We start from the raw sequence: 57,509 nt of genomic DNA, 5'->3' as shown, positions 1-57,509 counted from the left end.
TGCTCCCGTTTGCGCGGATCGGGGTGAACGATGTTCGTATAGCCGGAGATGCACACGATCGGCAGGTTGGCGTCGCGGAACGCGTCGCGGACGAGGTTCGCTTTGGCCTTCGTCAGATTGGCCGCCGTGACGTCCAGGTCCTTGAACGACAAGTCCAGCTGCACGCAGTTGAAGCCGTCCCGTCGGATGCGGGAGATCGACTCCGCCAGCGAATGAGGATAATACCCGTTAAAAATGCCGACTGAAATCATGGCTGATTCCTCCTTTTTTTTACGACCGGTCCGGTCCGATCATTTCGGCAAAATCGACGGTGCGGCGTTCGGCGATCGACTTGTAGCAGGCGTCCACCGCGGCCATCGTGCGCAGGTTGTCCCGGCCGCCGATCTCCGGCTCGCTGTCCGTCTCGACCGCGCGCAGCAGCTGGGCCATCGTCCCTTGGAAAGCGTCGGGGAACCACACCTTGTCCCAAGTCGGCCTCAGCCAGCAGTCCGGGGACTGCCGCGTCGTGAATTCGAGCGTGCTCGGAACCCGCTCCGGATACGACGGCCAGCCGATCGTGCCCTGCGCCAGCCCCTCCGTCCCCGCGACTCTCCATTTGATGTAAATGTCTTTCTCGGTTCCCTCCCCGGGCCACGCCCATACGTCGTCCAGGCTCGTCGCCATCAGCTCGTTCTCGTATTGAAACGTATACTGCGAGATGCCGTCGATATGCTTGAACGCCGTTCGGGGGTCCGGACGGGCGACCGCCGTGACGCTCTTCGGATCCCCGAACAAGTAGCGGAAAGCATCGATATGATGGATGCCCATGTTCAGCATCTCGAGCGTCTCGTACCGATGGAGGAAATCCTGCCAATGGGGAATCGCCCTCATCTCGATCGTCGCCAGCACCGGCTCTCCCAGGTACCCTTTGTCCAGGATGGTCTTAAGCGCCCGGATCGACTGATCGTAGCGCATGTTGGAATTGACGCCCAGCTTGATGCCCGCGCGCTCGCACAGCTCGACGATCCCGCGCGCTTCCGCGCTGTTCATGGCGAGCGGCTTCTGGCACAGAATGCCTCGGATGTGCGGCTGGCGCACGGCTGCCCGCACGATGTCCAACTGCCGGTCCGGCGGAACCGCAATGTCCAATATTTCGATGTCCGGATCTTGAACCAGCTCTTCCCAGGTACGATGCACTTTCGGGATGCCCCATTGATCTGCAACCGCTTTCGCATTCTCGTAAGTCCGCGACGCGATCGCCGCGGGGTTGAACCCGGCGTCCCGGTAAGCCGCAAGATGGCAATCCCGCATGATGAACCCCGAGCCGATGCAGCCGATCCGGAAATCCCGTCGCCGCGGCATTTCCGGATCGACGTTCAAATTGAGGTCGATCGTCTCCAATTGGCGTTCCTCCTCGGATAATGGCCGGCGAATACCGAACTCTCCTCTTTGTCGGAACCCGCCGGTTTATTGGAATGCTGGGTGATTCCTCCTGCCGCTCACGATCGGAGCAGCTCCTTAAGCTTCCTTCCGGGATCGGACAGCGCTTCCACGGAAGGCCGGGCGCGGCTCTCGATCAACCGTTCGGCAAGCCGGATCTCCTTGGCGACGGCTCCCTCCGGCCCCATGCCGCTGGCCGACATCAGACGGCCGTCCGCCGCCAGGTGGAAATACAGCTGGCCCTGCTCGCCCAAGTCGCGCCGGACGATCTTCTGGTCCGCGTCCGCCAATCCGGATACCTGAAGCGTCTGGTCGTACTGATCGGACCAGAACCAGGGAACGGCCGCATAAGACGCTTCGTCCCCCAACAGATTCCCCGCCGCGTGCGTTCCCTGGTCCTGCGCGTTGCGCCACGCTTCCAGCCGGATTCGCCTGCCGTCGTACAGCGGATGCGGGAACGAACAGCAGTCTCCGGCGGCATAGATGTCGGGATCGGACGTCTGCAGCCGCTCGTTCGCCTTCACGCCGTTCTCGATCTCGAGCCCGCTGTCCGCGGCGAGCGACGTTTCCGGAACCGCGCCGATACCGGTCACGATCGCGTCGCAGCGTACGGCCGTACCATCCGCAAGCGCAACCGTCAGCTCATCGCCGGCGCGGTCCACGCTTGCGATGCCGCCGCCGATCCGGAAGGCGACGCCCGCCTCCCGGTGCCGTCGCTCGACCCTCTCGGCGATCGGCTCCGGCACGCCGCGCATCAGAATCCGAGGGGCCGCCTCGATGAGCGTCACCTCGCAGCCGTTCGTCACGGCGCCGGCCGCTACCTCGAGCCCGATGAAGCCGCCGCCGATGACGGCCACGCGCTTGCCCGGCCGCAGCCGGTCGCGTAGCGCCAGCGCATCGCCGAATTTGCGCAAATAAAGCATCTCGCCGGCTGCGTTTCCTTGAACGGCCAGCTTCCGAGGGCTCGCGCCCGTGGCCAGCAGCAGCCGCTCGTACGGCACCTCGCGCCCGCTCGCCAGCCGGACGACGTGGCTTTGCCGATCGATGCGGACGGCGCCGTCGCCGGACAGGAACGCGATGCCGAGCTCGCCCAGCTTCGGCGGGTCCGCGATCGTCGGCGGCGCCGGTTCTTCCGGCTCGCACAGCACCCGCTTTGACAGCGGCGGGCGCTCATAAGGGGCGTGCGCCTCGTCGCCGATCAAGGTGACGGATCCGTTCCATCCCCGGCTGCGAAGCTCCAAGGCCGCGCGAACTCCGGCCTCTCCCGCCCCGACGATGACCATTCCGTAATCGTTCATGCGACAGCTCCTTCCGGTCAGATCCGTATGAATACTTTGCCGTTCTCGACCTTGACGGGATAGGTGGCCAGATCGACGCAGACGGGAGCGCGCTTGGCCGCGCCGGTCGGAATGTCGAACCGGCCGTTATGCTTCGGGCACTCGATAACGCTGCCCATGACCAGCCCGTTCGACAGATGGAACTTCTCGTGGGTGCAGTATCCGTCGGATGCGTAGAAGTCCCCTTTGTCCGTACGGTAAATCGCGAACGTCCGGTCGCCGTGGTCGAACCGGATAACGTCCTCCTCTTCGATGTCGTCCGTTCCGCAAGCTTCGATCCAAGTTTCTGCCGACAAATCGAGTCAACTCCTTCTGCAAAATTCAGCAAAGATGCAGTATTCTACGACGATTGCCACTGAAGATTCGGCGCGTTCGGAACGCCGTGCATGTACGGATTGGCCGTATCCGGGAGCGGCTTGACGATCACATACGCCGGATCCCGTCGCTGCTTGCGGAGCGCCCCCACCACTTCTCTCAGGGCAGGTAGCAGCCCGCTTGCCGGCTTGGGGCAATCGTGCTTCATCTCCTCGTGAAGCTTGGGCAGCTGATGATACGGAACCATCGGAAACATGTGGTGCTCGATGTGGTAATTCATGTTCCAGTACAAAAACCGCAGCACCGGGTTCAAATACATCGTCCTCGTGTTCAGCCGGTGGTCGAGCACGTCCTCGTACAGTCCCAAATGCTGCGTCACGGCGTACAGAATGACGATGACCGAGCCGTAAAATGACGGAAGGAACACGTACATCGCGGGCAGCACGCTTTTCGTCAGAATGCAGGCGGCGACAAGACCAAGCAGGATCAGGACGTAAATGCGCGCTTCGAGAAACGTCTTGCGGCGCTCGGACGCGGGAATGTACTCCTTCTCCTCGCGGTCCAGCCTGCCGAACGCGTGAAGCACGAACCGCTTCAGCTCTTTCGGCCCTCCGTACAGATGCAGAACTTCCAAAAACAACACTTTCCACACCGGCGGCCGCTCCGTCAAAATCTCCGGATCGCGTCCGACGATGAACGTGTCGGTATGATGGCGCGCATGGCTCCAGCGCCAGGGCGTCCCCGACCGGAGCATCATGAAGGAAGCGATCTGATAGACGACCTCGTTCATCCAGGGCGTCTTGAACGCCGTCCCGTGCCCGCACTCGTGCCACCTCGAATCGGCAGGCGTGGCGTACAGAATCCCGTAGGCGAGAAAGACGGGAACCGCCCACCACGTTCCCCACGCCAGGAAGCCGAGGTAGCCGAGCACCGCCAATCCCCCGAGCCAGATGATCGTGTCCCGAATCGCGGGACCGTCCCTCCGCTTCATCAGCTCCTTCATCCGCGGTCGCGGGATCGGGGTCTGATACCATTCGGCCGCCACCAATCCCCTCGCTTCCGCGCGCTTGCCCTCCGGTCCGGTCAGGCTGTAGTTCCTTTTGCCCGCATTCGCGGCCATGGCCGGTTCTCCTCCTTCTTTCAGTTTTCGATCCACAGGCTGGTCGTCAAGCGGATTTGCTCCTTCGGCCCGATCCCCCTCGCCCCCGTCATCTCCCAAGCATACGGCAAGTTGAAAGCGTCCGTAACGCTCGTGTACGGTTCCAGCGAGAAGGCGCCGGCCCAAGGCGGGCGAAACAGCAGCAGGAACGGAAACTGCCGGTCCGTCCGATACGCGATCGCGTAGCCCCGCTTCTTCAGCTCGATGCGGCACGCGGCTTCCTCTTCCGCCAGCTCGATCATCGTACAGCCCGATACCGGATACTCCCTCAGATCGATGCCGCGGCGCAAGCTCCGGCTGAATTCCGTCTCCCCGGGAGTTCCCGTTACGAACGCTTCGTCCGTCACCGGCCACTCCTTCGCGGCGGCCGGCACCTGGAGCCGGATCTCCTCCCCGTCCTCCGGGAAGATCGGGAAGTAAGGATGAAGCCCGAAGGCGAACGGCGCCTCCGTCTCGCTCTCGTTCCGAATGGCCGTCTCCATATGGAGCGCCCCGTCGAGCAGTCGGTACGTTACGGCGAAGTCGAGCTCATGGGGAAAATAGGCCGTCATGTCGGGATGGTCTTCATAGCGGAAGCGGCTGGTCACGTATGCGCCTTCGTCTTCCGATGCGCCGTACGCCGTCACCTCCCATCGTCTGGAGCTGATCTCGCCATGAAGATGGTTGCGCGGCTCGTTCAGAGGAAGCCGGTACGTCCTGCCGCGGAACGGAAGCTCGCCGTTCTTCACCCGGTTCGGCGGATACAGAATCGGCGTTCCGTACCGGAAGGAGGCTTGCGGATCATCCCGAAAAGAGCGTAAGTCCGGAGGCGCCAGAATGGCGGGACGCCCTCCGGCCTCGAACCGGATCAGGTTGTTTCCGTTCGCAGGAACGATCTCGGCCCGCGCATCGCGCCGGGCATCGCGAAGAACGACGACCTCGTAGCCTTCTTCCGTCTTCGAACTCGTTTCGTATCTCGGAATCGGCATGGAAGGCGACCATTCCCTTCTGCATTAAATTATTTCATGAAACGTTTCACGATGACTGCAAATTTACTTTATCACACGGAAAGCGCTTGCGCAACGAAAAATAATGGTTTACAGGACATTGGAACTATGGCTATCAGAAGACAAAAAAGATCCTCCTCCCCAAAACCTTAATGGCATGGCGAATGAAGATCCTTTTGATAAGTTTGGAATCTATTCTTTTATTTTCTCATAGCCCCTCGCTTTCTGTTCCATTTGCGCCGCCGATAAAAACGGCTTACGGGAGGGTTCCATTTTTTACGTCCAAAAAAATGCTCTTCAGGACCGGCTCTCCCGCAAAAGGTCGCCATGCTTGCCTGAATTTCTCAATATATTCCGACTCATTGCATATTTCGTTCAATTTCAAATCCTTCTCGCTTCGCAAAGCGAGCTCGCATTCGCGAATAAATTGTTCGCCGCGTGCCCTCGGTTCTCGCTCGTCCATGACGTGGAACTGAACGTTGCCGTATTTGGCGCCCGTTCTGGAATAGCCCCCGTCCATTAAGACGAATGAATCGCGTTCGATTACACCCTCTGGCCCCCATTGCCGCTCGTAATCGATCGCTTTTATTCTTAATCGGCGTATCGCGTCTAGCGGTTCCCCTCCACTGCCGATCAGATTATGAAGCTCTTGCGGGTCACGCTCCATATCGAATAGCTGCTCGGTTCCCCGGTTATAGAAATAAACGTACTTGTAGCGCCTGTCGCGGGCCATCACCCAACGGTCCTTCCCCTCGCCGAAGCTGCAGATTTGATGCTCCCGATCGCGCTCGGCCCCTTCGGCAAACAACGACGCCCCGGGAAGCGCGAACGGAGCTTCGGGGTAAGACAGACCGCAAGCATCAAGACAAGTCGGCAGCACATCCAGCAAATCGACAAATGAGTCCGAGACCGTACCCGCCCTTACCTTTTCCGGATATCGCACGATAAACGGAATGCGCGCCGATCCCTCATAAGGAAGCGACTTCTGGAAGAATCCTTTATCGTACAGCATGTCGCCGTGATCCGAAGCGAAAATGACCAGCGTGTCGTCGAGCAGCCGCTTTTCTCGCATATGGTCGAGAAGCCGTCCGATATGATAATCCACATGTGTTACGCAAGCATAGTACGCTTCCCGGATCCGCCGGATATTGCGCTCGTCCTCATGATCGCCGTACCAGACGCTGCCCGGCGGCTCGAACGGGTAGGAGCGCGACACCGGGACCGGCTGCGGAAGCTCGCGATCCCGGTACAGCTCGCGGTAAGCTTCCGGAGCCGCCCAGGGCGGGTGAGGGTGGATCCACGAGCAGAACAAGAAGAACGGTTCCCGGCCGTTGCGCTCCAACCAATCGATCGCCCGGTCGGCTACCCACCGGTTCGGATGATGCGCTTCCTCCATCTGGGGCTGCTGAGGAATATGATACAGATTCGCGCGGACGCCATGAATGTTCTGGATCGAGCCCAGACCTTGATCTGCCAAATACGTTGCATATTGATCGTCCTGTCGACGGTTCGGAATTTCCTCCATCAGGATCAGTTCTCCATATCCGTGATGCATTCGGCTCGGACGGAAGTGCATCTTCCCGATTGCCGCCGTCCGGTACCGATTCTCGGAGAAGATGCGCGCGACGGTCGGCAATCCGTAGTCTTTGATAGGACGAGTCTTGTTGTTCGTAAAATAACCGTGCGCTCTTCCCGGCAGGCCGGTCAACAGATCGTGGCGAGCCGGCATGCATACCGGATTGGAGCTGTGGGCGTTCGTATACAGGCACCCTTCCGCCGCCGACCGATCCAGGTTCGGCGTAATCATATGCGGGTTCCCCGCTGCCTGAATCGTATCGTGCCGCTGTTGGTCGGTGAAAAGAATCAGCACGTTCGGCTTTCCGTCATTCGACTTCGCAGCGCCTATGCTCATACGATCGCCTCCGATCGGATCGACTGAACGAAATCTTTCAAATACACGGTCTGGCCTGTCACCCGCGAATGCTCGGCGGCGAAGGCGATCATATGGCTGCGCGCCGAGACCGACGCGTCCGAACGGCCCTTCACGTCTCCCGTGAGCACTTGCGTCAGGAAATCCCGCATGATCAGGAAATCCCCGCCCCCGTGAGCGCCGTCCGCGACGGGCGGGTAGATCTTCTCCTGCTTGCCGTTGAAATAGTTCACTTCGATCTCGTTTTTCTTGCTGTGGCCGCGAATCTCGCCCTGCGTTCCCATGAATTTGAACGTTCTCGTTCCCTCGCTCGCGAATCCTGTCATGGTGAACGACACGGTCACGTCATTCTCAAAAAGCAGGTTCACCGTTTGATGATCCACAACGTCATTGTCGCAGCGGAAGACGCATCGTCCGTACGGCCCTTCTTGAATCGCCTTCATCCGCGCCTCAAGCGTCGGTTTCAGGCTGACGGCGTTATACCAACCGCCCTGCTTCGTGTGGTAATAGTTGCGAATGGCCGAGAACGGACAGGTTCTTTCGACCGCACAGCCGTCCGTGCATCTCAGCGTCGAGCCTTCGGGCGCATTCTCCTCTCGGAAGTAAGTCAGTTTGCCGAAGGAGGACACCGCGGCGCAATCCGCGCCGATCAGCCACTGCAGCATATCCATATCGTGACAGCTCTTCTGAAGGATCATCGGGCTCGATTTGCCGGCATTGCGCCAATTGCCCCGGACAAAAGCGGAAACATAATGCTCATAGAATACATGCTCCGCCCATTGCGCCGAGACCAGATCGCCGATGATCTTGGCGTCGAGCAATCTCTTTAGTTCGTTCGAAAAAGGGTTGTAGCGCATCGTATGGCATACTGTCAGGATACGGCCGGACTGTTGGGCCTTCTCCGCCAGATGAAGCGTCTCCAGCGCGTCGTGGGACATCGGCTTTTCGAGCAGAATGTGGTACCCCTTGTCCATGGCCCGCATCGCCGGCCCGTAGTGTTCCCGGTCCATCGTACAGATCAGCAGCGCCTCGCAAAGCTGCGGCTCCGCGAGAAGTTCCTCCCACGAGGCGTACTGCCGCTCCGGAGGAATGCCGTGCTGGTTCGCGAACAGCTCTCGCTTCTCCGCGTCGGGCTCCGCCACCGCTACGAACCGGAGCTCATGGGGGCGCTGCAGTGCATAGGTGCCGTAGGCGTTTCTCCCCCGTTTGCCCGCACCGATCAAAGCCGCTTGTATGGTCCTCGTTTTGCTCATGTTCGACCGCCTCCATCAACCGCCTACGAGAATGCCCTGGCCATTCAACGATACATAGATTTTTCCGTTGCCGCCTGCCGACAGATCGATCGGGAAACCGGCATTGCCATGATAATAATCGTCGGCAATATCCGTGAAGCTAGCGCCTCCGTCCGTGCTCAGGTAGAGCCGGGCCGTCGTTCCGGAGCCATATAGCGTTGCCACATATAGATTGCCATCTGCGGAAAAAGCAAGCGGTCCCGGATCGGATACGGCCGTCAACTGGATTTTCGATATTCCTCCGCCTTCCACAGTGCCGGTCCGGGCACCGGTCAGTTTGAACAAGCCATCGTGTGCTGACACGTAAAGCGTATCTGTGTCCGCCGGATCTGCGGCGACATAGCTGACGCTGCTTTTGGCCGGACCCGTCGCGGCGCTGGGATGATTCCAGATTTTCGTCCAGGAACCGGCGGCGCCGTTGTTATCCGAACGCCATACCCCGGATTCACGGTCATACAAATAGACGTAGGATGAGCCCGCTGGCCACGAGATAGCCGCCTTGTTCGTCGTTTGGGCGCCCAATGCGCTCGAAGACGAAAGCATGTTGCTCCAGTTCGATCCGCTTTTCCGCCAGATACCCTTGCCCGCAACCGCCGCAAGAATCGTCCGGGTCCCGCTGACCTGTTGAACCGCCAATCCGATGACCTCGCCTCCGCCGGTTGCCGCGCTCAAGTCTTCCGAGTTCCAGCCGGCTACATCGGGATGGACCGGGTTCACGTTGGACAGCACGTCCCCGCTTCCGGTTCCCACATATACGGTCGTAGGGGAAGTCGACGTATCCGCCGCCAGCGCGTAACCGTCCGAAACGCCAGAAGGCCGGTTGGCATGAACATCCGTCAAGCTGTTGGTCGAATAGAGGAAGCCCCAATCCGTCGAGCCGACATATACTCTCCAAGGACTGGCCGGGCTCGGATCGGCCAGCACCGACTGGTTAAAGGTAACGTTTAGGTTCCGTACGATCGGATGCCAGTCGACGTCGCCGGTCGATTCGTCGATATCCCCTTTCCACACGCCGGACCGCCCGGATACGTACAAGCGGTTATGATTGTTCGGATCGACTTGGATATAGGCGGCCACGAATCTCGTCTTGCCGATCATCGCATCGGGATTGAGCTGCGACAACCACCACACGTTCGAGGAAGTACCCATCTCGTAATGAATCCCCGAAGCATCCACCGTCAAGGGAGTCCAAGTGGCACCGCCGTCGTCGGAGCGAAGGACGCTCTCATAAAGAGAGCCGTTTGCCTTCGGATTGGTCGCTCCGATGAAGATCGTGTTCGCGCCACCTGTACTGTAGCCGTCGATCGAAGTGTAGACAGTGTCGCCGGAAGTGCTGAGCAGCTCAGCCAACGAACTGCCGGCAAGCTCGTAAACCTTGCCGGCGCTGCCGTCCGAGCCGACGGCATATAACGTGTTGCCGATATACCTCAGTTCTTCGAGATCAAGCGGCGAATTCGCGATTTGCGTCCAGGCGAGGGAGGAGCCGTCCGCATTGTCGGTCCGGTACAGCTTCTCTCCGTATGCCGCCACGAACAGCTCGCCGGCATCGTCCGGATTCAAAGCGATGCCGCGAATATATTGGCCCGATAAACCAAGATAGGTCCACGTATAGCCGTCGTCGCCCGAACGGTACACGCCGTCCTTATAAGTGCCGGCGTAGATGTATCCGTTCGACTCGTCCAACGCGATCAGATTGCCGGTAGACCGCGGGTGCGGGCTCGGCAGCGGGCCGTCCGTGTTGCCCCCGGCGAATTTTACCGCGGTGCTCCTGATTTCCCAAGACAGGCCTCCGTTCGTGGAAACGCCGAATCCGCCGGACCCGCCCGCCTTGCCGAGCGCCGCATAGACTTTACCGGGGGTACCCGGGGAGTAAGCCAGACTTGCCACCTGCAGCAGCTGCTTGTTGGTGATGCCGCCGTTGGACGCGAACCATTCGTCTCCGCCGTCCGTGGAGCGGCTGATCCCGGCCACGTCCGCCCCTGACAGGATGGTGCCGCTATCGAAGGGATTTACCGCGACGACCGATTGGAATCCGCCGGCATCCAGTCCGGAGCCTTCGAATGCAAGCGGAGCATCGGCGGAAGCCCTCCCGTAGCCGAAGCCCAAACCAATACTGCTCAAGAAAAGGAAAGAAATCACGGCGATAACCCTGTTTCTCATCTCATTTGCCTCCTTGTATTCGTTGTGGACATCGCATTCCTGCGTCTCACGGGACAGGATCCGAATCTCGCCCCGATCACCCGTCGCGGCGGGTCAGCCTTTGATCGAACCCAGCAGCACCCCCTTGTTGAAATACTTTTGCAGGAAAGGAAAAACCGCAAGCAAAGGCAGCGCCGTCAAAACAATTGCGGCCATTTTGGCAGCCGGGGTGTAATGAACGGTCTCGGCCAGCGATCTCCCGACGTTCGTGTCGTCCTCGATCAGCATCTGCCGCAGAAAAACTTGCAATGGCCAGCGGCTGCTGTCGTTGATATACAAGATCGCCGCAAAATACGTGTTCCAATGCTGCACGGCATAGAACAGCGTGAACGTGGCGATCGCCGGGAGCGACAAGGGGACGATCACGCTCCATAACAGTCGCCATTCGCCGCTCCCGTCCATCCGGGCCGCTTCTTCGAGCTCGGCAGGGACGGCTTGGAAAAATCCGCGCATGACGATGAGATGAAACGGAGCGATCGCCGACGTCAGCCACAGCGCCCAATAGCTGTTCACCAGCCCGAGGCCCTTGACCACCAGATAGGTCGGTATCGTGCCGCCGGAGAACAGCAGCGTGAACAGAACCATTCCGTTCACCACGGACCGGCCCTTGAGCTGCTTTTTCGACAAGCCGTACGCCATCAGCGTGGTCAGCAGCATGTTGATGGCCGTACCGATCACGGTGATCTCCGCTGCGTGACTGACCGCGGACAGAAAGCCGGGGTTGCCCAGCAAGTATCGGTAGCCCTCGAGCGACCACTGCTTCGGCAGCAGGAAGAATCCGCGAGTCAGGTATTCCTTCTCCGGCGCGAAGGACGTGCCCAGGATATAGAACAGCGGAAGCAGAACCGCGGCCAGCCCAAAGATCAACAGGACATAAACGGCTATGTCCGGCAGCCGGTCCCTTCGATCTTGACCGATACGGCTATTCATCTTAGATCACTCCTTCCTGTCCGGAGCGAGCAGCGAGTTTGTTGGACATCACGACCAGCAGAAGGCCGACAAGCGATTTGAACAAGCCGACGGCTGTCGTATAGCTGAAGTCCCCTCGCACGATGCCCTTGCGGTAGACGAATGTATCGAACACGTCGGAGGTGCTCATATTCAACGGATTCTGCAGCAAGAGAATATGCTCGAACCCGAGATCCATAAAGTGTCCCAGCCGCAAAATAAACAAGATGACGATGAGCTGCTTCAGTCCGGGCAGGGAAATATGCCAAATTTGCCGCAGCCGCCCCGCCCCGTCGATTCGCGACGCCTCATAGAGCGTCGGATTGATGGAAGCCAGCGCCGCCAGGAAGAGGATGGCGCTCCATCCCGAGCCCTGCCAAATGTTTTGCAGCAGCCATACCCACCGGAACGCCGCCGGATCGGTCAGCACCTCCAGCCTGGGCAGACCCGCCGCTTGCAGCAGTTGGTTCACGCCGCCCGATTGGGCGGAGAACAAGACGAACGTCACTCCGACGATGACGACCCAGGACAGGAAATGCGGCGCGTACATCACCGTCTGGATCAGCGCGGACATCCGTCTTGAACGCAGTTCGCCGAGCATGACGGCCAGAACGATCGGAATCGGGAAGAACAGAAGAAGATCGAGCAGGTTCAGCCACAACGTATTGCGAAGCAGCACAAGGAAGTCTCGTTCTTGGAACAACTCCCGGAAGTGCTGAAGACCGACCCACTCGCTTCCTTGAAAGCCTTGGAACGGATTGTAGTTTTGGAACGCGATGACAACGCCGAGCATGGGAACATATTTGAATAAGAGGAAGAACAGCAAACCCGGAAGAATCATGAGGTAAAACGGCGTCATCCGTTTCAAACTCGCCAGCGGCGGCCGCCTTCGCTCCGGCAAATCACTTGCGCTTGGCGTAAGCGTCGTTGACCTCTTGGATAATGTCGTCGCCACCGCCCGCCCTCCATTCCGAGATCGCCCGGTCGATATCCTCGACAGGCTCGCGCCCTACGATGATGTTCATCGCCGTTGCCATAAACTTCGTGTTCAGATCCGCCGCATCCTTAATATAGGTCGGAGAATAAACGACATAAGGCGCTCCGGGATTCGTCCAAGGATATTTCGCCAATTCGTTCTGGAAAGCGATAAATTCGTCCGTCAGCTTCGGATCGTCCCATTGATGGATGTCGTGCTTCAGCGAAGAGCTGCGGAAAAACCAGTTGTTCAAAATCGCGAGACTGTCCGCTTCTTTTTTCCCGCGTTCTGTCAGCGTGACCGTCCCGTCCGACGTTGTCTCGTACATGATCCCTTCGACGCTGTCCTTCATCACGTTGCTGCCTTCCTCCGTGATCCACCAATCGAGCAGCTTCAGCACGCGCTGGCGCTTCTGTTCGCTTATGTCGGCGTTCAGGACGATCTTTGTATCTCCAACCGTCTGACCCGCGTTGCCCCTCAGACCCGAGGGACCGATCGGCGGCGCGACGGGAACGAAATGAGCCTTCGGATCAATGGCTTGTGCCTGTTTGTTCGTACGGTTGATCAGCGTAAAATTCTGGGCGGTAATGCCCAGCTTGCCGCCGCCCGCTTTCTCCTTGACGATATCTCCGGTATTCGTCGCGAAGTCCCGGTCGAGCACGCCTTCCTTGTACGCGTTGGCCAAAAAGCCGAGGTAAGCCTTCCATTCCTCGCTCTGCGTCTGCCTGGGAACGAGCTTGCCGTCGGCTTCCTTCCAGCCGTTGGCAAGCCCGAACGCCGCCTCCAGCGTCTCCCCGCCATCAAAGCCGGCATCTTGGACCGCCGCTCCCAGCGTGAACCCGACCGTATCCGCTTTGCCGTCGCCGTCGGGATCGTCCTTCGCGAACGCTTTGGCGATCCGATAGAATTCGTCGACGGTAAACTTGCTCGCATCCGGCTTCGGAAGGCCCAGATTGTTAAGCCAATCCTCCCTGACGATGAGAGAGGCCTGGTAGGGCTCGCTGTATTTAGGAAATCCGTAGATTTTGCCCGGCGGGTTCAGAATGCTCATCATGTCCTCCGGGAACTCGGAAGCCAGCTTCGGGTAGTCTTTCAGATAAGGCGCCAGATCGACGAATACGCCTTGGGATTGCCACTTGAGGAAGGTATCCTCATAGCCGATGAACAAGTCCGGCAGCTCGCCGGAAGCCGCCATGACGTTCAGCTTCTCCTCGTATCCCGATCCTGGCGTCCACTGCACCTTCAGGTCGATGTTGAATTTCTTGTCCAAATACTGAATCGTCGGGTGGTTGTTATCCGGCCAGCCGCCGCCCTTGAACGTTGGCGCCAGCAAACTGATCTCCAGCTTCTCCTTCCCGTCGTCCGCGGCCGGATTCGGCGCCCCCTCTTCCGGTACCGCGTTTCCGGCGCCCCTGCCGGAGCAGGCCGAAAGCGCGGCGGCGATCAGCAGCGTTAACGGCAGCAATGATCTGCTCTTTTTCTCTATCATGACGATGCCCTCCTCGTTGCCCGACCGAAATCAAAAAGCCCCTCGAACAAAAGCCAAACGTTCAAGGGGCTTCCAGTAGGCCGGTCAGCTTTTCTTACTATTCCAACCTTATTTGTTGGTTTTGTGATTTGATTTTACACTGACCTTTTTCATAGGAGAATATCATTTTGTCGAATGTCGTTTATCAATTTGTCTAGTAATTAGCGATTGGAGAGTCGATAATTGTTTATCATTTTGTCTGCTGCGCCTGGTATTGGGTCGGCGACATTCCGTAATACTTGCTGAAAGCCCGGGAGAAGGAGAATAGATCCGGATAGCCGACGGACAATGCGATATCCGTCACGCTGAGCCCGTTGTTCCTCAACAGTTCCTCGCCTCTCTCCATGCGAAGCTTGATGATATATTGCAACGGGCTGATTCCAAGCAGTCTGATGCACTCCTGATAGAGGTGTGATCGGTGCACGCCCGCTACCTCCGCGACGTCCGCAACCGCGATATTTTCCGTATAATGCGTGTTCATATACTGAATGCCTCGTTCCAGCCAATCTGCCGTCCTCAAAGTTTTGGGCTGGCTTCCGGCCTGGCGGGACATGGTCACGAACAGCTGATACAGTCTCAACTGCAGCAGAGCTTCGTCATATTCGGCTTGATCCCGCATCAGCCCGTGAATGGACATCATCGTCCGTTCGTGCTCCTGCGTCCATCGACCGATCACATACGGCTCCTCCCGGCTGAATCCGATGCGTTCCACCAGTCTCTCCGCCTGGTCGCCTTGGAATGCCAGCCAATACATGCGCAGCGGGTCTTCATTCTCGGCCAATTGATAGCTGTAGCGCAACCCGGGGAATAAGCAGAAAAGATCGCCGCCTTTCAGCCGAACGGCTCCGTCGCCGTAAGCAAGCGTCACGCTTCCGCCGAGCACGGCATGCACGGAATAGCACTCGATCACTTTAGGCCCCACCTGGTAATTGGGTTTCGCTTTGTTGCGACCGGCCCGAATGGCCCACAATCCTCCGCTTTTTTCAAATTCGGAGGGCGTGTGGTACAAGTATTCGGCGTTTTCATGGCCATATTCGATCATGGGCCTTCCCCTCTTGACCGCTCCTTGCTTATAAGCGGACTTCGGCTTCCGACACGCGCCGCTGCCCGCTCCGCTTGCTCTCCGCCGGCTCGATCCGCGCCGGCCGTTCGCCGGCCTCGGCCATGCGCCTGAGCAGCCGTTCCCGCAATGCGGCCGTTACCTCTTGATGGGATTCGAAGCCGATCAGGTTCGTCAGCTCGTACGGGTCCGCCTGAAGATCGTAGAGATACTCCTCATGGTAAACGTCGGAGGAGGGAGAATCCCGGATCGGATCGGGCGAGGATACGGAATATTTCCAACGAGAAGTACGAATTGCCCGGCCGACCTGCGCTTCGCTGATCTGAATGTAGACGTCGTCCGGCCACTCCTTGGTTTCCCGGCGCAGCAATGGCAGAATCGACCGGCCCTGCATAACGTCCGGAACGGGAATGCCTGCCGCGTCCAGCAGCGTCGGCGCCAGGTCGATCAAGCTGACGAGCTCGCGGATTTGTCCCCGGCTGTTGAATCCCGGTCCGATCGCCGCCGTCGGCACTCGGATTGAGCTCTCGTGACACGAACGTTTGTATTCGCTGTTGCGCGTCTTGAAGTGGCAGCCGTGGTCGGACGTGAACAAAATAATCGTATCGTCGGCAAGCCCCAGACTCTTGACGGCGTCAAAGAGTCTCCCGAGCGCTTCGTCGAGCCGCTTCACCATCCCGTAGTAGCCGCCCAGGTGCTGCGCGCTTGTGCCCCCGAGGGCTGCCAGATCCGGCGGGGTCCATCGCCCGGTGTACGAATCGCGATAGACGTCGGGCGAAGGATAATCGTCCCGATGATTCTGATGATGGGGCTCCAGGAACGACAGGAAGAGGAAAAACGGCTGCTCCTGCTCCGCGTCGATAAACCGGATCGCCGCATCCGTCAAGGCGTCCACGCGATATCCAGGCAGCTTCACGAGCTCGTTGTCGTTATCGAAGACGACGGCGTCGTACGAATCGGAGGTCATCTCCAGCGCGTTGGCCGCGAGCCAATATTCATAACCGCCGCGCCCCCGCTCCGTCACCGGGTTCTCGTCCGCCAGATGCCATTTGCCGATATACCCGGTCTTATAGCCCGCTTCGCGGAAATAGTGCGCCAGCGTCTTGGTCCCATCCGGAAGCGGAATTTTGTTGCGGTAGCACCCCGTCGTCGTCGGGTACAGGCCCGATTGGAACACCGAACGCGCGGGACCGCACACCGGCTGGCAGGTGAAGGAATGGTACAGATGCGTTCCGCCTGCCGCCATCCGGTCGAAGTTGGGCGTCAATCCCAGCGGGTTGCCATGCGCGCCGGTCGTATCCCAGCGCTGCTGATCCGTGAAGAACACGATTACGTTCGGCTGCGAAGCTCTTTTGGCCATGCGAATCCACTCCTATTCTTGATAGTGCAGGAACAGCACGCCGTCCCCTTCGATCTCAGCGGACAAGACGCCGTTAAGCAGCTTGTGCGAAGGCGTCGGCCAGATCGAACGAATCGAAGTCGCCCCCGAATTGTTCAAGGCCAGCTGCCCCAGCTTCAAACGTACCTTCTGCGTCTCCGTCGTTCGGTTGAAGATGCCGATCCAGCCTGCACCCGTGTCCGAACGGCCGGGTGTTTTCCAAACCTCGATTCCTTTGTCTTCATGCGCCCGGAAACCCATGACGCCGTTCTGATTGCAAGCCAGAATGTCCGGATTCGTAATCAGCGAGATCGAAAATTCGTCGGAGGTCGGCAGGTCTCCGCCCATGAAGAGCGGGGAAGCCGCCAAGGCGCGAATCGTAATAAAGGTCCGCTTTTGGTTCGCCGACAGTCCGCTCATCCGCTCGTGGCCTTTCCCGCTTAGCTGCTCCTCCGCCGCGCTCTCTTCGTACGACGCGCCGTCGGTTCGGGGCTTCCACAGCTGCAGATGGCCGAACGGAATCATGTCCAGATCCAGCCAGAAGCCCTCCTGCCGGAACTCGTTATAGGCATGCCAGGCATGGAACGCTTTATCCAGATCGGCCCGATTATCCCATATATCGCGCGTCGTCCGCAGCAGGTTCGCCTGCCGGTAGACGTCCATGTTCTTCGGCGTCGTCTGGCCTCCCGGTGACAGACTAAGCACGATGTCCCTTCCCGAGGTGCGGATCGCCTTCGAGATCGCTTCGATCTCGCGCGGATGTCCGGTGATATCGTCCGCTTTGATGAAGTCGACGCCCCATTCGGCCAGCATATGGATCCAGGAATCGTAGAAGGGTTGCGCCCCCGGATGATCCATATTGACGCCGTAATTGTAGGGGCACCAAGTGCAAATGTCCGCCGGATCGGCAATATCCGAAGCCCGATAAGTCGTTCCGTACACGGGCAGGTTCAGCGCGACCGCTTTGCGGGGGATGCCTCTCATCACATGGATGCCGAATTTCAACCCCAGCTCGTGCACGCGGTCGATCAGCCGCCTGATTCCGCTGGGAAAATAGCATTGCGACGGCTGCAGCCTCCCGTATTCGTCCAAATTCACGTCGTCCGCATGACGAACGGCAGGATAGCGGCTCCCCTCTGCGAGCTCGTACTCTGCGAACCAGCCGTTGTCTACAACGAAATATTCGTAGCCCGACGGCTTCAGAAGCTTGGCCATCGCTTCGGCATTGATGAGCAGCGCTTCCTCCGACGCTGCGCAGCCGTAGCAATCGAAGCTGTTCCAGCCGAGCGGCGGACGCGGAGTCAACCGCGGCAGCGTCCCCTCAGGGCCGACTTCTCTTCCGTTCACGCTCACCGAATTTCCTCCTTCCCGCGGCTTGGCAAAGGCTCAGGCGCCGGATATTCTGGGCATCGGCAGCGGCTCCTTGCCCAGCTCCGCCCAGGCGTATCGAAGCAGCAGCTCCGACTTCAAGGCCGCATGCGCCGGATCGTCCCACAGGTTTCGCACCTCGTCCGGATCCTCTTGCAAGTCGAACAGTTCTCCGTACGTCCGATTGTAATAGACGGTCAGCTTGAATCTTTCGTCGACGTAGGTCTTCAAATGAATGGTCGTCGGTTCGTGATGATTCTCGCACAGGATATGGTCCCGAACCGATTCTCGCTTGCCGTTCCACACCTCGGTCTGGTCCTTGCCCGTCATCGCGGCGGGGATCGGAAGCCCCGCATGGCCGAGCAGCGTAGGCGCAATGTCGACCAGCGATTGCATCGACGACGACAGACGGCCGGCCGGCACCCGCCCGGGGTATCGCGCGATCAGCGGCACGCGGATCAGATCTTCGTAGTGGAACGGTCCCTTGGCGATCAAACCGTGCTGCCCGAACAGATGACCGTGGTCGGACGTGAAGACGACCAGCGTGTCTTCCGCCAGGCCGAGTTCGTCGAGCTTATCGAGAATGCGCCCGATATATTTGTCCATCAGGCTCGTCATGCCGTAATAAACAGCCACGTTCTTGCGCAGCTCCTCTTCCCGATGCAAGTGCGACCGGAAGCCGTGCATGCCGAAGCCCGACTCGCGGTAGGCGGAAAAATCCGGGTTCTCCTGCTGGGTTAGGCGGAAGTGCGGCGGATTTGCTTCGTGCTCTTCTTCCTGCAATCCCCGCAGCGTCAGCTTCTGCGGGTCGTACATCGTATCCCATGGTTCCGGAACCAGATACGGCGGGTGCGGATCGAAGAAGCTCGCCCATAGCAGGAACGGCCGGTTCTCCTGCTTGTAGCGTTCCAGCAGCGCGTTGGTGCGCTCGGCGATCCAGGCGTCGTAGTGGAATTCCTCCGGAATCGGCCAATGGTGGAGGTGCTTCTTGTCCATGGTGCCGGTCGGCGGCCGGAAGTAGTCGCGCCAATGGAGGCATCCCTTCTCTTCCAGCCAGATCGCGTAGTGTTGCCCGGCGTGGGCCTCGTTCGTATGGTTCCGGGCCAACTCGACATGCCGGAAGCCGTAGAAAGTCTCGTCGAAGCTCCGCCAGTAGTCCAGATCCTGCAGCAGCGGGTACGATTCGATGGACGGATATTCTTCGGTCGAAGCGAGCGGCTGGAAATGCGCCTTGCCGATCAGAGCCGTCTCGTATCCGGCCAGGAGGAAATCCTCGCCGACCGTATGGGCCTTCTCCGACAGCTTCGTTCCGAGCGACCAGGCGCCGTGTTGGCTCGGGTACTGCCCGGTGATCAGCGAGCTTCGTGTCGGCGTGCAAGTCGGGTTCGGACAATAGGCTCTGGTGAATGTCGTTCCTTCTTTGACAAGCCGGTCCAAATTCGGCGTCGAGATCTCCGGCTGGAAAGAACCGATCGTATTCCAATGCTGTTGATCGCTCGTAATGAGCAGAATATTGGGCTTGCGGCTCACCGCGGATCAGCTCCATTCTAATCGTCATATGTGGCCGATCTTGTCGGGCCCGCTTCGATCCCAATCGCGAGCGCCGGTCCCCAATCCGCCGTAGCCACGGTCGCGTATTTGTTGAAAATGATATCGTCAGCCAGTGCTGCTTCCTGCCACATCTTCAAATACAGTTCTTTCTTTACGCTTGCATAATCAGCAACGGCAGCCACATTGTTCAGTTCGAACGGATCGACAGATAGATCGTACAGCTCGTCGACATCCGTCGGGTGATAGACGAATTTATATCGTTCAGTCCGCACCATACGTTGCGTATAATACACTTCCACGCCGTTACACTGGCTGTATACGGCATCGCGCCAATGTAACGGTCGTTCATTTCGGAGCCAGCCGGCAAGACTTGTGCCGTTGCATTCGTTCAGCGTCTCCGCTTCGGCCAGATCCACGAAAGTCGGAGCCCAATCCATGATGCTGACCAGTTCGTCCACGACTCTTCCCGGCTCCGAAATGCCGTTCGGCCAACGGGCGATACAAGGAAGTCGGTACGTCTCTTCGAACGAGCTGATGCCCTTCAGATACAGACCGTGCGCGCCGCCGCTCTCCCCGTGGTCGGAAAGAAAGACGACCAGCGTGTCATCTGCCTGACCCGAAGCCTCCAGCGCAGCCAGCACTTGACCGAACAGATCGTCCACCATTGTGCAATAACCCCAATAGTGAGCCGTCGCCTCCCGCACTTCCTCGGGCGTAAGCTGGTCCCATACCCTTCTCATGCGCCGGTATACACCTGGTTTATCAATAAGCGAATCGTCGTAATTCGGCGGCAGCGGAATCTCGTCAGGGTCGTACAGTTTGGCGTACCGCTCCGGAATCACAAACGGATCGTGCGGTCCTGTTACCCCTACATACAGGCACCATGGCTTGTCACTGCCGTTCAGTTCCCGCAGCTTTTCTACAGCCCTTTCGACGACTTTGGCGTCTCTCGTATGCTCGCCGTCCGTCTGCGATACGCCGTATAGCCGGTAAGGTCCCCAGCCGGGACGGACGAGCTCGCCCCTCCTTCGTTCCGTCCGCGGCTCCTCCCGGGGCAAAGCCCGCCACTGCGGGATCGTGAGCCCCATCTGCGCGTCTTTGCCCGCCACGACCATGAGTTCTTCCCAGCCGCGGCCGGCCGGATTCTCCTCCGCGGACACATGCCATTTGCCGGAGAAGAATAGATCGTACCCCGCCGCTTTCAGCTTCTCGGAGAACGTCCCGACGCCCGGCCGCAGTCCCCGCCCCAGCGCAGCTGCATTGCTGACGTTATTGTGGATGCCATGCCGGGACGGATACAGACCGGTCATAAAGGAAGCCCTCGACGGGCAGCAATGTGTCATCGTCGTGAACGTATGACGGAAGACAATGCCTTCCGATGCGAACCGAACCGCGTTCGGCGTCCGGCAAGGATGGTTCGGCGCCATGACCTGGGCTTGTTGCTGGTCGGTCATAAAGATCAAGATGTTAGGTCTGGTCATCGCGCTGCCAGTGCTCTCAGCTGCTCATCCTGAAAGGCGTGAGCCCGTTCGTTCTCCCGTTCGGGATCGCAAATTCGCCGAAGCTCGCCTTCCAGTTCAAGCGCCTTGTCGGGAAATTCCGCGTAGACGTTGCGCAGTTCGTCCGGATCGTCGCTCAGCTGAAACAATTGGTGCGGCGCCTCCATATAGTAGATAAGCTTCCATTCGCCCTTGCGGATCATATAAGCCCCGGAACGCGTGCCATGCCCGTGGTATTCGGAGAAGACGACTCGCTCCGGATCGGACGCGGGAACGTCCTGAAGCGGCTGACCCGCCCAGTCCGACGGACGTTCGGCGCCGACAGCCCGGAAGATAGAAGCCTGCACGTCCAGCAGATCGACCGGCGTGTCGACAACGGCCCCCTTACCGAAGTCCGGCCCGGACGCGATCACCGGAATGCGGACCGAATCTTCGTACAACGAGCACTTCCACCACATTCCGAATTTGCCCAGCATATCGCCGTGATCCGACGTATAGACGACATTGGTGACGTTAGCCAGAGAGGTGCTCTGCAGCGTATCCAGCAGTCGACCGACCTGCCGATCGATGAAGGTGACGTTGCCGAGATATCCTCTACGGAGGCCGAGAGCCTGCTCTTCCGTGAAAAGATCCGCTTCGAAGTGGGCGCGCAGATCCCGAGCGTACGGATGATCGGCGCTCTCCTGCTCTTTGCCGTAACGGGGAAGGTCCTCTCCGTGCGGATATAAGTCCCAAAATTCTTGCGTGTTCCATTGCGGAAAATGGGGATTGACCAGGTTGATCGTCAAGCTCCAAGGGCGATCCAGCGTCGGCGCCGTCTCCCGAAGCCATTGCAAAGCGGCGTCCATGACCCTAAGGTCCGCGTCGAAAGCCTCTTCTTTGACGCCGTAGCCGCGCGCTCTCTCCGCGGCATCCTTGCGGATGGCCAGCGGCCTCCGGGAGAAATTGATGTCCCCCGGGGCCTTGCCGTCCTTTGCCATATGAATCTCCGCGAAGCCGAGGTTCTCGGCTTTATCGTACACGTGCGTTTTCCCGAAATGAACCGAGTGCACCCCTTCGTCCCTCAGCACGCGCCCATAGGTAGGGAAATGTCGGGGCAGGTTGACGTTGCAATTGCTGTACGCCTGCACCTCGTGCACACGGCGGCCCGACAGGAACGCCGAGCGGCTAGGCGTGCAGAGAGGCGACGGGCAGTACGCATTCCGGTATACCGTTCCTTGCCGCGCCAGCCGTTCCATATTCGGCGTTTGCACGAACGGGTGGCCGTATACGGAAGAATAAAACGGATTGTGCTCATCCGACAGAAAAACGATAAAGTTGCTCACGTTAGCGCCTCCTGGCTCATGGGTATCGCGATCAATCAAGCTTCTCTCCGCACTGAATTATTTCAACTGCGCATAATCGTCCGCCGTATAATCTTTGCTGGTGTCCCAGTTCGGGAACTGGAAATCCTTTAGATCGACCTGTGCACCATCTGCCTTCACCTTCGCGACCGCATCGGCCAGCCCATTGTTTAACTTCTCGTCGTACGCCCGAAGCAGAGAGGGCAGATCCTTCTGGGCGCCGGTTAGTACCGACTGCAAAATATCGCTGTAACCCGGCTTGATCTTCGGCTGCTGCAGCGAGCCGAGCTCCACGATGACTTTGGCCGTCTCCGGATTGCGGACCGCATAATCGGGCCGAAGCTTCAGCAGATCCTTATGCAGTTGGAGGAACGTGTTGAATTCCGGATACGGGTACAGCGAAGTATCGTTATTGATGCTGTTGATAGGGGTCAGCGCCACGCCGCTCTGCAGGTATTTCGTGTAAAACGGCGGAGCCGCGAACGCCTTCTCGATGAACTCCCCGGCTTCTTTGGCATGCTTCGACGTCGACGAGATCATATAGCCTGACGGGTCTGCCGCCACGTAGAAGTAGGTAGGCTTCTGACCGGTTGGCGTTGGCACCTGCGCCAATCCGAAGTTCGCATCCGGCGTATCCCGCTTGACGATCCACATTCGCGCCCGCCCATCGATGAGGAAGGCCGCTTTGCCTTGCCCGAACAGGACGCTCGACTCCGTCGCTTTCAGCGTGAACGAGGAGGGCAGGATACTGCCGTCCGCCTTCAACTGCTGCAAGAAGTCGAACGAGTCCACCGTCGCTTTCGAATCGTATGCATATTGGCCGGTTTTGTAATCGAATCCGCCCGCCTCTTCAGGAGAAATTCCCGCAGCGAGCGCATCGACAAACTTGGATATACCGGACGCCGATCCCGTCTCGCCGCCGCCGAACACGACGCCGTACACGTCGCCTTTGCCGCTCTGCGTGACTTTTTTGGCTTCTTCGCGAAGTTCGTCCCAGGTGGCAGGCGGCTTCTCCGGGTCCAGGCCCGCGTTTTTCAAGACATCCTTGTTGTAATACAAGATCGAGCCCAGCTGCGGTCCCGTTAGCGGCCAGCTGTATGTTTTACCGTCGATAACGTTGACTCCTTCCACGAACGCGCCGGCATCGAACTGCTGCTTCCAAGCGTCTGAGAGGAGTCCGTCGAACGGTTTGGCCCAGCCGTCGGCCACGATGGAACGGATATCCGTATTTTGCGGCGTCTGGAAAATATCCGGCAGTTCATGGGATGTCGCAGCCGCTTGAATGGCCGTATTGTATTCGCTCCAAGCCATATACCGGGCTTCCACCCGAATCCGGCCCTTGTTCTGCTCGTTGAACTCCTTGATCATACGCTGTCCGGGGCTGTTGTCGCCTTTCAGGAAGTCGCTGGCTCCCCATAAGGTGATCACCGTCTCCTTCTGCGAGCCAGCTGAGCCGCCGCTTGCGCTTGCGCTCGCCTCCGCGCTCTCCGTACCGCCCGGTTCTCCGGAAGACGAGTTGCCCGAGCATCCGGCAAGCAGTGCCGCGGCGGTCGCGCCGACCGCCAGTAGTTGTAGTCCCTTGAGTCTGTTGCTGTTCATGTGAGTTCCTCCCAACCAGGTTTGAATGAATTTATCCTTTGATGGCTCCGGATACCCCTTCGATAAAGTAACGCTGCATCGCTATGAACACGGCCAGGATCGGCACCAGCGAGATGCTGGCGGCTGCCGCCATGCCGGTCCAGTCCATCGTATTCTCGCCGACGAACTGGAACATGCCCACGCCGAGCGTGCGCAGCTCCGGCTTGCCGAGCGTGAAGATGAGCGGCATGAGAAACGCGTTCCACGTCCACATGAATTGCATGATGGCGGCCGTCGCGATAATCGGCTTGGACAGCGGCAGGACGATCTGCGCGAACGTCCGGACGAAGCCGCTGCCGTCGATCTCCGCCGACTCCGACAATTCCTTCGGGAGGCCGCGGAAATACGCAACGAACAGCAGGATGAAGAGCACGTGCGCTCCGCCGACTTCCGCGAGGATGACGCCCCACAGCGAGTTGTTCAACCCGAGCGAATTCACTAGCGAGTAGATTGGAATGATCGTATACCCTTTGGGCATGAACATCGTTGCCGTGACGGCGGTGACGAACACCAAACGGCCCTTAAAGCGATAGCGTCCGACCGCATAGCCGGTCAACGCGCAGACGAGAATGACGATGACGACGACGGACACCGTGATGATGACGTTATTCCAGAAATAAACGGAGAAATGCGCCGTCTCCCACGCTCTTTTGTAATTGGAGAACTGGAAGCTTTGCGGCAGCAGCTTGATGCCGGATACGATATATTCGTTATTCGTCTTGAACGAAGACATGATCATCCAGATGAAGGGGTATATCCAGACGATGCCGATCGCGAAGAGCAGCACGTGCACCAGGACGTATACCGGCGATCTCTTTCTTCTGGCAGGGTTCATTCCCATCTCCTCCTAGAGCCGTGCGGCATTGCGGCGGCCGCCGGACCAACGGACCAGCAAGCCGAGCGCGAGCGAAATGATCATGACGGCAACGCCGTACACGACGCCTGCGGCCGATGCGAAACCGACTCGCGCCCCTCCGTTGCCGGAGAAGGCATAACGGTAAATGTACACGTCCACCATGTCGGTTTTGAAGGCCGGCCCTCCGTCCGTCATCGACTTCACCAAGTCGAACACATGCAGCGCGTTGACCGCGGACATGAGCAGAATGACGCTTCCGACGGGCAGCAGCAAGGGAACGGTAATATACCTTAGCAATTGAAGCCCGGAAGCGCCGTCGATTCTGGCCGATTCGAAAAGCTCCTTCGGCAGCGACTGAATCCCCGCCAGCCAATATACCAATTTCATGCCGAAGGTCTTCCAGATGCCGACGAGCACGACGACCAGAAACGCCGTATCGATCGAACCGAGCCAGTCTATCGGGGCGGTCAGCAGGCCCAGCTTGATCAGCAGCTCGTTGACGACGCCTTTGTACGCGCCGAAGATAAACCGCATAACCAGTCCGACTACGGCCGTCGTCGTTACGACCGGCAGGAAATAGATCGTCCGGTAAAAGACTTTTCCCCGGAGCCGCTCGGCGTTCAACAACAAGGCCAGCAGAAGCGCAAGCGGCACTTGAACGGCCACTACGTACGCCATGAACAGCAGGCTGTTTCGAAAGGCATTCCAGAAGATGGGGTCCGTCACCGTCTCGATAAAATTGTCGAAGCCGACATAGTCTTTCGGCGGTCCGTATCCGTCCCAATCAAAAAAGGCGTAAACATAGCTCATGACTATGGGATAAGCCGTAAACATCAGGAACAAAGCCAGCTGCGGGGCGATAAAAGCCAGACACCAAAGCTCCCGGCGCGCCCGATAACCGACAAGGGGAGCGGCGCGTTTGTCCGCGACAGACACCCGGTTGGCCATACTCATATGATCTTCCTCCTTGTTTCAGCCCGACCTTCGGTGTTCGAAGATTTCATTCCACAGGGCCAGTGCCGCCGCTCCGACCAAGCCGATATTTTCGCCTAATTCCGAACCCACGATCTCCACTCGTTCGCGCTTGGCCAGCGGGGATCTGTCGTACAGTTCCCGGCGAATCTCTTCGAGCAGCGGTATCGATTCTCCGGCCAGCGGGCCGGCAACGATCACCTTCGGAACATGGAACATGTTCAGATAAGAAGCAAGCACCGTCCCGATCCTTCGGCCCGCTCGCGCGACCGCCTCATGCGCCTGGCGATCCCCTTGCTTCAGCAGGTTCAGCGGATCCAGGACGCCGGATACTTGTAGCTCTGCCGCAATCGCCGTAAGCGAGGCATACCTCTCCAAACACCCCCGATTGCCGCAATAACATGCCGGTCCTTCCGGATGATACGTCATATGGCCGAACTCTCCCGCTCCCGTCGAACCGCCGCGGTACAGGCGGTCGCCGGCGACGAGTCCGGAGCCGATCCCCGGCCCGATGTAAATCAGGAGAAAGTCCGTAAGCGTCCGCCCGACTCCGAACATCTTCTCCGCCAAAGCCATCGTCCGAATGTTGTTGTCCGCATACACGGGCAATCCATGCCTCTCTGCCAGCAGCGCGGCCAGCGGCACTTCCTTCCACCCCAAGTGCTCCCTGCTCAGATATGTCCCCGTATCGAAATTTACAAATCCGACCAACCCGACGCCGATGGCGGAGAGCGAGTCCTTCCTCAACTCCGCGATGCAAGCATCCGTCTCCGCAAGCAGCCTCTCGATGAAGGCGCTTTGGTTCGAATCAAACGAAATCTCGTAACGGCGCAGCGTTCGAACCGTTCCGTTAATGCCTGCAAGCCCGAAATGCACTTCGCGCGCGTTCATGTGTACGGCAAGCGCATTGCAGGCTTGCGGATGGAAAGCCAACGCGACGGATTTGCGTCCGGCCCGGCGTCGAAATTCCTCCAGATGGCCTGTCTCCAAAATCAGATTCTCCTCGATCAATTCCGAGATCAGATTGGAAATGGTCGCCGGCGTCAAGGACGTGATCTCCGCAATGCGCTGGCGCGAAATAGGACCGTACCGAAGCAGGCACCGAAGAATCGTTCTCTTGTTCGTCTGTTTGGAGCGGGAGATATTGTGACCCATCAGCACCATGAGATCCGCTTCCTCTTCCCGTCCCGTCATCCGTCCGCCGCGCACCGAAAGCCGAGATTGCCCGTCGAACTGTCCGGCGTATTCGAGCTTCGCGCCGCCACCCGATATCGGTTGCAGTAAGAGCTGTGGCATAAATAGGAACCGCCGCGCATGACCCGGTTCGATCCCATGGCCGGCCCTTTCGGATTTTTGCGCTTCGAATGCTTGGCAGCGGAAGGGGAAAACCAATCCGAACACCATTCCCATACATTGCCGACCATGTTGTATAAGCCGTAACCGTTCGGAAGATAAGATCGAACCGGTGCCGTGCCTACGTAGCCGTCCGCGGCATTGTTCTTCGACGGGAACTCCCCTTGCCAGATGTTGCATCGATGCTGTCCGTTCGGCTTTAGCAAATCCCCCCAAGGATATCTTTTTTGAACCAAGCCTCCGCGCGCGGCGTACTCCCACTCAGCCTCCGTCGGCAGCCTCTTGCCGGCCCATCGACAATAAGCGACCGCGTCGTTCCAAGATATGTGAATAACGGGATGATCCATCCGCTCCTCACAGGACGACCGGCCTCCTTCCGGCCTCCGCCAGTCGGCGCCGTTGACGGCCAGCCACCACGGAGTTCCCGGAACGACGCGAGCATCGTTCTTTTTCACTTCTTCCGTAACGAATAGATGGAACACGAACGACCAACCGAATTGTTCCGCTTCCGTTACATAACCCGTGTCCTCGACAAACTCCGCGAATTTCTCGTTCGTGACCGCCTCGGGATCGATGTAGAATGGGGAAAGTTCAACCTCTCTTACGGGACCTTCCCCGTCATCCGGAAACCCTTCCTCGTCATCCGTTCCCATGAGGAAGATGCCACCCTTCAAATACGCCATGCCATCCTTACTCTTCGTATTGAATAAAAGCCGGTCAGCAGCTTTCGCCGCTTGAGGCAAGGCCTGCCCCCTTCCGATACTGCAGCAGGAAGACCTGTGTTCAAGCATCTTCGTCCCTCTCTTTGATTAATAAATTTAATTAACCAATTGGGCGGACTAACGCAAAAAAGACGCATCTTCCCTTATAAAGGAAAAAGGCGTCTCCGGTTCGTCCGGTCAACGGCGTTAGGTTTTATTATAAGTATTATACTCGGATTAGTGTATATTTCAAGCTTTATTTTCCATGTTCGTCAAGAGCGGCTTCTTTTCTGACTCGAACGTGCCCATAAATTTTGTTCCCATCAAATAAAAAAGCCGCGATGATTGCGGCTTTCAATGGAACCATGATTTTGTCTTCCGCAGTCGGGCCTAACTTTCCCGGCCAGCCGTCGCTTCCCGGCCGCTCCCCATCGCGCGCAGCCTGCGCTCCATGTTGGCCAGCGCCTCTTCCTCGCTGCACGCTCCCCGGATCGCCTTGTCGATCTCCTCGGCGACGACGCCGTTGTAGACGTCGCTTCCGCGCTCGAGCCCGCGGTATGCCGGCGGCACCCGCCTTTTGCGGCTGATTCCGTAGCTTTCGAGCAGCAGCGATTTCCACGGGTACAAATTTTCCAGATCCCGGATGGTGTAGTAATCCTGCCGCAGCGTCGAACCCCCCAGAAGGGAGCCGGGAATCGCGGCTTCGTTGCTGCACGCCCAGAACAGAAAATCCGCGGCGGCCTCCCCGTTCCGGCTGCTTCGGCTCACGCCCAGGCTCCATCCCCCCAGAACCGGCGTTCTTCCCGGAATCAGCGAGTAGCCGATATTGCCCGCCACTTTGGACTTTGTATAATCGTTGATCTCCACCGCATGGGAATCGTACAGCACGACCATGGCGACATCGCCCGATTCGAAGCTCGCCACCGTGTCGTCCCACGTGGTCATGGCGCCCGGAGGCACGTATTGATAGCTTTTGGTCATATTTTTGAGCGCGGAAAGTGAATTGCCGCTGTTTACGATTACGGAACCGTCCTCCGAGAAGACGTCGCTCGAATAGGCCCATAATCGGTTCAGGAACGAGATCGCCGTGTTCACGTTGGCCCCCTGGACCCCCGCGTAGCCGTATTTGACGGGAGACTTCTCGTTGCATTCCCGGGTGAAGAACTCCGCGACCAGATTGAACTCCGCCCATGTGGCGGGAGGAAGCAGCTCCGTCCCGTACGTGCGCTTGAACTGGCGACGCAGATTCGGGTTCTCGAACAGATCCTTCTGAAAAAAAAGCAGCTGCGTACCGGACATGAAGGGCACCCCGTACAGCTCGTCCTCCTGCATCGCGTACTCCTTGAGCATGCCGGGTACGAAATCCGCGAAGTATCCGTCCCGTCCGGAGATCAGATCGCCTAGCGGTCTTGCGATTCCGTCCTTCACCAGCCGGTCGATCCAGGCGATGTCCATCATGAAGCCGTCGGGCGCTCCCCGCCCGGACTCCGGCGCGTAAAGCCTGTCAAGAAGCTCGTTGTAAGCGAGCATCTCGAGTTCGATCCGCGTCCCTGTCTCCCTCGTGTACAGCTCCGAGAGCATGCGCAGGCTGTGGGCCGCCGGACAATCGAACATCGCCAGCCGCAGCGGATGGCCGGTTGACCGGCTCCGGTCCAGGTTCGCGAGAAGCGGCACGGTCTCCGCGTATTCCGCCTCGAACCTTTCCGTGATCGGCTCGTAAGCGTTCGGGCTGGCGATCGCGCCCATCAGCTTCCGGACCGCGGACTCTGCGACTTTCCGGAACGGAACCCCGATCGTCGCCGCGTAATTCCCCTCATCCTCGATCCAATTCTGCTCTTTGAACGTGATATGGGCCACTTCTTCCCGGCGAAGCAGCCGGATGGCCTTCCGGGTTCCCTCCGAGATCAGATAGTTGCCCGTGACGATCGCGCCCATGCGTTCGTTGCGGTGCAGCAGCTCGTAAGCCGCCTGGAATCCCCGTTCCTTGCCGTAATCGACCGCGCGTATATGGTCCGGGCGGGAATAATAGCGGCCGTAAATCTCCGTCGCGCCGCTGCCGTTCATCATCTCCCGCTCCAGGATCAATCCGACCTCGGAGACGCCCTGCCGCCGCAGCCGCGCGATCGCTTCCTCCAACGCTTTCTCGTATTGAATCAGAATGGAATCTGCCATCGCGCTCTGCCGGCTGCGCTTGCCGATGAACACAATCGGTCTCGTTCCTCCTACGATGTCCAGCAAATCTTCCACCGGCGAGCCGGTATACGCGATGATGCCTTCCACCCGCTGTTCCAGGCACTGCTCCACGCAGATGCGCTCCAGAATCGGGTTGTTCTGGCTAATCTTCAGCAGCAGATTGTAGCCTCTCTCCCGGAGCTCCAGCTCGATCGTGTGAAGCAGAGTCTGCATATCCGGATGGACGACGTTCGGCAGAACGAGAGCCACTTCGTTGCTCGTCGTGCTCTTCAGGCTGCGGGCGTTCGCGTCCGGCCGGTAATTCAACTCTTTCATGGCGGACTCTACCTTGGCAATTAAATCCGCGTTGTTCGTGTGGCCGTTCAGCACGTTGGATACCGTCCCGACGGATACCCCCGCGCGCAGCGCCACATCCTTGATCGTCGCCAGATCGAGCCCTCCTTTAACGTTTCATGAATGAAATCACAAGGATTTTAACATTTCAATATTTCAAAAACAAGCAAGCCCCGGGCCCAAAATCCGCACCAGGAATTGCCTTGCGCTCGCGATTGTGATAAACTCTTGCTAATTTCCAGGAACGGAGGGGTACGTGTGATAGATTGGATCCGGGTTCGGTCTTTGCGCGGCTAATTGATTAGCGCCAAGGTTCTGCCTGTGTGCAGAGAACTCAGATTCGGTCTGTCCATAGCGCCCCATTCGCGAAGCAAGGCATTCATGGCGACATGAATTGCCTTCTCGGTATTTTCGCGTCTGCCGCTTCGCCGTTCCGCTTGATCCGGAACGGCGGCGGGGAGTTTGCGCTCCCCGCGGATCTTCTTCCCGAATTCTCCGGTTCATCTTCTCACACAGGCGAGCAGCCTGTGTTTTTTGTTTAGCATTTTTATCAGGAGAGGATGAAAAGCATATGGAACAAACGCGGCACAAAGCGGTTATCGTCGGCGTTCAGCTGCCCCATCAGGCCGACTTCGCTTATTCCATGGAAGAACTGCGCAACCTGGCGGACGCTTGCGCCATCGAGGCGGCCGGCGAGCTCAGCCAGAAGTCGGCGCACATTAACCCTTCACATTACATCGGACGCGGAAAAGTGGAAGAATTGAAGGCGCTGCTGGAAGCGGCGGGAGCGTCGACCGCCATTTTCAACGACGAGCTGTCCCCCTCCCAACTTCGCAACCTGGAGGCGGCGCTGGAGCGGCGGGTGATCGACCGCACCTTGCTGATCCTGGATATTTTCGCGGAACGGGCTCAGACAAGGGAGGCTCAGCTCCAGGTGGAAGTCGCTCAGCTGCAGTATATGCTGCCGCGGCTGGTAGGCTTGCGCGAGTCGCTCGGCCGGCAAGGAGGCGGTTCGGGGCTGAGAAACCGCGGTTCGGGCGAGACCAAGCTGGAGCTCGACCGGCGCCGAATCGAGGAACGAATCGCCGCGCTGCAGTCCGAGCTTGAGAAGCTGGTCGCCCGGCGTCAAGTCCAGCGCAAGCGCAGGAAGAAAAACGAGGTCCCGGTCGTCTGTCTTGTCGGCTATACCAATTCGGGCAAATCGACTCTGATGAACGCCGTACTGGAAACGTTCGATCCCGGCTCGGCGAAGCAGGTGCTCGCCAAAGACATGCTGTTCGCCACATTGGAAACGTCGGTGCGCAGCATCGAGCTGCCCGATCGCAAATCGTTCCTGCTCGCGGACACGGTCGGATTCGTCAGCCGGCTGCCGCACCACCTGGTCAAAGCGTTCCGTTCGACGCTGGAGGAAGTCGCCGAAGCCGATCTGCTCGTTCACGTCGTCGATCGCTCCCATCCGACGTATCAGGAGCAAATCGCCGTCACCAACGAAACGCTGAAGGAACTCGGAGCGGACCGGATCCCGGCTTTTTATGCGTTCAATAAGACGGATTTGACCGACGAGCCTTATCCGCGCTCGGAGAGCGACGGCGTTTATCTCTCCGCCAAACGGAAGGTCGGCATCGAGACGTTGACCGAACAAATCCGCGGGCGAATCTTTGGCGGATACGTCCGGCGGGAAATTCTCGTTCCGTTCGATCAGGGCCGATTGGTCGCTTACTTCAACAAGCATGCCCACATCGAATCGACCGCTTACGAAGAGAACGGCACCCGGCTGACGCTGGAATGCAAGGCGGCCGATTACGAGAAGTACCGTCACGATTTTATCGAGCTGTAACCGCATCGCAAGCCTCTAACAAGCGGCAGACCCAAGCCTGGACCCCTTCGGGCTCGGCTTGGGTCTGTTTTTCATTCCGCGAATGAGGCGAGATTCGCCAAGGAGGATTTCAATCCGATGTCGTGGTCTTCCGGACGAATGCCTTCGGGAACATTCTCGCAGACGATGGTCACTTCGGTGCCTTCCGGAACGGGAGACAAGCTCCACGTCATGATCATGTCTCCGGCGAATGCGGGATCGTTCGATTCGAACTGCACGAGCTGAACGATTCGCTCATCGGGAACCAGCTCGAGGAATTTGCCCTCGACAACGTCGGTATCCTCGGACGTCTTGCCGGCCGTGGCATGGTCCGCGTTCAGGTAAGTCAGGGACATCCTGTAAGATCCGCCGCTTCGCGCGTCGAATGTTTCGATCTGTCCCTTCATTCCTTCCGGAGGCAGCCATTTGACCAAATCTTCCGGATTCACGAAGGCCTTGTAAATCGTTCGCGGCGTTGCCCGAATCACCCTTGACGCCGTATCGATTCTCTTTTCTCCGGACATTTGAACCACTCCTCATTCCTCCTTTTGTAATCGGAGCTCCGAGCCTGTTCGAACGCAATCGGGTCATTCCGCAAATCGTTTCAATCCTGCTATTAACATGATCCATAATAAAATATTCGACGGGGAGCCGTTCCAACGAGTCGTCGTACAGGAGGATGCGCGGAACGGAAAACGTCGGGTCCGCGGCCGACAACCGTCTCATCGCCGATACTTCGGTCCTCATCAGATCGACTTCGCAGCGCATGAACCCGATCGAAGCCGGCGGCCGCGCCTTCAACACGACTTGCCTTCCGTCTTCCAGCCGGATCCCGTACGCGCTGTTCGCCCAGCCCCGGGTGAATTCCCGGAATTCCCGAATCTTAGAGCCGTTTCCGTCGCCGAATGACCGCGAACCGGGAAATCTCCATCCAATCCGGCCTCCAGCGCCGAAATATGCGATTGGAACGGAAAACCTCCCTATATCTCCGTTCCCGGACGAGAATAGGCGCGATCCGATCGAATGAAAAGGAGATTTTCCGGTTCATTGGGCCCAAACGGTCATTCTATGCATGATAAAAGGAGAATTTCCTGTTCGAGCCGCATGAGCCGAACCTTTCTAGTTGTCCACTCCATTGTATCATTCAGGCAAGCGCTCGCAACACCATCGGACCGTCTTGCAAAAAAACTTCCCGCACCTCCAGGGCGCTTGCTGCCGAAGCAGTACGTCCTGGTGCGGGAAGCCCTATTTAACCGATCAGCGCCAGATGGATCCGGGCGCCCGGATGATTCGCGTCCATCGCCAGCACCTGCCGCAGCTCCTCGGCCGCTTCGTCATCGCGGCCGAGGCCGAGCAGGCCGAGACCGCGCATGTACCGGCAATGAATCCGGTTCCGGCGGTTCAAGTCGTCCTCGAACACGAGGAAGTCCGGCAGCGAGACGGCGAAGTAATCGAACTTTACGTCGTCGTTCAAGTGCTTTTCGGCGTAGTCGATCAGCTTGTTGAACCGGCGCTTCGCTTCCTTTTCGACGCCGAGCTTGCTCCAGGCCAATCCTTGGTAGAAAATCATATCCGGCGGCTGGTCGTTATAGTACATCGCGCTGGCCGGCTCTTCCAGCCCTTGGGAGGCGGCCCGGAAGCTCTCTTCGGCTTCTTCTTTCCGTCCGAGCCCCTCATTGGCCAGCCCCAAGTAATAATAGACGTTGTTCTCCTGCGCGCCGGTCAGCTTGCCTTCTCCCAGGTTGTCCGGGTAGACCAGCGCAGCCTTCAGGCAGATGACCGCTTCTTCAAACCGCCGCTCGGCGATCGCCCGCTTCGCAGCCTCGACGTGCGACGTTACATGCTGTCCGGTCGCCTTGCCTTCGCCGCCTTCCCACGGATGGAACTTGCGGTGTGCGAGTGCGCTCATCGCTTCGTCATGACGGCCGAGCGCGTTCAGAAGCGTTACGAATTCAAGATACAGGTCGTCCCGCTTCCCGACGATCGGCTTGCGCGCCGATAACCGTTCGAAGCGTTTCTCCGGAGCCTCGCCCAGCTTCTTATAAAGCTGATCCAGCTCGTACAGGACGCGCGCGTCCTCTTCGCAGAGGGAATAAGCTCTCTCCAGCGAAGCCAGCGCCCGTTCGGGATCGCCCTGCTTGTTGTAATAAGCGAGCGCCAGATTGCGATGAACGGTCGGGAAGGCGTCGTTCGCCGCTCGGGACGCTTCCCACGCCGCAATGGCCTCCTCGTGCCGCTTCTTGTCGTACATCCAGTTGCCGAGATAATAATTCGCCTTGTCGTCCGCGGCATCGGCGCGAATCGCGCTCTCCAGCACGAGCAGATCGAACAAGCTGTTCGGGAAGCAGTAGTCCGCCTTCGCCGCGCGGCCGGCGGCTCGGTAACGCGCCGCTTCCGCCGCGTCTCCGCAGCGCTCGTGCAGGTAGCCGAGCGTGTAGAGAACCATCGGATAAGCTTCTGCGGATGCGTCCGGCACGATCCGGTTCAGCACCTCGATCGCTTCCCGGAACAAGCCGGCGAACGCGTAGTCGGCCGCCAGATTCAAATAGTTGTGCGCGTCTCCGTGCATCAGGCGGTTCAGCTCCGCGAGCACAGCCGAGGCTCCCGAGGCGTCCCCGGATACCCGGCAAGCGAGAACCCGCTCGTTGGCCGAGCCGAAATCCGCCACGTCGATCGCCAGCGTCTCGGCCGCATAATCGGAAGCGTCCTGAAAGCGGCCCAGCTTGCGCAGCAGCGCCGCTTTCAGGTGACGCGCCTTATAATTGCGCGCATTGCGGACGAGCGCGCGCTCGATCAGTTCGAAAGCTTCTTCATAGGAGCCATGCGCCGCCGCGATCTGGGCCAGCGTGAAGTATCCGGCGTCCTGCCAAGCGGCCGACCAAGTCGACTTATACAGGGCGGCGAACGCTTCCTCGTCCTTTCCTTGCAGCTTCAGCGCAAAGCCGAGCTGATAAAGCGCTTCGCTGTCGTACGGGTTCGGATTGCGCCAGGTGAGCGACTTCACCGCTCGGCGGAAGTGCTCCTCGGCCATGCCGAACTGACCTCTTCGCAGCAGCAGCGTGCCGTACGCGACGTTGATGCGGATATCGCTCGGATCGCGTCTCAGCCCTTCGAGGTAATAAGCCTCCGGCTCGAACGTCGCATGGCGGTACTGCTCCAGATGCAGTCCGGCCAGATAAAGCTGCTCGTTCGTCCGCAGCTCCTGCGGTTCCGGCAGCGGCTTCGCCGCTTCCGGCACCTCCTCGATCGACGGCGCGGCGGGACGATAGCTGACGAGCAGCTTCCCGTCGGCGGTCCGAACCGTTACGGTCAGATCATGCGCCCGATCGTCTTCATCGAGCGTGACGACCGACTTGAAGGTCGATACCGGGGACAGCGTTACGCTCTCGTTCACGTAAACCCGCTTCCTGCCCTTCAGTTCCACGGTCGCCCCTTCGAACGCCGAAGTCGCGTAAGCCTGTACGGTCGCTTCCCGCGTCCGGTCGTCGACTTCCAGATTGACGGCCGCGTCGATGGAGGCGTTTTTGACGACGCCGATGTTCTTGTACGGCATGAAATACTGGGTGAACGACTTCTCCTCGTAAGGAGCGAGCCATGTGAAGTCCGGCTGGTTGTCCGTGTAGACGCCGGTCATCAGCTCGATGTAAGGTCCGTCCTCGTCCGTCAGGTTGCGGTCCCAAGCCTGCCCGAATTCTCCGTTGCCCCAGGTCCATTGCTTTTTGCCCGGCGAGACGTGATGGTTGGCAACGTGCAGCAAGCCCGCCTGCACGTTGTGGTCGTAGCCTCCGACGAAATTGTAGTCGGATTTGTAGGCCATATAAGACGTCGGCACCGGAATGTTGCGGTAGCGCGAGATGTCGACGCCTGCGGAGTAGTCCATCTTGTAATACGTGCCGGTCGCGATCGGGAACCGCGAGACGTCTCGCTTGCCATGGTCGAAGACGGCGGTGACGTCCGGCGGGAAAACCGACTGCGTATGATCGTTCACCGCGACGGCCGGGTTCGCCCACCAAAGGAACGTCTGCGGCTCGGGCGTGCGGTTGTAGAGCTGGGCCGAGATTTCGAGGTACGCTTTTCCCGGATGCAGGCTGAAGCCCGCCGTCACCTTCGTTCCGTACATGCGGTCGATCTCGCTCACCCATACGGTGGCGCTGCCGTCTTCGCGCTCTTCGAGCTTGTACTCGACCGGCCCGTACGTGTTCGGACGGTGATGCTGCGGCCAGTTGAACTCGATGCCGCCGGAGATCCACGGCCCTGCGAGTCCGACCAGCGCCGGCTTGATGACCCGGTTGTAGTAGACGAAGTCGTATTGGTTCGTCTTGTCCAGCGCCCGGTAGATGCGCCCGCCGAGCTCCGGCATGATCTCGATGCGAACGTACTCGTTCTCCAGGATGGCGAGCCGATAAGTCTGCGGCTTCTTCTCGTCTTCGATCTTGTCGATGACCGGGTGCGGATAAACCCTCCCCGAGCTTCCTTGGTACACCCGCTTCTCCAAAAACATCGGGTTGCGGTCGGGGGCGCCGGTGCCGTAAGTCGGAATGGACACGTCCTCTTCCCAGATCCGGACCGCCTTCTCCGAAGCCTGTCGATGCATCATAATCCCTCCTCCGTCTGATTAGTTTAATCGTACGCCATGACCTGCCTCGCGCCAATTGACGGAATTCGGATTATGATGGACAATAGTCTGATGGAACCCCCAAAAGTGACGTGATGCTTCGTAGGCGATTCCAGGTACTTTTGGGGGAGCCCCCTGAATAAACCCCCAAAAGTGACGTGATGCTTCGCAGCTTATTCCGGGTACTTTTGGGGGAGCGCCCGATAAATTAACCCCCAAAAGTGACGTGATGCTTTGTAGCCGATTCCAGGTACTTTTGGGGGAGCCCCCGGGAACAGAGCCCCTGAGAACATGCCCCCGGAACAAGTCCCGGGGTAAGGCCAACAAGATGGAGGTGGACAACTTGGAAGAGATTCAGAAGCCCGAAGGCTTTCCCGAACAGAAGCTGTTCGTGCTGCCGGAATATTTGAACGCCGAGCTGGCGTCGTTCGAGCTCACCAGAGGTTTCTATGTCAGCGACATCGGCTACTTCCCGCATGCCCGCCATCATTATCGGGAGCGGCCGGCGGGCTGCGATTCGCATATCGTCATTTATTGCGCGGACGGGTCGGGCTGGGTGGAGCTGGAGGGCAGATCGTTCCCGCTGACCGGGCGTCAGCTGGCTGTCGTTCCGGCGGGCGTACCGCATCGGTACGGCGCCTCCGCCGAGTCTCCATGGAGTATATACTGGTTTCACCTGCGGGGAGATCAGACCGCTTCCTTTCTGCGCCTCTATGGCTTGGGCGGACAGCCTGCGGTCGTTCCGGCGGCGCTGCAGACTCTTTTCCTGGAATCGTTCGAGCGCTGCTACGGGCTGATCGCGGACAAGCCTTATTCGCTGCCGGTCCAGGTCCAGATCTCCCGGACGCTCGGCCAGCTGCTGGGCGCGATCGGTCTCGGAACCGACGGCTCGAACCGCCGGCGCAAACGCGACGAGGACCTGGAACGGGCGATCCGCTATATGAACGACCGGCTGCATTCGTCGGTCAAGCTGGCGGAGCTTGCCGCCCACACGGGCCTTTCCAGGCAGCATCTGATTTACTTGTTCAAGCAGGAGACGGGCTTCCCTCCGGTCGATTACTATTTGCGTCTCAAAATGCAAAAAGCCGGCCAGCTGCTCAGCCTGACCGGCATGTCCGTGAAGGAGATCGCCTCCGAGGTCGGAATAAGCGATCCGTATTACTTTTCGCGCATGTTCAAGAAGCTGATGGGCGTGTCCCCCACCGAATACCGCAGCGTTCCGAAAGGGTAACGCCGGGCTCGGCGGAGCTACACTCCCGATCGATCCGCAACCTTTTTCCAAAAACAGCCGTCAGAAGGCAAAAAGAGTCAAAGGGGTTGAGCGGATGAGTCGAAGATTATGGGCGGCACTGCTCGCGCTAGGCTGCGCCGCGGCTCTCGCCGGATGTGCCGCCGGCTCCAAAGCCGAAGTCACGCGCCCGATCGGCGGGTACTATCCGGCACAAATCCAGGATGCGAACCGGGTGGAGCTGTTGAGCGCGGACGGAAATCGGGTCACGGTTACCGACAGCGGGGACATCGCGCGGAGGCTCGGGACGATCGGCCGCATCATGGCGACGACGGACTCGGATCCTAAGGATCATAGCGGCTCTTTGTATTCGGCAACGGTCTATGCGGGAGACTCCCGCCTCTTCGGCCTTACGCCCACCCGGGTCGGCACGACGCCGATCAAGGCGAATGACTCGCTAGCCGAAGCGTTGGACGGCTGGTTCCGCGATTACGCTCAGCCCGACAAGCTCGCAGTGAAACGATTGGACCCCCTGCATCAGACAGAGCTCGGATTCGAAAAAACCATAGACGATAAGGGCAAAGTTCAGGAGATCTACGGCAAGCTTTCGGACCTGCCTCCTTTTCCCCGACAACCCATTTCATGCCCTGCCGATAACGGAGTGCAGTATGAGCTTGATTTTCGATATGGAACCACTACGGTTTCCTCGGCGTTGGTAAGCGCAACGGGATGCCGACAAGTCCAAATTAAGGATCAAAGGTATTGGGCTATGGAGCCCAAAGGGAACGGATTCCGAAGCTTGCTTGAAAAAGCGCTTGGGCTCAGCGAATCCCAATTTCGCGTTGATTTTGCTTCCCGCTGATAGTGAAAAGCCCGGAATCCGATTGGAAACGGATTCCGGGCTTTCGGTTGTTCGCTGGGACCGTTACGTCAGTGCTTCGGCAGGCCGTTCGCTTCGCGGATCAGCGCGAAGAAGGGATCGGCGAGCACGGCTTGATAATCCGAATCGAGCGAGTCGTTCAGCGCGAGCACGTCCGTCGGCGTCATGTTCCAGGCCGATACGGAGATGGACACGAACTGCGGGGACTTCCCGTCCCATTTGGACTTGATGTCGGACAGAAGCTTTTGCCCGTCCGCGACGGTGCTGATTCCTCTCATCGTCGTGACCGGCAGGCCGTCCTGGATCTCGACCTCGTTCGAATTGTTATAGGCGAGAAGCACGCCCGGGACGCGATATTGGTCGCGGTAAGCGGCGGCGGCCGAGTCGCTGAGCGGCACGTCCTGGCTGCTGATCCGGTTCAGCACGAACGGGATCGTCATGCCGGTCTTTTTCAGATACGAATAGGTCGATTTCAGGAAATTCGCGAACGAGTTTTCCGGCCAGACGTTCGGATAGAAGTAACCGGCGCCGGACGGCCCTGCGACGAGCTGGTCGTTAGCCGTCGCGGTATCGAGATAGTGGTTCAGAATGGCGGGAGCGGCATCGTACAGAAGCGGACTCGACGTCCAGTTGATCGGCACTTTGCCGCGGTTCGGATCCTCCCACAGATTGCGCATATGGTGCTCGTTGTACTGGAGGTTGTCGCCTTCGCCGAACGTGTACGTCACGTAAATTTTGTTCTCGAGCTGCGGCGCTTTGACCGGTTTCGGATCGGCCTGTTTCGCTTTCGTGCCCGAGAAGACGGTCATGTTGCTGAACCAGTCCGAAGCCAGCACGTATACGCCGTGCCTCGAGGTCAGCTCGACGCCGCTGAATTCGCCCGAGACGTCGTCGCTGAACCAGCCCAGATAAGGCGTTCCCGGCTCAACGTCCGACAGGATTTTCTCGAAGAGCGCCTGCTCGCCCGGATCGCTCGTGCCGAGCCAGAACACCATCGCCTTGTTCGCGACCGCATAGTCGCGAAGGTAGCCGTACGGCTCCTTCGCATCGGAAGAGAGCGGCTGAACGTTGCTCGCGGATACGAGGAACTGGTTCCACATGTCGACGGAAACGGTCAGCTGCTTCGTTCCGGCAGGCGGCGTGAATTTGTAAACGAAATACCGGCCGTTGTCGGCGAAGCGGTGACCCCCGCTGCCCGTGGAGATCTGCGAGTTGCCGCTGTCGAACAAGAACGGCTGTTCATCCGGGGTGCCCGGAAGGAAATGAGCGATTTCCCGGCCGTCCGCCTTGACCGTTACTTCATGCACGGCGGGTCCCCAGCCGTCCTGGGTGAAGGCGTCTTGGAACCGCAGGAAGACGGAATCCTTGCCGAGGAACTGGGACAGATCGAGATCGTACACCTTCCGGTTTTTGGCGTCTCGCTCCTGCGTCGTCTCTTGGGCGATCGTCTGGAAGGAAGCGAAGTTGTCGGACGGAAGCCGAATGGACGTGTCGGGACTGAGACCGATCAGCATCCGGTGAGTGGTCTGGCTCCACAGATTGTCATATTCCCAGGAATAAGCGTCCAGCCGATCCTTGAAACGGCCCTGCAGATCGTCGAGCACCGGCAGGCTGTAGGGTGCGGCCGTCAGCTTCTGCGCCAGCTCCGGGCTCGCAACGACGGCGTCCTTCAGACCGGCGAGCGTCGTCGCCACGTTGATCGAGTCCGGCAAATTCGGATCGTAAACGATGATGCCCTTCACTTCTTTTTTGAACGTGGATACGAGGTCCCAATAGTCGTCGTGCAAGGCGTACGGAATCTTCAAGTCGTTCAGCCAGGTGAGCTTGCCTTCTTCCTGGCTCTCGAGCAAGTAGACGCGAGGTTCCTTCCGGTTCACGATCCCCTGCAAGGTGGACAGCATCAGCTTGATATCCCCGGGCGCGTCATAAACGTCCGCGACTTCAAGCTTTTTGACCTTGGCGAAGCTCGGCAGCTCCTGATTCTGGGGCCAGGAGATGGAATTCGACTGCGGTTGCGCCGCCGGCTGCGCTGCCGGTTCGGCGGAGGCGGCGAGTGGCATTGCGAATAATAAGACGAGACTCATGGCCGCAAGCTTCTTTCGAATCACAACGGATCACCTCATCTTGAGAAATGGTGGAGCTTTCGTCCAAACCTTCCCCGGTTCACCTCCTCCGACAGCCGAGTCAAACAGCAAGCAATCGAGGATTACAAATCATATTTAATATGTTTTTCATTACAATTCAAGACATTCTACAAAAGTTCTCATAATACAACATAATTCGAGCAAATCATCGGGACTTACATCCTGCATTCCGGCCTATTTACAGCATCTTTTAGTGAGACGGAATCGACCGACTTCAACTCTTCTTCAGTATCATTAATTCATATTGTATATATCTAATCCTCCCCCTCCAAGTGCCGCCCGGCCAAAAAAATAGACCGTCGAAAACGACGGCCCGCTCTCATTCCCTTCCCGCGATCATCGCGGCTTGCCGTTTCCATAAAGTTCCACGGAACTCTATGCCATTTTCCGCGTCCCAATTTATAGATGCTAAGGAGGTATGCGACTTTGAAAAGCGTAACGTTGGTAAAAATAGCTTCGGCCGCGTCGCTGACCGCGCTGCTGCTTCACGTGAACCCGGCAGCGGCCGCGTCGAGCCCGCCGCCCCCGGTTTACCTGGACGGGAAGCTCCTTCCCCTGCCGGTCGACCCCGTGATCGTCAGCGGCCAAAGTCTGGTCCCCATGCGGGCGATCCTGGAATCGGAAGGCGCCAAGGTGTCATGGGATGCAGGGACGAAAACGGTAACCGCAACGAAGAATGACGTTGAACTTACATACCGGATAGGAAGCGATGTCGCTTACGAGGATGGCCGGCAGCTGGCCCTGTCGACCCCGGGTCAAACCGTGAACGGAACGACGATGGTACCGCTGCGCTTCTTTAGCGAATCGCTCGGCAATGTCGTCAAATGGCATTCGTATTCGCGAACGATCTCGATCTCGTCCGCCAAAACGTATGAGACGAATGTGGAATACGGCGCCAACCTTCGCAGCACGCCCGATTCGGCATCGGACTCCAACATCGTCCGCCTGCTGCCGACCGGCACGCACATCCACGTCATTCGCGAGATCGACGCCGATTGGCTCGAAGTACAAACGGAGAACGGCGAGATCGATTTTCTCTCCGCGAAGCCGAAGTATACCGATTACGGAAGCGCGTCCTTGACCGACAAGCAAGCCGACGAGCTGATCGCCGCCGGAAGCGAATATTTGGGAACGCCTTACGAATTCGGTGCCTCATCCGACCAGACCGACACGTTCGATTGCTCGTCGTTCGTCAAGCGCGTGTTCCAGCAGGCTTTATCCATCGACTTGCCTCGCGTCTCCTACGATCAAGCCAAAGTCGGGAAAGAAGTCTCGATCGACGACTTGCAGAAAGGAGATCTGCTGTTCTTCAGCGCCCGCGGACTGGATATCGGCCATGTGGCCATCTATGCGGGAGACGGCCAGCTTCTTCATACTTATTCGAAGACACTTGGCGTTCATTTCGAGAAATTCGACGGACAATGGAAAGACCGGTTCGTGACGGCGCGCAGAATTCTCTAAACGGGTCGCCCTATGAATTCAATTGAAGCGTCCGGTAATTCGTTTTGATATAGCGATAACCCGAGTAAAGGGTCAGGAACACGGCCATCCACATCAAGATTTGATCCACCGGAAAGTCCAGCAGCAGCGTAAAAGGGTAGTTGCGGAGTAAAATCGCCGTAATGGCGACGACCTGAAGCACCATTTTCAATTTGCCGAGCTTGTCCGCCGCCAATGCGATCCCCTGCGAAGAAGCGACGGATCGTATGGCGGTGACAAGGATCTCCCTTCCGATGATGACGATCACCGCCCAGCCGGATACCCTATGCAACAAAACAAGCATAATCAGAACGACGGAGATGAGCAAAGAAAGGGATCTTGTGAGCCAGCCAGTAAGGATTAGGCTGCAGAAGAAAGACCGGGAAAGGAATCAATAAAATTCGGATAACGGTAATTTTATTGGCCAGGTTCATACGCCTTCTCCTCCCACAATCTAGCTACCCGTACCAGTACCGAATCTTCAAATTCCATTTTGTAAAGATCGGGCTTCGTTGTTCGATCGAGGAATTCGAAGCCATAACCGGGATCGAAGTGATTCATCATCAAGGTCATTACGTTGCCGTGCGTTCCGATGGCCACTCTTTTCCCCGCGTATTTTTCCAAAATAGGCTTTAATGCGTCTAACGCCCTTCTTTGGCACGCCTTGTTCGACTCTCCACCCGGCAGAGCGGATTCAGGGTCTTGGAACAGCTCCCTGATGACATCCATAAACCGGTCGTCGCTTATTTTGTAGTCATCTCCGGAAAAATGACGTTCCCGTAAATCTTCGAAAAGCTCAACCTCGACGTTTAGATGATCGGCCAGCCCTTGAACGGTCATGACGGCTCGGGCATAGGGGCTTGAGACCACCGCATCGATTCCTTCCTTCTTGAGGATTTCCGTTACCTTCTCGACCTTCAACTTGCCTTGAGCCGTGAGCCCTCGCGTTCTTTCCGTCCCTTCCGAATAGGGCGATTCGGCGTGCCGAACCATATAGATAACGGTATTCATAGAGACCCTCCGTTTGCTTATCCGCCAAAAGCGATTCGATATCCGTCAGGGTCCTGAATCGTAAATTCGCTGAAGAAGTCGTTTAAATCAGGCCCATTCACGATTTCGATTCCCGCCTCCCGAAATTCTTCCAGCAACTTCCGGACATCGCCGTAGCAGAATGCATCAAAATACAATCCGCCTTCAACGGACGATGAGGGCCTGACCTCTTCCGGATTTGCGGCAGGATGCAGAATAAAGACGATCGAGTCTCGTGTCATATGGACATGCTGGACCGACGGTCCGCCGACAAGCTCATACTGAAATCCAAGCCGCTTATAAAACGCAACAGACTTTTCCAAATCCCGTACCAGCAATACCATGGAAGGTCCGGACAATACGGCGTTCGACATCTATATCCCTCGCTTCTCCTTTATTTAAAATTCTACGAACACCGGCGCTCCGTCGGACTTGAGACAAGCCTCGATCCGCTCCCGGAAATTTTGCCATGTGACCATCTGCAATGCCTGTTCAATGGGGAAAAAGCCCGATTCCAAACTCTCGTTCGTAGGGATCGGAGTCCCGCTCACGTATCTCGCCAGGAACAAGGTGTTGCATATCCCTTTTCCTATATTCTGATAGATCCCGCAGAAGCGAATGATCTCAATATCGACTCCCGCTTCTTCTTTCGTCTCCCGGATGGCCGCTTGCGTCAGCGACTCTCCTTCCTCCACCTGCCCGCCCGGCATCTCCCAGCCTCTTCGGGGTCCCTTGATAAGCAAAATTTCGTTCCGATCGTTCAAAACAATGGCGGCGGCCGATACGATATGCTTGGGCGGGTTCATTCGTTGCCTCCTATTGGCTTAATTTTTCGATAGCCTGCCGCTCGGTCGGCAAGAAAAAAAGATCGTTTCCCTTGTTGCACTCATAGATGAAATCCTTCAGGCTCTTGCTGGAATAGACGGAGAAGTCGCCGACAATCGCGACTTTCATCCGGTAATTGATGAATTTTTGGATGATCTCCCCTGCAAGTCCCGATCTCAGTTCAAAGAAGTCCTCATGAATGGCCGATTTATCCAAAACCATTCGATTGCTCCCGGATTGATGCCACACCGTAGCCATCAGATCCAGAGCGGACGGAACGTCGACGATCAGCATTTCGTCGCTGTCGATGAGAGCCAGTTCCACGCCGTTATGAATCTCGGTTCTAATGTTCATTATGCTTCCACCTCAAAAATAGAATCCGCAATCATCGGGAGATTGTCCCTGACGGATATGCCTCCCAATATTATAAATATTGGAAAGAGTGTACTCTTCTTCTTGGGGGCCGGTCAATAGGACATTTGCAAAAGTGAAACATTTTCCAGCTTCCTTACGTCTCTAGCTCCGAAGTCCAAAAAAAGAGAAAATAGGAGATGACTGTACCGCATGAAGAAACGTACCGCCACGTTGCTGTCGCTTACGATCGCCTTGGGAATCATGCTGAGCGCATGTTCCGGCCAGAACGGAGGGAATCATGTCACCCCGTCCGATAGTCCTTCGGGCTCGCCCGTCACATCCGAATCGACCGACTCATCATCCTCTCCAAGCGGCGATGCTTCCCAGCCGCCAAGCTCACCCGCTGCAGATACGCCTTCGAGCTCCGGGAACTCGTCGAGCGTCGACAGCGGCACGAGCGCCAGCGGCCAAGCGGATCCCGGCAATGCGTCCGGCGACGGCAGCCAAGCTGTTGCAGGCGAAGCACCCGGCGCCAGCGGCGCGGCCGATCCCGGCCAAAGCAAGAACGCCGGCGGACAAGCGGATGTAGCACCTGCGCCCAGCGAAAGCGGCGCGGCTGCCCCTGGCAATGCCCCCAATGCAGGCGGCGCGGCGGATTCCGGCAGCGCACCCGACGCAGGGGACGGCAGTGCGCCTGCGACAGCCCAAGTTTTGCCGGCGCCGCAGAGCATCAAAGTGAATCCGGCCGGACCGGGTGCGGTACAGAGCCAACCTATGCGAAAGTAAGGCCAGCGACAAACGACACCCGCCGGCGCTTTGGGCACCGGCGGGTGTTTGCCTTCTACAGCCGTCAACTCAACTGCTGGCTCACCAAATAAGAATAAAGCCCCTTCGCCTCGATCAGCTCGGCGTGTGTGCCTGTCTCCGCGATCTCGCCGCGGTCCAGGACGACGATCCGATCGGCCCGCTGCACGGTGCTCAGACGATGGGCAATGATGAGACAAGTGCGGCCTTTCAGCATCGCATCCATATTCTGCTGGATGATCCGCTCCGACTCCGAGTCCAGGGCGCTCGTCGCCTCGTCGAAGATCAGAATGCCCGGCTCGCCGAGCAGCGCTCTCGCGATGGCGATCCGCTGAAGCTGTCCTCCGGACAGGCTCAGCCCGCCCTCCCCGATCATCGTCTTGAAGCCGAGCGGCAGCGCCGCAATAAAGTCGTAAGCGCCGGCCAGCCTGGCCGCCGCCTCGACCTCCTCCAACGTGGCGGACGGGAATCGGATCGCGATATTGTCCTGGATCGTCGCGCGGAACACCCGACTCTCCTGTTGAACGATTCCGATCTTCCGGCGCAAGGATGCCGCGTGAATCTGCCGGATATCGTGCCCGTCGATTCGAATCGTGCCGTTCGACGGCGCGAACAGTTTGGTCAGCAGATTCGCGAACGTCGATTTGCCCGCTCCGCTTCGGCCGACGATCGCGACGGTCTGACCCGATTCTATTTTCAGATGAATCCGCCTTAAGATGTCCGGCCCGTCCTTGGTGTAACGGAACGAGACGTCGTCGAACCGAATATGCCCCTTGAGCGCGGCCAATCTCCGCAGGTTCTGCGGCTCCGGCTCCTCCGGAATTGCCATGAACACGTCGTCGATTCTCTCCATCGAGACCCTACGCGATGACGGACCTTCCTCTTCAAAGTCTCCACCCGGGCAAATTCGGCTAGATCGGCCATCGATAGCGAGCGCTCCGCCAGCCAATCTTTCACTTCGGAGGCTTGATAGAGCCCACTCTCGACTCTCCAGTCGTTGACCGCTTCTTGAATCTCTTCCTGGCCGGCTGAAATTCCGTTTTCCTCCGCGTAAGCTGTGATGGTCGCATGCGAGATATAATCCTCGACCGCTCCGAAATTGCCCCGCATGGCGGCAGACCGCAGGACGGCCGCTAACGAGAAGCTATGTTCTCCGATTTGAAGAGCCGCGACCCGATCGAGCGCCATCGTCTTACTCCTTTACGTTTTTGTATATAAAAACGCGGGATTCGCTCCCGTGCCGATCCTTGCGTTAGAGGGCTCTTTTGCCTCCGGCCACGTTCTTCGCTTCTTCCTCGGTCAGCTTCCTGGGCAAGTTGTCCAATTGGATCCCGTTTGCCTCTTTCGCCTCCACGGATTCCTTGGCTGCGTCCGTCTTCTGTTGCTCCGCCATCTCCGTCACCCCCTCTCTGCCTTCATACTCCCAGTCTAGCGGGGCGGAACAAAAGAATTATGAAAGAAAAGGGAGAATCATGCAAAAAAACCGCTCAGCGTCGAGAGCCTCGCGGTTTTTGAAAGCAATATGGAAAAGTGTATAATAGCCGTAACCTTAAACGGAGGAATGAATCATGGAGTATACGATTAAGGATGTAGCCGAACAGTTCAACTTGGCCCCCCATACCTTGAGATACTATGAAACAGAAGGCTTGCTGCCCCCCGTTCACCGATTGGAGAACGGGAGACGGCTTTATAACGAAACGGACCTGGCGCGAATTCAAATGATCTGCTGCATGAGAGCAACGGGAATGTCCGTCGAATCCATCAAACATTACAACGATTTAAACCTTCGCGGAGACGACACATTGCCGGAGAGGCGCCAAATTATCGAGGGCCAAAAGGAAGTCGTCGAAAATCATCTTCGCGAGTATCAAAATTATCTGGAGCTCTTGAAGCAGAAGCTGCAGCACTACGATTCGCTGATCGCGGAGAAGCAGCCGCAACCGTAAGTCGTCACATGGGCTTATGCCTTTAGTCTGCTCCTCATCATCTCCACAAATTCCTGGTTGCCCATAGTTTGCCGCGCTTCGACCAGGGGCGCCACAATGCCGGGGATGGTGTAGCGGAGCCGGTCTTCGCCGTCCGTCGCGGCTTCGTAAACGACCTTCGCCACATCCGCCGAATCAATCCCTTTATCGGTTGAAAGCCAGGAAAAGAAACGATTCATTTCCTCCGCAAAGCCACCGTAAGAGTCGGGCAGCGGCAAGGCGGGCTTATTCTGCTCGGTCACCGCACCATAGTTGCTTTCAAAACCGCCCGGCTCGACCAATTTGACCGCGATGTTCTGGGAAGCCAGCTCATAGGAAAGCGATTCCGTAAATCCTTCAATCGCAAATTTGCTGCTGCTGTAAATCGAAATGTTCGGGATGCCGATGAGTCCGCCGCAGGAGCTGATATTGATCAGCGTTCCTCCGCCGTTCTCCCTAAAATGAGGGATGATCGCACGGGTAACATCCATGACGCCAAAAACATTCGTATCGAATTGTTTCCGAATCTGTTCACGGGATATCCCTTCAAAAATGCCGTTTTGTCCATATCCCGCATTGTTGACCAACGTATCGATTCGCCCAAACCGTTCAATTCCCATGCGGATCGCGGTGTTGATACTCTCCTGATCCAGAACATCCAGCCAGGTAACCAGCACATTCGCCAGACGGTTTAACTCCGTTTCCTTTTCCGGTGAACGCATGGTCGCAACGACATTCCAACCTTCTGACGCAAAAAGCTTAACGGCTTCTCGTCCCAGTCCCGACGAAGCTCCGGTAATCAAGATCGTTTTCAAATGAATCTTCCTCCCAGCAATGAAGAATGATGTTCAAATGATGAACGATCAAAGTATAAATCTTAAAGTCGACTTTAAGTCAAGGGCCGGGTCGAACGGAGTTAGTTTTCATCATCATACAAAGAATTATTACGATATTTATTGTAAAGCCATAATACGAGCAAGTAGAATTCCCCAGTTATTAGATCAGTAGGATACAACCACTCCCACTCTGAACCCCAGATGATAATCCTGGAGATATTTAAAATAAGTATGCTACCTAATCCGTAGATTAAGATTAAGGTTACTACTCTGTTGATCAAATGCATTTTATGTATCCCTTTGAACAGCAATAACTCTACCGGTAATGAGAGCACTAACGCAATTACTAAAAAACCTGGTCCTAAAAAATCAAAAGCTAAAAAAAATGGAAATAGCATATTAAAAAGAAGATCTTTGATTTGAAGTGGCTCAGAGCTAATGCTAAAAATTAAGGCCCCCATAGAAATAAGGATGCCGGAGGATGTCGCAGCTAGAAAGGCAATCAGTGCTTTTCTGGAAACTAAAGAAATAAATAGCTTCAACCTTTCACCTCTTAATTTTGATTCATAGGCTTGCCAGTCAGAATCCAATATCCTTTTTGATTCTTTGAACCTTGTATTTATCCAATCGATTTCCATGTTGGCCTCCTTAAGAGTGTAAAAGAAATTGACTTTAAATCCTGACGTTGATTTTTACGATAAGAAAACCGCCTCGTTGAAGAGGCGGCTTGCTGCCGGCCGCGATGCGGTTAGTCGGTGCGGATGTGTCCCGGCAATGACTTCCTCGTTCCTTGTTTCCGGGGCAGAAGGTTGCCCAGACCCGGAGCGTGAATGTATATTTCAGTTAAGTCTTCTTTTAAACGTCACTTATTTATTGCCGAGTTGTTCCGCCAAACCGATTAGAAGTCCTTCCTTTCCACGAATGTAGCAGAGCCGGTACGAGTCCTCGTACTGAACCACTTCGCCAACGAGCTGAGCACCAAACTTAGTGAGTCTGGATACCATTTCGTCAATGTCTTCAACGGTGAACATGACGCGTAGATAACCGAGGGCATTTACAGGAGCAGTTCGGTGATCTGATATAGTAGGCGGGGCGAGAAATCGCGAAAGTTCAAGTCGGCTGTGGCCATCCGGTGTAACCATCATAGCAATCTCTACACACTGTGAACCCAGCCCGGTTACGCGGCCAGCCCATTCACCTTCGACAGTAGCTCGTCCTTCGAGCTTCAGGCCAATCTCCTCGAAGAAAGAGATTGCGTCATCAAGGGATTCTACAACGATTCCAACATTGTCCATTCTTAGTAATTTGTTATTTGCCATAGTTTTATCTCCTTGTGTGTACAAATTTATTACCTTTATTCTATCAAGAATTACTAATTCCTTCCAAACGATTCACAAGGTCTCCTCGTTCGTTTCAAAGGGGTAACTTGTAAGGACATTGAACGTTTGGCGACAGGACTTGCAACGGTAACGTTGACGTTGACGTTGACGTTTAACCTCTCCAGTACGGGATTTTACAGCGTACTTCCCAAATCGCACAACAGACTCTCTTACCTAATTATAGAACATTAGTTCGTATATATCAAATATCCACAACGAAATTTAACTGAAAAAGGTAAATTCAATTCCCGTTGAAAGGTTGAATCGCAGCGGTTTAAACTGACAGTCAGCTTCCCCCTCGTCGAAAGGAACGCAGGGTACATCATCAATATGAACAACTCGTTCCGGCAATTGCAAGGAATGAAGTGCCTCCTAATTTAACTTTAGGAGGCTTTTTAAGTATCCAGAAATGAAGGCAAGCCTTCAAAAGCATCCCTTCAGCCTTATTACATACACTGGACATCTGACCAACACGCTTTTTTTCCGAGTTAATAATTTATTATTATCTACCCAAAGGGAGGCAGCCACACTTGAGGAAACAAACGAAAGCTGTCAAAAAATCCAGACAAAGACATGTCCATGAATTTGAAGGCAGTACCAAATTGGCAGAACAAGGAGCAGACAGACATAATCATCGATTTGCAGGTGTTACGGGCCAAGCTATCAGAGTAGGCAACAGCCATGTCCATGAAATTGATCTTACGCACACCGATTTCTTGAACCATTTTCATAATCTCAAAAAAATCAGAACCGGACCTGCCATTCCTGTAGGCAATGGTAAACACGTACACTTCGTAACCGGAATGACGACGCGAAATGACGGTCATGTTCATCAGTTCAATTTCGTTACCTTAATTCAGCAACCGCTTGTATAAAAAGCCCCGCCGAAGCGCACCAAAACGTGCCAAAGAAGCTTTAGTTGTTGGAGCGATTCGGCGGGCGTTCCGCGGTCGGACCAGGCGGCGGGGTTGCGGCGCAAGTCCCGGACGGCTTCGCCGATCGCGCTTGCGTCGATCATGCCGCCGCGTGCCACGCGTTGAGCCAGAGAGGGCATGGCCGGTCCTCTGAAATCGGTCGGGACGTCGGAGGCTCTCAATTGAAAGCCCATATGCCAATAGAGCGCGATGGAGTAACGCCGGCACAGCTGCTCCAATGTATGGCCTGTCGGCGTATTCTGGAACGAAGGGTCCGCCACCAGAGCGTCGACGTCGTCCTGAAGCGAGACATCGCCATGAACCTGGGCTTCAATATAGTGGTTGAGGTTGCGGCTGGGCTCGCGTCCCGCGCGGTTTGGAAGAGGCTGAGCGAGTCTGGTTCGCGCGTGCTCGATCCATTTGCGCGGCGTCAGTTCCTTCTCTCCGATCGCGAAGTCCCGGAAAAAAGCGTCCTGCAGAAGCGCGGAGAGAATCATGTCCCATTCCGCCCAGGTTCCCCTCTCCTTCGGACCTTGATGCGAATCGGAGTAGGTGAAGGTACAGCGCCTCGAGACGGCCGGAGACAACAGGAAATAGCACGAACCGAACCTCGGGGCAGGGCCGTCTGGATGCAGCATCAGGTCGAGTGCCCCGTACTTGGGGCGCTCGCCGGCAGCGACACCGTCCGCTTGATAGGCTCCCCCGAACAATCTCCTCTCCCACAGATCCCGGTCTCCTCCGGGATAGGCGGATAGGCTGCCGTTCGACAGCTGCGTCTCGAACTGGCTCTTGTAGATCCCATGCTCCAGCAGCGCCTCCGCCACGCTCTTCATCCGCGAATCCGGACGGTCCGGGTGAAAATGCAAGGCGACCCGAGCGTGCGTTTTGACGATGGCGACAGCTTCTTCGAACGAATGGGAGGCGATGTCGGACATCGCCAATATTTCCCGGATCGATCGCAGAGCCTCATCCTTATGGCTTCCGGCGTATTCGGAGACATGATCGATCGCGAACCGTTGGGCGCTCGACAGTTGGACGGCCATGGCCGGTCACCTCCATTTTCAACCATGATAGCATAGCGCTTCGAGAACGAACCAGAGCAAATCCAAACGAAAAAAAGCCTGCACCTTCGCCGAAAAATTTGGCAAAGCTGCAGGCTTTTCTCTCGGCAAGTCATTTCTTACGCCTCGCCGACCCTCACGTACACCCGCTCCCGATGCGATTCGGCAACGACCGGCGTCTCGAAAAAGTCGCTCAGCGTCTCCGTCGTCAAAATTCGGCTCGTCTCGCCGCTGCCGAATACTTCTCCGCGGCGCAGCAGCAGCGAATGGCCGAAGATCGGCAAAATTTCCTCCGTATGGTGCGTTACATAGAGCAGCGTCGGCGAACGCTCGCTGACGGCCAGATCATGGATGCTGTCCAGCAGCCGCTCCCTCGAGAACAAATCCAATCCGTTGCACGGCTCGTCCAGAATGAGAATCCGCGGCTCGGCCATGAGAGCCCGGGCGATGAGCAGCTTCTGCTTCTCGCCCTGGGAGCACGTCCGGAACTCCCGGTTCCACAGATGAACGCAGCCGAGCCGGGTCATCAGCTCTTCCGCAAGCTGCAGGTCTTCCTCGAGCAGCTCTTCGTAAAGCCCGATCGTCGCGTATTTTCCGCTGATGACGACGTACTGCGTCTTGTCCGTGCCGTACAGCTTCTCTTGCAGCGAAGAGCTGACCCAGCCGATCGTCTTGCGAAGATCCCGCAGGTCGACTTCCCCGAACTTGTGGCCCAACACGGTTACCGAGCCTTTCGTCGGCCAGATGTATCCGTTGATCATGTTGAGCAGCGTCGTTTTGCCCGATCCGTTCAGACCGAGCAGCGCCCAGTGCTCTTGCTCGCCTACCCGCCAATGAATGTCTTTGAGCAAATGCAGCGTCCCGGTTTTCCAGTGAACGCCTTGAATGTCGATGACCGGTTGTTGATCTGTTTCCATATTCGAGTACCTCGCCGGTTGCTAATTAAGAAATAAGACTTTCTCCATTGTAGCAAACAACCGGCGAGTCGTCCTCCCCAATCTTGCTCGGTAGGCCTGCAACAATCACAATCGGTCCGGAACGGCAAACATCCTGTCCGTCTTCCGTACGAGCGCGATGACCCACAGGCTGGCAATGAAGTCACCGAGTCCGAAGAAAAGAAACAGCATGCCCGTTACAAGTCCTGCATTCAATGCAAAGGGCAGTAAGATCAGCATCGCCGCGCCGAAACCGAACACCGCTTGCCACACCCGCAAGGCCATGTGGGCCAAGTCTCCGCATACCTCTGCCGACAACGCCTTTTCGCGAATACCGATGCAAATGCCGTACATCATGACCAAATCCAGCAGCGTCCCGACGTTCGACACGATCATATCATTGACCCCCGAGGATTCGCCGGGAAACAGGCTCAGGCTCGACGGCAACCGCCCGATCAGTTGCGGAATCGAGATCAGCAGCTGTACGCCGGCCGTTCCCCAAGCGACCCTGAACAGCTTGCTTTGCGGCTGAATACCGGATAATCCGATCATGATGAGCAGATACCCCAGCACGTCCGGCAAGATATCGAAATGTTGAATGCGAATGTCGATCAGTTCCAACGCCAGCCCCCAGGCCAAGCGGGAATATGCGGCTCTCATGCCTTCTCCCTCCTCTGGGCCCGGACATAAGCATGCATCTCCGCCTCGGAAGGGTAGGGAACATGTTCGGCGATCAACGTCCCGTCATACGTCTTCCCGCTATCCTCCTGAAACGTCATCTTAAGCATCAGTTCGTAAACGTTCATGCTCAATGGGTTGTCTTCGGGAAGGTGGAATTGATAAGAAACGGTTAAAGATTGTTTGGCCGTCAGACTCGCCGGCAAGTCGAGTTTTTTCCCGGAAGCGTTCGCCTGCCACTCGAAAGCATTCCCCAGCACCGGCAACCACGCGGACGAGATGCCGGTCAGCGTGACCGGGCGCTTCACGGTCATCGAAGCGGTACCTGTACCGTCCGAGGAAGACGAGCTGGACAGGGAAGAGATCGGACTTTTTTCGCCGGAAGAGGGAGCCGTCTGCCGGAAAATCCGAATCTCCCCAATGTCCTCTCTCGATGACGTTCCGTCGGTGTACTGCACTTTGACCGAGTGAATCACGATCGGGTCTTGCTCTCCCTCGGACTTCTCCCCTAGCGGGTCGATCTGAGCCATAATCCGGTAAATCTTCTGATACCGCATCTCCGTCTGAATCGCCGGTTGATAGAATCTGAGACCGGGCACATCTTCAACGAAAACGCTGGCGACTTGACGGTTGTCCTGGCGATTCGCCACGTACAGCAGGTTGAACGATCCGCCGCTATCCGGCGCTTCGATATAATGGCGAAGAAATCCGCCTGCCGGCAGCTGGTTGCCGCGATAGACGAAGATGTTGCCAATCCAGCTGGCCAGAACGAGCGCCGCCACGGCCAGGTAGACCGCTCCCGCCTTTTTTCTCGCGCTCATCGTCCTCCCCCTATCCATTCGTATAGGGTATTATAACGGAATCTGGAAAGCGGAGCCATGGGAAAATGGCGGCCGACGTGATGCGGCGGTCGTCGAGATCACGATTGCAGCCGATCCGAAAGCGTTTCGCGGACGAGCGTCAGCGATTCTCTCAACGCGGCTTTGTTCACGGCCGCCTGCCGCTCCGCATCGGTCCATTCTGCCAACTTGGGCGTCATCTTGATGAAAGAGAGCAGCGCTCGCCGCGCCGCCTCGAAAGCTTTCGTCTCGTCCTGAAGCAAATAGTACGCCGTCCGGTAAGCTTCCAGCTCATGGCTTCGCAGCAAGTCGGCTGTCCGCCGCGCCGACGTCAGATCAGGCCTGCGCTTATTCACGGCGATTCAGGTTATTCAGCTGAAGCTGCTTCAGCTCTTTCTCTGCGCTCCGTTTGGGGTCCACGCTGACGACCTTGCCCCGGTAGAGCACCTTCCCGCTGTCCGCGTCCAGCACGGCGGCCATCGTTGGTTCGCCATCATCCTGCATGCTCTCCGGCACGTTGAGCCGCGTGGGATACAGCAGAACGTAAATCCGCCCGTCGACGGCGAACGAGCTCCCGATATCTTGCGCGCCTAATTGCTCGCCCGTCACGCTTAAGCTAGCCAACTGCTTGCCCGTCGTCAAGTCCGTCCGGGTCCATTCGAGCTGGTCAGCGTCGTCGTCGGGCCGCAACGAGGTAAGAACGTTACCGTCTAACGTGTTGAAGACCCTATAAGGTTCGTCACCTGGCTTGAACAAAGAGGGCAGCTCCTTCATTTCGTCCGTCGAGTAGGAATAAGAGACTAGCTTTTCGTTCAATAACTTTAATTCGGCGGCAACATGTTCGCTGACCTGCTTTTGCATGATTTCATCTATTTGAAGGATCACGGAATCGGATGGAGCCGTTGCCATTCCTTCCGTGACGACGCTGATCTGAAGAGACGCTCCCGGAGTTGTTTTCCAATCAAACGCCAGCTTCTTGCGGTCTATCAGACTTCCGTCCGATAGATTCAGCACGTAATCCACATAAACCGTAGGCAAATTCGCCGAACCCGCTTCCAGCTTCCGCTGGGCGACCAGCACGTGAAGCTGATCTCCGACTAGTTGAACGTCCTCCGTGTAGGCGAAATCATACTTTTGATCGGGCAGCGGAACCGAGAATCGAGACGTCTTCCCGGACTTCAAGTCAAGGAGATCGGCATCCAGCCGAGCGGTTCGGGACTGTCCGCCTGAGACAACGGCGTCAGCGTAGATCAGCTTCTCTTCGTCTTCGTACCAGCCCGACGTCGAGCTTTTGCCGCGCATGAAATTCGGATGCTCCTTGCGAATCTCCTTCAGCCCCGGCAATTCCAGCAGCCAGGAACGCGAATCCAGAACGGCCTCTGCCAACGTTTCCTGGAGTCTGTAAACACTTCCCTCTGTCGTAACGATCAGAGGCTTCGAATACATTCGGCCCCCGTACGTGCCGGACAACTCCAGCGCCGCCCCTTCCTTCGCATCCCCCTCGACCGTGACGAGTTGGAAAGGAGGCAGCCGTTCGTCGGACGCAAAAGCGTAATAGTAGCCGAGCGTCCCCAGCGCGAAGAGACAGAGGACGACGGTCAGCGCGTATCTCGTTCTTTTCATCCTCATCCCCCTCACACCGTGATTTTCCTGCTCAGCAGCCGGAAGCCAAGTCCGATCGATGCGGCCGCGACGACCATGATGACCGCCGTAAGGATGCCAAAGATCTCCTTGGGATACAAATAGGCGTCATCCCGATCGAATCCGAGGGTCAATAACGGAACGACGAAAGCAGCGATGCAAGCTGTCGCGTAGATAACGGCATAGCCGATGCCCCAGAAGCGGAAGCTCCTCTCCAGAAGTACAGCCGTGAATGCCACCAATATGCATATGACGCCAAGCCCATACTGATACAAGAACTGCGCGCCACTCAATGGCAGCAGCAGGGAGAACGCCTGATTGGCTTGAATGATATCGGTAAAATAGGAATCCATCCGCATCTCGGCGGGCACGATCAAGTTAAAGATTCCTTGTTCGATCGGCAGCGCCAAAAGTTGAAACGCAAGCAAGCTGAACACGAACAGCAGAATGGCGGTAAGCTTGGCCAAGTACAGATTCCGCCTGGCGGTCGGCAGCATCAGCAGCCGATAAGCGAACGTGCCGCGGCCGAGCCAGTCCCGGTACCAGATCAGAAAGACGTACAAAGCCAATCCCGCCGCGCTGACGAGAATCGGGAGCGCGAACATCGCCTGCGTGTTGAAGACCGCCCAGGTAAACGTGAGCTTGTCGAAGCCGAAAAACGGCACGGGCGCCCCGCCGGCGCGAAGCCGGTGCACCTCGCCCGTCGTTTTCCAGATCAGAGCCGCGACTTGTACGACCAACGTCAACCCCATCATCCCCAGCAGAAAATACCGAAAACGGCGAACCTCCATATGGACGAGCTTCCCGTAGCGAATCATGCGAGCAGCACCTCCCGCATCAGATCGAGCACCGATTTGCCTTCCTCGTCCCGGACCCGCTCGCAGTCGAACGAGCGAACCGTCCGGCCGCCTTTGAGCAGCACCGCATGATCGATCAGGTGCTCCATCTCGGCGATCTCGTGCGTCGTCAGCAGAACCCCGCGCCCTTCCAGCCATTCGCTGGAGAAGACCGACGCCACCGTCTCCCGGCTGAAGACGTCGATGCCCGAGAGCGGCTCGTCCATAAGCACATAATCCGTATCCGGCGCGAGACCGAGCACCAGATTATACTTGGCCGCCGTCCCTTTGGATAAATTGCCGACTCTCTCCCCTTCGTTCAAATCGAAAAAATGCATCAGCTCCCGGGCCCTCGACGCATTCCAGCTGGCATAGAAATCCGCCATGAACTGCAGCCCTTCCCCCAGCTTCATCGCTGACGGCATCGGCAAATGATCGGGTACGAACGAGATTCGCTCATAGCTGCGCTTGTCGAGCGCCATCCCTTCCAACCGGATGCTCCCTTCCTGATACGGCGTGAGGCCCATCATCGCCTTGAGCGCCGTCGACTTGCCGGCTCCGTTCAAGCCGATCAGGCAGGTGATCCTTCCTTTCTCGGCACGGAAGCTGAGCCCGTCCAGCACCCAACGCCGCCGATACCGCTTGCGTACGTTCTCCACTTCGATCATGGCGCTTCCTCCTCCGTTCCAGTCTCCTTCGACGCTCGCGACGCTTCGTATTCCCTGCGCACGTGAGCAAGCAGTTCCTCGACCGGCACGTCCAGATTCCGGATCGCGGCGATGAGCGCGCCCACCGCGCTGCCGACCAACTCCGACCGAATCGAGCGAAGCACCTCGGCGTCCTGCGTAATTCGGCTCGGGGAGTTTCCTTCCGTCACGA

The 57,509-nt window shown here is 57.5% G+C and carries 54 protein-coding genes and 1 pseudogene (2 of these 55 only partly in view); 7 read left to right on the top strand and 48 right to left on the bottom strand.

The window, feature by feature from the left end:
- The 24 genes from H7C18_RS22195 to H7C18_RS22080 all read right to left on the bottom strand — a co-directional run.
- A protein-coding gene (locus H7C18_RS22195) for a sugar phosphate isomerase/epimerase family protein (protein ID WP_185131295.1) crosses the window boundary here: on the bottom strand, positions 1 to 251 show its 5' portion. 652 nt of this gene lie to the left of the window's left edge; only the first 251 of its 903 coding nucleotides appear in the window; its start codon is at positions 249 to 251; its stop codon lies off the left edge, out of view.
- A gap of 19 nt (positions 252 to 270) precedes the next feature.
- A complete protein-coding gene (locus tag H7C18_RS22190) occupies positions 271 to 1,380 on the bottom strand; it encodes a Gfo/Idh/MocA family protein (RefSeq protein ID WP_202887242.1) in 1,110 nt (369 codons plus the stop codon).
- A gap of 98 nt (positions 1,381 to 1,478) precedes the next feature.
- A complete protein-coding gene (locus H7C18_RS22185; protein WP_185131294.1) occupies positions 1,479 to 2,717 on the bottom strand; it encodes an NAD(P)/FAD-dependent oxidoreductase in 1,239 nt (412 codons plus the stop codon).
- 17 nt (positions 2,718 to 2,734) lie between these two features.
- Positions 2,735 to 3,052 carry a MocE family 2Fe-2S type ferredoxin gene (locus tag H7C18_RS22180; RefSeq protein ID WP_185131293.1) on the bottom strand — a complete coding sequence of 106 codons (318 nt, stop codon included), beginning with the start codon at positions 3,050 to 3,052 and terminating at the stop codon, positions 2,735 to 2,737.
- Between the two features lie 44 nt (positions 3,053 to 3,096).
- Positions 3,097 to 4,191 carry a fatty acid desaturase family protein gene (locus tag H7C18_RS22175; protein WP_185131292.1) on the bottom strand — a complete coding sequence of 365 codons (1,095 nt, stop codon included), beginning with the start codon at positions 4,189 to 4,191 and terminating at the stop codon, positions 3,097 to 3,099.
- A gap of 20 nt (positions 4,192 to 4,211) precedes the next feature.
- Positions 4,212 to 5,198, bottom strand: a complete 987-nt coding sequence (locus tag H7C18_RS22170) for an aldose 1-epimerase (RefSeq protein ID WP_185131291.1) — start codon at positions 5,196 to 5,198, stop codon at positions 4,212 to 4,214.
- 274 nt (positions 5,199 to 5,472) lie between these two features.
- On the bottom strand, positions 5,473 to 7,128 hold the full coding sequence (locus H7C18_RS22165; RefSeq protein ID WP_185131290.1) for a sulfatase family protein: 1,656 nt from the start codon (positions 7,126 to 7,128) through the stop codon (positions 5,473 to 5,475).
- Entirely contained in the window at positions 7,125 to 8,399 is a 1,275-nt protein-coding gene (locus tag H7C18_RS22160; protein ID WP_185131289.1) for a Gfo/Idh/MocA family protein, read from the bottom strand. Before H7C18_RS22160 ends, H7C18_RS22165 begins: the two co-directional genes overlap by 4 nt.
- A gap of 15 nt (positions 8,400 to 8,414) precedes the next feature.
- On the bottom strand, positions 8,415 to 10,598 hold the full coding sequence (locus H7C18_RS22155) for a beta propeller repeat protein (RefSeq protein WP_185131288.1): 2,184 nt from the start codon (positions 10,596 to 10,598) through the stop codon (positions 8,415 to 8,417).
- A 93-nt stretch (positions 10,599 to 10,691) separates the two neighbouring features.
- Positions 10,692 to 11,567: a carbohydrate ABC transporter permease gene (locus H7C18_RS22150; RefSeq protein WP_185131287.1), complete on the bottom strand. Its 876-nt coding sequence runs from the start codon at positions 11,565 to 11,567 to the stop codon at positions 10,692 to 10,694.
- A 1-nt stretch (position 11,568) separates the two neighbouring features.
- On the bottom strand, positions 11,569 to 12,540 hold the full coding sequence (locus tag H7C18_RS22145; protein ID WP_337913883.1) for an ABC transporter permease: 972 nt from the start codon (positions 12,538 to 12,540) through the stop codon (positions 11,569 to 11,571).
- Positions 12,488 to 14,050, bottom strand: a complete 1,563-nt coding sequence (locus H7C18_RS22140) for an extracellular solute-binding protein (protein ID WP_185131286.1) — start codon at positions 14,048 to 14,050, stop codon at positions 12,488 to 12,490. The genes H7C18_RS22145 and H7C18_RS22140 overlap by 53 nt, the downstream gene beginning before the upstream one ends.
- 229 nt (positions 14,051 to 14,279) lie before the next feature.
- Positions 14,280 to 15,131, bottom strand: coding sequence for an AraC family transcriptional regulator (locus H7C18_RS22135; RefSeq protein WP_185131285.1), 852 nt, complete (start codon positions 15,129 to 15,131; stop codon positions 14,280 to 14,282).
- A 28-nt stretch (positions 15,132 to 15,159) separates the two neighbouring features.
- A complete protein-coding gene (locus H7C18_RS22130) occupies positions 15,160 to 16,509 on the bottom strand; it encodes a sulfatase family protein (protein ID WP_185131284.1) in 1,350 nt (449 codons plus the stop codon).
- Positions 16,510 to 16,521: 12 nt separating this feature from the next.
- Positions 16,522 to 17,880, bottom strand: a complete 1,359-nt coding sequence (locus H7C18_RS22125) for an alpha-amylase family protein (protein ID WP_185131283.1) — start codon at positions 17,878 to 17,880, stop codon at positions 16,522 to 16,524.
- 33 nt (positions 17,881 to 17,913) lie between these two features.
- Complete coding sequence (locus H7C18_RS22120; RefSeq protein WP_185131282.1) at positions 17,914 to 19,425, bottom strand: sulfatase-like hydrolase/transferase; 1,512 nt, start codon at positions 19,423 to 19,425, stop codon at positions 17,914 to 17,916.
- A 17-nt stretch (positions 19,426 to 19,442) separates the two neighbouring features.
- The gene (locus H7C18_RS22115; RefSeq protein WP_185131281.1) at positions 19,443 to 20,927 is read right to left on the bottom strand and encodes a sulfatase family protein; all 1,485 of its coding nucleotides are present in this window, start codon (positions 20,925 to 20,927) and stop codon (positions 19,443 to 19,445) included.
- Positions 20,924 to 22,270 carry a sulfatase-like hydrolase/transferase gene (locus tag H7C18_RS22110; RefSeq protein WP_185131280.1) on the bottom strand — a complete coding sequence of 449 codons (1,347 nt, stop codon included), beginning with the start codon at positions 22,268 to 22,270 and terminating at the stop codon, positions 20,924 to 20,926. The genes H7C18_RS22115 and H7C18_RS22110 overlap by 4 nt, the downstream gene beginning before the upstream one ends.
- Positions 22,271 to 22,327: 57 nt before the next feature.
- Positions 22,328 to 23,887, bottom strand: coding sequence for an ABC transporter substrate-binding protein (locus tag H7C18_RS22105; protein ID WP_185131279.1), 1,560 nt, complete (start codon positions 23,885 to 23,887; stop codon positions 22,328 to 22,330).
- Between the two features lie 31 nt (positions 23,888 to 23,918).
- Positions 23,919 to 24,761 (bottom strand): carbohydrate ABC transporter permease, encoded by an 843-nt coding sequence (locus tag H7C18_RS22100; RefSeq protein WP_185131278.1) that lies wholly within the window; start codon positions 24,759 to 24,761, stop codon positions 23,919 to 23,921.
- A 12-nt stretch (positions 24,762 to 24,773) separates the two neighbouring features.
- Complete coding sequence (locus tag H7C18_RS22095) at positions 24,774 to 25,736, bottom strand: carbohydrate ABC transporter permease (protein WP_202887240.1); 963 nt, start codon at positions 25,734 to 25,736, stop codon at positions 24,774 to 24,776.
- A gap of 18 nt (positions 25,737 to 25,754) precedes the next feature.
- The gene (locus H7C18_RS22090; protein ID WP_185131277.1) at positions 25,755 to 27,050 is read right to left on the bottom strand and encodes an ROK family transcriptional regulator; all 1,296 of its coding nucleotides are present in this window, start codon (positions 27,048 to 27,050) and stop codon (positions 25,755 to 25,757) included.
- On the bottom strand, positions 26,945 to 27,898 hold the full coding sequence (locus H7C18_RS22085; protein WP_185131276.1) for a formylglycine-generating enzyme family protein: 954 nt from the start codon (positions 27,896 to 27,898) through the stop codon (positions 26,945 to 26,947). Before H7C18_RS22085 ends, H7C18_RS22090 begins: the two co-directional genes overlap by 106 nt.
- A 300-nt stretch (positions 27,899 to 28,198) precedes the next feature.
- The gene (locus H7C18_RS22080; protein WP_185131275.1) at positions 28,199 to 30,412 is read right to left on the bottom strand and encodes an extracellular solute-binding protein; all 2,214 of its coding nucleotides are present in this window, start codon (positions 30,410 to 30,412) and stop codon (positions 28,199 to 28,201) included.
- 493 nt (positions 30,413 to 30,905) lie between these two features.
- Here H7C18_RS22080 and hflX point away from each other — a divergent pair, with 493 nt between their 5' ends.
- Positions 30,906 to 32,171, top strand: coding sequence for a GTPase HflX (gene hflX / locus H7C18_RS22075; protein WP_185131274.1), 1,266 nt, complete (start codon positions 30,906 to 30,908; stop codon positions 32,169 to 32,171).
- 71 nt (positions 32,172 to 32,242) lie between these two features.
- Here the strand turns inward: hflX and H7C18_RS22070 are convergent, their stop codons facing one another.
- Both H7C18_RS22070 and H7C18_RS22065 read right to left on the bottom strand, forming a co-directional pair.
- The gene (locus H7C18_RS22070) at positions 32,243 to 32,713 is read right to left on the bottom strand and encodes an SRPBCC family protein (protein ID WP_202887250.1); all 471 of its coding nucleotides are present in this window, start codon (positions 32,711 to 32,713) and stop codon (positions 32,243 to 32,245) included.
- Between the two features lie 725 nt (positions 32,714 to 33,438).
- Complete coding sequence (locus H7C18_RS22065) at positions 33,439 to 36,783, bottom strand: DUF5107 domain-containing protein (protein WP_185131399.1); 3,345 nt, start codon at positions 36,781 to 36,783, stop codon at positions 33,439 to 33,441.
- Positions 36,784 to 37,147: 364 nt separating this feature from the next.
- On the opposite strand from H7C18_RS22065, the gene H7C18_RS22060 reads away from it, so the two are divergent.
- Together H7C18_RS22060 and H7C18_RS22055 are read left to right on the top strand one after the other, a co-directional pair.
- Positions 37,148 to 38,035, top strand: a complete 888-nt coding sequence (locus H7C18_RS22060; RefSeq protein WP_238357875.1) for an AraC family transcriptional regulator — start codon at positions 37,148 to 37,150, stop codon at positions 38,033 to 38,035.
- A gap of 94 nt (positions 38,036 to 38,129) precedes the next feature.
- Positions 38,130 to 38,894, top strand: coding sequence for a hypothetical protein (locus tag H7C18_RS22055; RefSeq protein ID WP_185131271.1), 765 nt, complete (start codon positions 38,130 to 38,132; stop codon positions 38,892 to 38,894).
- A 68-nt stretch (positions 38,895 to 38,962) separates the two neighbouring features.
- Here the strand turns inward: H7C18_RS22055 and H7C18_RS22050 are convergent, their stop codons facing one another.
- Positions 38,963 to 41,020 (bottom strand): GxGYxYP domain-containing protein, encoded by a 2,058-nt coding sequence (locus tag H7C18_RS22050; RefSeq protein WP_337913882.1) that lies wholly within the window; start codon positions 41,018 to 41,020, stop codon positions 38,963 to 38,965.
- A gap of 462 nt (positions 41,021 to 41,482) precedes the next feature.
- On the opposite strand from H7C18_RS22050, the gene H7C18_RS22045 reads away from it, so the two are divergent.
- Positions 41,483 to 42,517, top strand: a complete 1,035-nt coding sequence (locus tag H7C18_RS22045; protein WP_238357874.1) for a stalk domain-containing protein — start codon at positions 41,483 to 41,485, stop codon at positions 42,515 to 42,517.
- A 10-nt stretch (positions 42,518 to 42,527) separates the two neighbouring features.
- On the opposite strand, the gene H7C18_RS36205 is transcribed toward H7C18_RS22045, so the two are convergent.
- From H7C18_RS36205 to H7C18_RS22020, 6 genes are read right to left on the bottom strand one after another with little or no spacing between them, the layout of a single operon-like run.
- Positions 42,528 to 42,803, bottom strand: a complete 276-nt coding sequence (locus H7C18_RS36205) for a CDP-alcohol phosphatidyltransferase family protein (RefSeq protein ID WP_238357873.1) — start codon at positions 42,801 to 42,803, stop codon at positions 42,528 to 42,530.
- A gap of 16 nt (positions 42,804 to 42,819) precedes the next feature.
- Positions 42,820 to 42,969 (bottom strand): CDP-alcohol phosphatidyltransferase family protein, encoded by a 150-nt coding sequence (locus H7C18_RS36200; RefSeq protein ID WP_238357872.1) that lies wholly within the window; start codon positions 42,967 to 42,969, stop codon positions 42,820 to 42,822.
- Positions 42,953 to 43,546 carry a histidine phosphatase family protein gene (locus tag H7C18_RS22035; protein ID WP_185131269.1) on the bottom strand — a complete coding sequence of 198 codons (594 nt, stop codon included), beginning with the start codon at positions 43,544 to 43,546 and terminating at the stop codon, positions 42,953 to 42,955. The genes H7C18_RS36200 and H7C18_RS22035 overlap by 17 nt, the downstream gene beginning before the upstream one ends.
- A gap of 17 nt (positions 43,547 to 43,563) precedes the next feature.
- Positions 43,564 to 43,938, bottom strand: coding sequence for a VOC family protein (locus H7C18_RS22030; RefSeq protein ID WP_185131268.1), 375 nt, complete (start codon positions 43,936 to 43,938; stop codon positions 43,564 to 43,566).
- Between the two features lie 24 nt (positions 43,939 to 43,962).
- Entirely contained in the window at positions 43,963 to 44,370 is a 408-nt protein-coding gene (locus tag H7C18_RS22025) for an NUDIX hydrolase (protein WP_185131267.1), read from the bottom strand.
- A gap of 10 nt (positions 44,371 to 44,380) precedes the next feature.
- Entirely contained in the window at positions 44,381 to 44,743 is a 363-nt protein-coding gene (locus tag H7C18_RS22020; protein ID WP_185131266.1) for a DUF4180 domain-containing protein, read from the bottom strand.
- 210 nt (positions 44,744 to 44,953) lie between these two features.
- On the opposite strand from H7C18_RS22020, the gene H7C18_RS22015 reads away from it, so the two are divergent.
- Complete coding sequence (locus H7C18_RS22015; RefSeq protein WP_185131265.1) at positions 44,954 to 45,529, top strand: hypothetical protein; 576 nt, start codon at positions 44,954 to 44,956, stop codon at positions 45,527 to 45,529.
- Positions 45,530 to 45,593: 64 nt separating this feature from the next.
- On the opposite strand, the gene H7C18_RS22010 is transcribed toward H7C18_RS22015, so the two are convergent.
- On the bottom strand, positions 45,594 to 46,376 hold the full coding sequence (locus H7C18_RS22010) for a peptidase domain-containing ABC transporter (protein WP_238357882.1): 783 nt from the start codon (positions 46,374 to 46,376) through the stop codon (positions 45,594 to 45,596).
- A gap of 423 nt (positions 46,377 to 46,799) precedes the next feature.
- A complete protein-coding gene (locus H7C18_RS22005; protein WP_185131263.1) occupies positions 46,800 to 46,940 on the bottom strand; it encodes a hypothetical protein in 141 nt (46 codons plus the stop codon).
- Positions 46,941 to 47,115: 175 nt separating this feature from the next.
- On the opposite strand from H7C18_RS22005, the gene H7C18_RS22000 reads away from it, so the two are divergent.
- Complete coding sequence (locus H7C18_RS22000) at positions 47,116 to 47,493, top strand: MerR family transcriptional regulator (protein ID WP_185131262.1); 378 nt, start codon at positions 47,116 to 47,118, stop codon at positions 47,491 to 47,493.
- 14 nt (positions 47,494 to 47,507) lie between these two features.
- On the opposite strand, the gene H7C18_RS21995 is transcribed toward H7C18_RS22000, so the two are convergent.
- The 4 genes and pseudogenes from H7C18_RS21995 to H7C18_RS21980 form a co-directional block, all read right to left on the bottom strand.
- Positions 47,508 to 48,326, bottom strand: coding sequence for an SDR family oxidoreductase (locus tag H7C18_RS21995; protein WP_185131261.1), 819 nt, complete (start codon positions 48,324 to 48,326; stop codon positions 47,508 to 47,510).
- A gap of 101 nt (positions 48,327 to 48,427) precedes the next feature.
- Positions 48,428 to 48,985 (bottom strand): hypothetical protein, encoded by a 558-nt coding sequence (locus H7C18_RS21990; protein ID WP_185131260.1) that lies wholly within the window; start codon positions 48,983 to 48,985, stop codon positions 48,428 to 48,430.
- A gap of 228 nt (positions 48,986 to 49,213) precedes the next feature.
- The gene (locus H7C18_RS21985) at positions 49,214 to 49,666 is read right to left on the bottom strand and encodes a VOC family protein (RefSeq protein WP_185131259.1); all 453 of its coding nucleotides are present in this window, start codon (positions 49,664 to 49,666) and stop codon (positions 49,214 to 49,216) included.
- A 77-nt stretch (positions 49,667 to 49,743) separates the two neighbouring features.
- Positions 49,744 to 49,891 (bottom strand): annotated as a pseudogene (locus H7C18_RS21980) (IS1595 family transposase); the annotation flags it as partial.
- Positions 49,892 to 50,256: 365 nt separating this feature from the next.
- Here H7C18_RS21980 and H7C18_RS21975 point away from each other — a divergent pair.
- Positions 50,257 to 50,601 carry a YmaF family protein gene (locus H7C18_RS21975; RefSeq protein WP_185131258.1) on the top strand — a complete coding sequence of 115 codons (345 nt, stop codon included), beginning with the start codon at positions 50,257 to 50,259 and terminating at the stop codon, positions 50,599 to 50,601.
- Here H7C18_RS21975 and H7C18_RS21970 read toward each other — a convergent pair.
- From H7C18_RS21970 to H7C18_RS21930, 9 genes are all read right to left on the bottom strand, one after another.
- Positions 50,583 to 51,683, bottom strand: a complete 1,101-nt coding sequence (locus H7C18_RS21970; RefSeq protein WP_185131257.1) for a DUF3626 domain-containing protein — start codon at positions 51,681 to 51,683, stop codon at positions 50,583 to 50,585. The two genes, H7C18_RS21975 and H7C18_RS21970, sit on opposite strands and share 19 nt — an antisense overlap.
- Positions 51,684 to 51,820: 137 nt before the next feature.
- The gene (locus H7C18_RS21965; RefSeq protein ID WP_185131256.1) at positions 51,821 to 52,618 is read right to left on the bottom strand and encodes an ABC transporter ATP-binding protein; all 798 of its coding nucleotides are present in this window, start codon (positions 52,616 to 52,618) and stop codon (positions 51,821 to 51,823) included.
- Between the two features lie 105 nt (positions 52,619 to 52,723).
- Positions 52,724 to 53,296 carry a hypothetical protein gene (locus H7C18_RS21960; protein WP_185131255.1) on the bottom strand — a complete coding sequence of 191 codons (573 nt, stop codon included), beginning with the start codon at positions 53,294 to 53,296 and terminating at the stop codon, positions 52,724 to 52,726.
- Positions 53,293 to 54,135 carry a hypothetical protein gene (locus H7C18_RS21955; protein ID WP_185131254.1) on the bottom strand — a complete coding sequence of 281 codons (843 nt, stop codon included), beginning with the start codon at positions 54,133 to 54,135 and terminating at the stop codon, positions 53,293 to 53,295. The genes H7C18_RS21960 and H7C18_RS21955 overlap by 4 nt, the downstream gene beginning before the upstream one ends.
- Before the next feature lie 98 nt (positions 54,136 to 54,233).
- The gene (locus H7C18_RS21950; RefSeq protein WP_185131253.1) at positions 54,234 to 54,461 is read right to left on the bottom strand and encodes a hypothetical protein; all 228 of its coding nucleotides are present in this window, start codon (positions 54,459 to 54,461) and stop codon (positions 54,234 to 54,236) included.
- A gap of 40 nt (positions 54,462 to 54,501) precedes the next feature.
- Positions 54,502 to 55,776 carry a hypothetical protein gene (locus H7C18_RS21945; protein ID WP_185131252.1) on the bottom strand — a complete coding sequence of 425 codons (1,275 nt, stop codon included), beginning with the start codon at positions 55,774 to 55,776 and terminating at the stop codon, positions 54,502 to 54,504.
- Positions 55,777 to 55,787: 11 nt separating this feature from the next.
- Positions 55,788 to 56,612, bottom strand: a complete 825-nt coding sequence (locus H7C18_RS21940) for a hypothetical protein (protein ID WP_185131251.1) — start codon at positions 56,610 to 56,612, stop codon at positions 55,788 to 55,790.
- Positions 56,609 to 57,298, bottom strand: coding sequence for an ABC transporter ATP-binding protein (locus tag H7C18_RS21935; protein ID WP_185131250.1), 690 nt, complete (start codon positions 57,296 to 57,298; stop codon positions 56,609 to 56,611). Before H7C18_RS21935 ends, H7C18_RS21940 begins: the two co-directional genes overlap by 4 nt.
- On the bottom strand, positions 57,295 to 57,509 hold the 3' portion of the coding sequence (locus H7C18_RS21930; protein WP_185131249.1) for a GntR family transcriptional regulator. 211 nt of this gene lie beyond the right edge of the window; 215 of the gene's 426 nt are visible here — the last part of the coding sequence; the start codon falls outside the window, past its right edge; its stop codon occupies positions 57,295 to 57,297. The genes H7C18_RS21935 and H7C18_RS21930 overlap by 4 nt, the downstream gene beginning before the upstream one ends.

Source organism: Cohnella zeiphila (assembly GCF_014212055.1).
Classification (GTDB): domain Bacteria; phylum Bacillota; class Bacilli; order Paenibacillales; family Paenibacillaceae; genus Cohnella; species Cohnella zeiphila.
Note: the sequence above shows the minus strand (reverse complement) of the source record. Positions and strands in the feature narration are given on the sequence as shown.

What these genes read in the sequence shown, in the direction of transcription:
- H7C18_RS22095 (WP_202887240.1), bottom strand. Translation starts at nt 25,736, where the DNA reads ATGAGTATGGCCAACCGGGTGTCTGTCGCGGACAAACGCGCCGCTCCC.
- H7C18_RS21985 (WP_185131259.1), bottom strand. Translation starts at nt 49,666, where the DNA reads ATGGCAAATAACAAATTACTAAGAATGGACAATGTTGGAATCGTTGTA.
- H7C18_RS22000 (WP_185131262.1), top strand. Translation starts at nt 47,116, where the DNA reads ATGGAGTATACGATTAAGGATGTAGCCGAACAGTTCAACTTGGCCCCC.
- H7C18_RS22065 (WP_185131399.1), bottom strand. Translation starts at nt 36,783, where the DNA reads ATGCATCGACAGGCTTCGGAGAAGGCGGTCCGGATCTGGGAAGAGGAC.
- H7C18_RS22155 (WP_185131288.1), bottom strand. Translation starts at nt 10,598, where the DNA reads ATGAGAAACAGGGTTATCGCCGTGATTTCTTTCCTTTTCTTGAGCAGT.
- H7C18_RS22150 (WP_185131287.1), bottom strand. Translation starts at nt 11,567, where the DNA reads ATGAATAGCCGTATCGGTCAAGATCGAAGGGACCGGCTGCCGGACATA.
- H7C18_RS22115 (WP_185131281.1), bottom strand. Translation starts at nt 20,927, where the DNA reads ATGACCAGACCTAACATCTTGATCTTTATGACCGACCAGCAACAAGCC.
- H7C18_RS22010 (WP_238357882.1), bottom strand. Translation starts at nt 46,376, where the DNA reads ATGGCAATTCCGGAGGAGCCGGAGCCGCAGAACCTGCGGAGATTGGCC.
- H7C18_RS22160 (WP_185131289.1), bottom strand. Translation starts at nt 8,399, where the DNA reads ATGAGCAAAACGAGGACCATACAAGCGGCTTTGATCGGTGCGGGCAAA.
- hflX (WP_185131274.1), top strand. Translation starts at nt 30,906, where the DNA reads ATGGAACAAACGCGGCACAAAGCGGTTATCGTCGGCGTTCAGCTGCCC.
- H7C18_RS21965 (WP_185131256.1), bottom strand. Translation starts at nt 52,618, where the DNA reads ATGGAAACAGATCAACAACCGGTCATCGACATTCAAGGCGTTCACTGG.
- H7C18_RS22135 (WP_185131285.1), bottom strand. Translation starts at nt 15,131, where the DNA reads ATGATCGAATATGGCCATGAAAACGCCGAATACTTGTACCACACGCCC.
- H7C18_RS21990 (WP_185131260.1), bottom strand. Translation starts at nt 48,985, where the DNA reads ATGGAAATCGATTGGATAAATACAAGGTTCAAAGAATCAAAAAGGATA.
- H7C18_RS21945 (WP_185131252.1), bottom strand. Translation starts at nt 55,776, where the DNA reads ATGAAAAGAACGAGATACGCGCTGACCGTCGTCCTCTGTCTCTTCGCG.
- H7C18_RS22085 (WP_185131276.1), bottom strand. Translation starts at nt 27,898, where the DNA reads ATGCTTGAACACAGGTCTTCCTGCTGCAGTATCGGAAGGGGGCAGGCC.
- H7C18_RS21935 (WP_185131250.1), bottom strand. Translation starts at nt 57,298, where the DNA reads ATGATCGAAGTGGAGAACGTACGCAAGCGGTATCGGCGGCGTTGGGTG.
- H7C18_RS21970 (WP_185131257.1), bottom strand. Translation starts at nt 51,683, where the DNA reads ATGGCCGTCCAACTGTCGAGCGCCCAACGGTTCGCGATCGATCATGTC.
- H7C18_RS36200 (WP_238357872.1), bottom strand. Translation starts at nt 42,969, where the DNA reads ATGAACCTGGCCAATAAAATTACCGTTATCCGAATTTTATTGATTCCT.
- H7C18_RS22025 (WP_185131267.1), bottom strand. Translation starts at nt 44,370, where the DNA reads ATGAACCCGCCCAAGCATATCGTATCGGCCGCCGCCATTGTTTTGAAC.
- H7C18_RS22130 (WP_185131284.1), bottom strand. Translation starts at nt 16,509, where the DNA reads ATGGCCAAAAGAGCTTCGCAGCCGAACGTAATCGTGTTCTTCACGGAT.
- H7C18_RS22170 (WP_185131291.1), bottom strand. Translation starts at nt 5,198, where the DNA reads ATGCCGATTCCGAGATACGAAACGAGTTCGAAGACGGAAGAAGGCTAC.
- H7C18_RS22090 (WP_185131277.1), bottom strand. Translation starts at nt 27,050, where the DNA reads ATGCCACAGCTCTTACTGCAACCGATATCGGGTGGCGGCGCGAAGCTC.
- H7C18_RS22055 (WP_185131271.1), top strand. Translation starts at nt 38,130, where the DNA reads ATGAGTCGAAGATTATGGGCGGCACTGCTCGCGCTAGGCTGCGCCGCG.
- H7C18_RS21960 (WP_185131255.1), bottom strand. Translation starts at nt 53,296, where the DNA reads ATGAGAGCCGCATATTCCCGCTTGGCCTGGGGGCTGGCGTTGGAACTG.
- H7C18_RS22005 (WP_185131263.1), bottom strand. Translation starts at nt 46,940, where the DNA reads ATGGCGGAGCAACAGAAGACGGACGCAGCCAAGGAATCCGTGGAGGCG.
- H7C18_RS22165 (WP_185131290.1), bottom strand. Translation starts at nt 7,128, where the DNA reads ATGAGCATAGGCGCTGCGAAGTCGAATGACGGAAAGCCGAACGTGCTG.
- H7C18_RS22105 (WP_185131279.1), bottom strand. Translation starts at nt 23,887, where the DNA reads ATGAACAGCAACAGACTCAAGGGACTACAACTACTGGCGGTCGGCGCG.
- H7C18_RS22015 (WP_185131265.1), top strand. Translation starts at nt 44,954, where the DNA reads ATGAAGAAACGTACCGCCACGTTGCTGTCGCTTACGATCGCCTTGGGA.
- H7C18_RS22175 (WP_185131292.1), bottom strand. Translation starts at nt 4,191, where the DNA reads ATGGCCGCGAATGCGGGCAAAAGGAACTACAGCCTGACCGGACCGGAG.
- H7C18_RS22035 (WP_185131269.1), bottom strand. Translation starts at nt 43,546, where the DNA reads ATGAATACCGTTATCTATATGGTTCGGCACGCCGAATCGCCCTATTCG.
- H7C18_RS22020 (WP_185131266.1), bottom strand. Translation starts at nt 44,743, where the DNA reads ATGAACATTAGAACCGAGATTCATAACGGCGTGGAACTGGCTCTCATC.
- H7C18_RS22140 (WP_185131286.1), bottom strand. Translation starts at nt 14,050, where the DNA reads ATGATAGAGAAAAAGAGCAGATCATTGCTGCCGTTAACGCTGCTGATC.
- H7C18_RS22070 (WP_202887250.1), bottom strand. Translation starts at nt 32,713, where the DNA reads ATGTCCGGAGAAAAGAGAATCGATACGGCGTCAAGGGTGATTCGGGCA.
- H7C18_RS22100 (WP_185131278.1), bottom strand. Translation starts at nt 24,761, where the DNA reads ATGAACCCTGCCAGAAGAAAGAGATCGCCGGTATACGTCCTGGTGCAC.
- H7C18_RS22185 (WP_185131294.1), bottom strand. Translation starts at nt 2,717, where the DNA reads ATGAACGATTACGGAATGGTCATCGTCGGGGCGGGAGAGGCCGGAGTT.
- H7C18_RS22030 (WP_185131268.1), bottom strand. Translation starts at nt 43,938, where the DNA reads ATGTCGAACGCCGTATTGTCCGGACCTTCCATGGTATTGCTGGTACGG.
- H7C18_RS21940 (WP_185131251.1), bottom strand. Translation starts at nt 56,612, where the DNA reads ATGATTCGCTACGGGAAGCTCGTCCATATGGAGGTTCGCCGTTTTCGG.
- H7C18_RS21955 (WP_185131254.1), bottom strand. Translation starts at nt 54,135, where the DNA reads ATGAGCGCGAGAAAAAAGGCGGGAGCGGTCTACCTGGCCGTGGCGGCG.